The organism is Ensifer sp. YR511 (genome assembly GCF_900103045.1).
GTDB lineage: Bacteria > Pseudomonadota > Alphaproteobacteria > Rhizobiales > Rhizobiaceae > Ensifer > Ensifer adhaerens.
This window is the reverse complement of record NZ_FNGR01000002.1, coordinates 390505-443719: the sequence shown is the minus strand read 5'-3', so window position 1 is coordinate 443719 and position 53215 is coordinate 390505. Positions and strand designations below refer to the sequence as shown.

Here is a 53215-nt window from a genome sequence, read left to right as displayed (position 1 = left end):
CGCGACTATGTCCAGGACGCGATCCTCGACGGCGATCACGCGCGTTACTTCTGCTATTGCGATTTCGACGACTTCAAGCCCTTCAACGATAGCTACGGTTTCCAGAAGGGCGATCTCGCGATCACGCTCTTTGCCGCCCTGCTGCGCCGCCATTTCATCGGCGAGGAGAAATTCCTCGGTCATGTCGGCGGCGACGACTTCTTCGTCGGTGTCAGCGGCTGTTCGGTCGAGGAGCTGGAAGCGGTGCTGAACCGCCTGCTCGACGATTTCCGATCCGACGTAGGCCAGCTCTATTCGCCGGAGCATCAGGCGGAGGGCCGCATCAGCGGCTACGGCCGTGACGGCTCGGCGAAGGATTTTCCGCTGATGCGCTGCTCGATTGCCGTCCTGGGGCTGCCCGAAGGCTTTGTTTTCTCCGACGCCCAGGCCGTCAGCGCCCGCATCGCCGAGATCAAGTCGCGCGCCAAGGCGAGCGATACCGGTCTTGTCATGGATGCACTCGGCGGCTGAGCTGCGCTTTCGACGGCCGGTCGTTCGACAATCAGCCTTTTCGCCTCGCGTTTCCGGCGCTACCTATGCGCCTTGAGAATTCGCGAGGTAGTGCCATGTCTCTTCCATTGGAAATGCAATTCGTCGACCTTCCAGCCCCGGGCGGGCCTGAAAACATGGTGCTCGCGAAGGGGCTGTTGCCAGAGCTCAAGCCGGGCGACATCCTCGTTCGGGTGGAGGCGGCGGGCATCAACCGTCCCGACGTTTTGCAGCGCAAGGGCGACTATCCGCCGCCGCCGGGCGCAAGCCCGATCCTCGGCCTGGAAGTGGCGGGAGAAGTCGTGGCGCTCGGCGAGGGGGCTCAAGGGTTCCGGATCGGCGACAGGGTCTGCGCGCTCGCCAATGGCGGCGGCTATGCGGAATATACGGCGGTGCCCGCGACCCAGGTGCTCGCCTGGCCTAGGGGTTATGACGCCGTGAAGGCGGCCGCCCTGCCGGAAACCTTCTTCACCGTCTGGGCCAATGTCTTCGTTATGGCCGGGCTGAAAGCGGGCGAAACCATCCTCATCCACGGCGGCTCCAGCGGCATCGGCACGACGGCGATCCAGCTCGCCAAGGCCTTCGGCGCCGAGGTCTTCGTCACCGCCGGCAGCACCGAGAAATGCCGCGCCTGCGAAGCGCTCGGCGCCAAGCGCGCGATCAACTATCGCGACGAGGACTTCAAGACGGTCGTTCTCGAAGAGACCGGCGGGCGTGGCGTCGATGTCATTCTCGACATGGTCGGTGGCCGCTATTTCGACCGCAACATCGGTTCGCTCGCCAAGGACGGCCGTCTGTCGATCATCGCCTTCCTCGGCGGCGCCAAGGTTGAAGGGGCGAACATCGCGCCGATCCTGACCAAGCGGCTGCATGTCATGGGCTCGGCCTTACGTCCGCGCACGGCGGCGGAAAAGCAGGCGATCCGCGACGGTCTGGTTGAGAAGGTCTGGCCGCTGCTGGAAACGGGCAAGGTCGCGCCGGTCATCCATTCCGTCCTGCCCTTCAGCGCGGTCGCCGACGGCCATCGCCAGATGGAGCAGGGCGACCATGTCGGAAAGATCATCATGTCCCTGTGATCGGAACGATCGTCAGGCCTGTGATCGGCGGCGAAGGGGAAAACGATCTTCGACCATCGTCGCCCTTGTAATCGCTGATGGATCGCTTACCTTCAAATCATCAGCAACGAACAGAAAGGAAGGTGGTCCAATGTCTAATGAGATTTCGGTCTTGGTGAAGGGCATGGAAGAGGTGAAGGTGTCGAGGCAGCCCTCGGCATAATCCCCGCCTTCCTTCGGGTCTGAAAGCCCGGGCCAGTCATACGGCCAAAACTCATGGAAGGGTCGCCTCGCGCGGCCCTTTTCCATTTTTAGCACTTGGCTCAGCATCAAGCCTCGCCTAACCGGCCGATCCGACCGGCGCCGTTTCCTGGATCAGCAGCCAAGGGTTCGGTTCGTTGTCGACGAACTCGTCCCGGATATGCTTCAGCACTTTCCTTTGCCCGGCAAAGGGCACCATGCGGAGCGCTTCGTCAAAGCTCACCCAGCGAAACGCGCTGTGTTCGGCATTGAGCCGGACCGTGGCGCCCTTGGCTGCAAAGCCGACGAAGACGGGCAGCAGGCTAATGGCATTGCGGTCGGCCTCGTAAAACTGCTCGCAGATGTCGGCGGAATAGAAACGGTCGGGCCGCAGGCCCGTTTCCTCCTCGACTTCGCGCAGGCCCACCTGCCAGGCCGTTTCATTCGCTTCGATCGCGCCGGCGACTTGGCACCAGGTTCCCGCAAGTGTTCCGGTGCGCTTGAGAAGGAGAACCTCGAAGGTGCTCCCAGCCGGGCGGAGAACGACAACCGAAACAGCAAAGCTCCTGATCGGTATTTCATGCATGCGGGCGCGTCCTCCTGATTCGACCGGCGCACCATGCAATGCAAACCACCGGCGCTCAACCTAAGCGATGGCCCGTCAAGCCTGGACCATCATATGCCGATGCGTCCGATCGCCGGAACCTTGATGCCGGGATTGGCGAAGTCGAAACCGGCGACAAGGCCGAAGAAATGCAGCTCGAGGCCGCTGCGAACACCCGCGGAGATACCGGCCAGGCCATAGAGCGTCGCGTGCAGGTCGCGCCCGTCGGCATCGATCTGGAACAGCTTTCCCTCCGGCAGATAGTCGCGGCCGACTGCGTCCGGCGGCAGCACGGCGCCGAGTTCCGGTACGGTTCGCAGCACGTGGGCGACGAAGGTGTTGGAGTTCGGGCCGGGCCAGATCCGGTAGCCGCCAGGCGAAGCGTAAGGGTAGGCGGCGATCGCCGCCTCGATCTTCGGGATCAGCCGCGTGGCGTCAGCGCCGGTCACCGAGACGACCAGCCGCGGCTCGTTCGAGTACCAGCGTGCATCCGCCGGATAGCCGTTCTTGCGGATCGGTTTGCCCCAGCCGACCTTGTCGTAGCGATCGTAGGTGGCAGCGCCCTCATTCTTGGTCACGATCCAGGCGTGGCTCGCGACAGCACCCTTCATGCCGCCCGTGGTCGCCGAGAACACGTAGATCGCCGCGTCCGCGCTTTCCGTTGCCTTCGGCAGGATCCCGGCCGAGGACCAATCGGCGTCGCGCCAGCTTTGCGGCCGGTCCTGCATGTACCACCAGCCGGCCGAGGCCAACGCCGGTAGCAGGTAGATGACGAGAAAAGCAGCGGCCAGCCTGCGGGCGAATTTCATGAAAACTCCGTTCCTTGCCGGTAAAATCCTGCTAAATGCACGGAGCAATTTCGGATATTTGAGGGCAAGGCATGTCAAATCCCGTTCTCGTCGAAGTTACCCGCGGAAACCTCGTCGAAAGCCTCCACCGCGGCGTGGTCATTGCCGTCGACGGCGACGGCCGGACCGTCTTCTCGCTGGGCGAAACCGACAGCGCCGTCTTCCCGCGCTCGGCCTGCAAGGCGATGCAGGCGCTGCCGCTGATGGAAAGCGGCGCGGCCGACGCCTACGGCTTCGGCAACCGGGAACTGGCGCTTGCTTGTTCGTCCCATTCCGGTGAGCCGGAACATGTGGAACTGGCCGCCAAGATGCTGGCCGCCGCAGGCCGCGATGTCTCGGCGCTCGAATGCGGCGCCCATTGGTCGTCCGACCAGAAGACCCTGATCGGCCAGGCCCGCAGCCTGGAAGCGCCGACGGCGCTGCACAACAATTGCTCCGGCAAACATTCCGGCTTCATCTGTGCCTGCTGCCATTCGGGCACGGAGGTGAAGGGTTATGTCGGCTACGACCATCCGCTGCAGCGCGAAATCCGCGGCGCTATGGAAAGCCTGACGGGTGCGATCCTTGCCAAGGACAATTGCGGCGTCGACGGCTGCTCGATCCCGACCTATGCGGTGCCGCTGAAGGGGCTCGCACACGGTTTCGCGAAGATGGCGACCGGCGTCGGCCTTGAAGCCGAGCGCGCCCGCGTCTCGCGGCGGCTGATCGAGGCCTGCATGGCCGAGCCCTTTTTCGTTGCTGGCACCAAGCGCGCCTGCACGCGGCTGATGAAGACGGCGCCCGGCCGCATCTTTGCCAAGACCGGGGCGGAAGGTGTGTTCTGCGCCGCCATTCCGGAAAAAGGCATCGCGATCGCTTTGAAGTGCGAAGATGGTACGACCCGGGCTGCCGAAGCCATGGTCGCGGCAACGCTTGCCCGCTTCTTCAGGGACGAGCCCGAGCTGCACGCGGCGCTGATGGCGCAGGCCAACCATTCCATGCACAACTGGAACGGCATCCATGTCGGCGACGTCAGAGTGACCGACGCTTTCGCCGCCTGAACTGTGGCGGGCCGTCTCGGCCCGCTCACTTTCCCGACGTTCCGCTGTCGGCGCAGTGCGCCATCAAGCGCCGATGATCGCAATGTCCGTGCCGTCATAAGGGGCGAGCATGTCGTCGCTGATCTCGTTGGGAACGATGAAGCCCGAGAGCTCAGGGATCGCGGCCACGTGGTGCGGCGAGACCGCATCGAATTTTTCCACCGTTGCGAGCACATAGGTTTCCGCGGCCTGGCCGAGGATCGCCCGCTTGACGGCCGCCTCCTCGAAGTCGCCGGTTGAAACACCGTGGGCCGGGTGAATGGCGGTGACGCCGAGGAAGAACAGGTCGGCTCGGATGCCGGCAATCGCCGCAAGCGCTGCTGCTCCCGTCGCGACCATCGAATGCTTGTAGAGCCGCCCGCCGATCAGGATAACCTCCGCTTCGTGGCGCTCGAGTTCGGCGGCGATCGTCGGGCTGTGGGTGACGACGGTCAGCCGCATGTCGCGCGGCAGCGCCCGGGCAATCTCTGCATTGCTCGTGCCGCCATCGAGAAAGATTGTCTGACCGGCTTCGATCATCGCAGCCGCCTTTTGTCCGAGCCGGCGTTTGACGTCGCCGGCGATCTCCTGACGCGCCGCAAAGTTGGGCAGCGGCGGCACCAGAGGCAGCGCGCCGCCGTGCACGCGCTTCAGCAGTCCCTCCGCCGCCATTTCGCGCAGATCGCGCCGGATCGTGTCCTCGGACAGGTTCAACTCGTCAGCCATGCGCTTGGCGACGACCTCGCCATCTCGCGCCAGCCGCGCCGAAATCAAAGCCCGCCTCTGTATCGTCAGCATGAAATGTCTCCTTGACTCTTCACGATATTGCACGAAATATCACGATTATTCCAGAATAATCTGGATCGTTCATAGCATCTCGGGAGAGAAAAATGCTGATCTTGATCGCAGGCCCCTATCGTTCGGGAACCGGGGACGACCCGGCGAAAATGGCCGCCAACCTGAAGCGGCTGGAAGAGCCGTCCTATGCGCTGTTCAAGGCAGGCCACGTGCCGATGATCGGCGAGTGGGTGGCGCTGCCGGTGTGGCATGCGGCTGGCGGTGCGCGGATCGGTGACGATCTCTATGAGGAGATTTTTCATCCTGTGGCGGGCCGGTTGCTGGCGCTTTGCGAGGCGGTTCTGCGCCTGCCGGGCGACAGCAAGGGGGCCGATAACGACGTGCGCATTGCCCGCGAGCGTGGTATTCCCGTCTATTATCGCCTGGAGGACGTACCCGGCTGCAGCGAGCCGCTGGTCGCGTGAACGTGGAGGCCCGGCAGTTGTAGCCTGCCGGGCCCCCCCTAAACGAGGGCGGACGGCAGTGATCTGCGGCGCCTTGCCACTTCTGCTTGTCAATCGGGGTGACTTCCTTTCTTCTGCAGCCGGTCTTTGCTTTGGAGCGACACGGCAGGAAGCGTGCGGTTCTCCGCTCGCATGCCGCTTCTATCCATGGAATTGACAGAGCCGGTTCGGTCCATCGACATCACGTCAACCGGTCCGCATGATCGCAGAGGAGAGCTCAAAGTGTTGAAACTGTTCTACGCCCCCGCAACCTGTTCACTGGCTTCGCATATCGCGCTGGAAGAAGCGGGCGCCGAATACGAGGCGCGCCGTGTCGATTTTTCGACAGCCGAGCAGACCAAGCCCGACTATCTCGCGGTGAACCCGAAGGCGCGGGTCCCAGCGCTCGTGACCGACAGGGGCGTCATCACCGAAACGCCGGCGATCCTGACCTATATCGCGCAGGCCTTTCCAGCTGCGAAGCTCGCTCCGGCGAACGACGCCTTCGCCTTCGCGCAGTTGCAGTCGTTTCTGAATTACCTCTGCTCGACGGTGCATATTGCCCACGCCCATGGCCGCCGTGGCGCACGCTGGGCCGACGATCCGGCCGCGCATGAGGCGATGAAGGCCAAGGTCGCCTCCAACATGACCGCCTGCTACGAACTGATCGAAAGCAAGATGTTCGAAGGGCCGTTCGTTTTTGGCGACAGCTATTCGATCGCCGATCCCTATCTCTTCACCGTCGCCGGCTGGATCGAGCCGGACGGTGTGGATCCCGCGCGCTTCCCAAGAATCGTCGATCACCGCAACCGCATGACGGCACGTCCGGCCGTCGCCCGGGTGCTGGCGATGCTGAAGGTCTGACGCCTCGGCAGTTGTGGCTACATCAGGATGTAGTTCTTCGGCTGCGGTAGAGGCGGAAGGTTGGTCTCGCCCAGCGCCTCGCGCAGGTTGATTTCGATGGTCTCGGCAAGCGCAACGATCGGCAAGTCGTTCGGCAACACGCCGAACGGCTCCTCCAGTTCGTCGCCGAGCGCGTCGAGGCCGAAGAAGGTGTATGCGACAAGCGCGGTGACGAAGGGCGTCGCCCAGCCGAGCGCATCGGCAAAGCCGAAGGGCAGCAGAAAGCAGAAGAGATAGGCGGTGCGGTGCAGGAGCAGCGTATAGCCGAACGGCACGGGGGTGTTGCGGATCCGCTCGCAGGCCGCAAGCATGGCCGACATCTTGCCGAGCGTGCCATCCAGCTGCGCCCACTGAAAGTCGCTGATCGTGCCGGTTCCGTGCAGTCCGGCGAGAATGCCGCCCATTTCGCGCAGCAGAAAGTCCGGTCCGTTGCGGCTTGCCTTGTAGCCGGCAACGAGATCTGTCGGCAGCCGCGCTAGCGGTCTACCGACATCGCTTCCCGGCCGCAGATGGCAGACCAGCGCGTGGCCAAAGGCGATCGTGATGTCGAGCAGGCGCTGCCGCTCGGTTCCGGCAAGGATCAGCGTCTGGCGGGCGAGGTCGCGTGCGGTGAAGATCAACTGTCCCCAGTCCTTCCGCGCCTCCCACCAGCGGTCGTAGCAGGCATTGTTGCGGAAGCCGAGAAACACGGAGAGCGCGATGCCGAGCAACGCGAAGGGGCCGCTGCTGACGCTCGGCACCAGGCCGGGATCGACGCGGTGCGCCCAGACGACGAAAGCGGAGAGCGCAAAGACGAACAGCACTTGCGGAAAGATCCGCTGGATGACCGAACCCCGGAGGATGAAGAAGAGTTTCAAAAGGGTGGGGCGGTTGCGAACGATCATGGAAATACCTGTCCGGCTGTTCGCTTAACCGGTATAGGCGCCGGCTTGGAAATGGAAGAGCCGTCCGTTCGGCGACGTCCCTCGCGTAACCAGGATTATTTTGCCTGGGATGTCGGGCTTCCTGTCTGCCGCGCGTCCTTGGCGTGTAACGCCAACAGGGAGACAATGACGATGCGCAAGGTGGTTGCAGGCATGCAGATGTCCATCGACGGTCTGATCGACGGGCCGGATGGCTATACGGACTGGGTCGATTCCTGGTCGGATACGTTCGACCTCCTGCCCGAGATCGACGCCTGCGTCCTCGGGAACGGCATGTATTCGGGCTACGAGCAGTATTGGAGCGCGATCAAGCGCGACCCGCAAGCGCCGCTGGAGTTCACCGGCCAGTTGCCGACGCCCGAAGAAATCGAATATACGGACTTTGCGCTTGGCACGCCGCATTATGTCCTCTCGAAAACCCGTTCCGACGTCGAATGGGAAAACGCCAGGATCGTGCGCGACGTCTCCGAAATCGAGACGCTCAGGCAGGCGCCGGGCCGCACTATCTATGTCGTCGGCGGCGCGCGCACGGTGTCGAGCCTGATGGACCACGGCCTGATCGACGAACTGCGTCTCACCATCCACCCGCTCGTGGTCGGCAAGGGCAAGGCGCTGTTCGACACCGTGGCGGAGCGCCATCATGTGCAGCTCGATAACGTGAAGCGACTGGATGGTGGCAAGGTCTGCCTGGTCTACAAGGTCGGCGGCGGAGCCTGACCTGGCTCGAGGAAGCTCGCGGCGAGCCGCCTTGGCGCCTTCTCGCGCCAGGCGGCAACCAGCCGCCCGGTTAGGCTTTGGTCGTCGATTTCCGAAAGCCGCACCAGCATAGCGGGCCAGCCCTTGTAGTGATCCGTTTGAAAGTAGAGCCCCGGGTCGAGCTCCAGCAGCATTTCCTTTTCTTCGAGCGCGCACATGACGACCAGCGTCTCGCCATCCTTCATGCGCACAAAACTCTTGTCTTTCACCAGCAGCGCCGGCGTACCGTAGGACGTGCCGATCGTCACTTCGGGCAGGCCTGCGGCCTCCGCCAGCCTGACGACACGGATGAAGTTGCGCTCGAGATCGTCGCTCATCCGGCCAGCATATCATAGTGCAGCTTCAAAGCCGCAGGTCCTAGAGGCGGCTGCCGGTGCACTCCGCCGTGCGTGGCCACGGCCAGCCCGGGAAGGGCAGGTCACCGAGTTCGCGCCCATCCATCCGTTCGAGATCCGGATGCTGCAGCGGATCGCGCGCCCAGGCGAGCGGCGCATCGTCCTTTCGGTCGTCGGATGTTTTGAGCGGCGTCAGTTTCGAGAGAAGCCTAAACATGGCGGACCATCCTTTCGATGCTTGGATGATCCGCCTGTCCTGTCATCTTTTCAATTGAGAATGGCAGAGATCGTGTTTAGAAAAACTATATGAGAGATCTGAACACGGTACATTTGAACGGGCTGCGCGCCGTCGAGGCTGCCGGCAGGCTGGGATCGCTGGCCGCCGCGGCGGACGAATTGGGCGTGACCCCTGGCGCCGTCAGCCAGCAGATTGCCAAGGCGGAGGCCCAGCTCGGCCGCGTGTTGTTCGAGCGCACCCCGCGCGGCCTCCTGCCCACCGATTTCGGCGAGCGCTTCCTCGCGCGCATCAGCAACGCCTTTCACGAGCTGGCAGAGGCCGTGGCTTCAGCGCGCCGCCGCGACGAGTCGGTGCTGACCATCTCGGTCGCGCCGGTCTTTGCCGCCCGCTGGCTGGTCTATCGGCTCAACCGTTTTGCCGAACGCCATCCCGACATTCGCCTGCGCATCGACGCGACGACAAAGCTCGTCAATCTCGACACGTCGGATGTGGATGTCGGCATTCGCGTTGGTACGGGCGAGTGGCCGGGCGTGAAATCCGAGCCGCTGTTGCAGCAGGAGGTTTTTCCGGTCTGTTCGCCGGCCATGGCCGAAGGGCTTCGGAAGCCTGCAGATATTCTAAAACTGCCCGCTGTTATTGACGGCCATTCGATGTTCAGCTGGGAGGTGTGGCTCCGCGAAGTCGGGCTCTCGGGCGCGGAAGTGAACGTGCGCCACACCTTCAATGAGGCGTCGCTGGTGCTCGATGCCGCGATCTCCGGCCAGGGGGTGATGCTCGCCTGGCAGACACTCGCCGGCTTTGCGATCGCGCAGGGCAGCCTTGTGGTACCGTTCGGCATCCGGGTGCCGACGGGCTTCGGCCACTACTTCGTCAGCGCGCCGTCACGGCGCGAAAGCAAGGCCGCCAAGGCGTTCAAGCGCTGGGTTCGTGATGAGGTGGAGGAGGGCATGCGCCTGCTCGACATCAAGGCGCCGCGCGTTCGCTTCGACGCGGCGACCATGGGCTGATCGCAGGGAGGCCCCCCCTTATTGACCGCTCAGTCCGCCAGTTCTTTCAGGCGTTCTTCCATCATCGCCTTGAAGGCCGGGCGGGCATGGCAACGGGCAAGCCAGGCCGAAACCCGCGGATGCTTGTCGAACAGCTGCGTCTGGCTCATGGCGTAGCGGAAGACCTCCGCAAGATTGAGGTCGGCGACGGTGAAGCGATCGCCGACGAGATAGTCGCGTCCGTCGAGGTGGCTTTCCATGCGGGCAAAGACCTTGTCGAGCGACGTCACGCATCTGGCGATCATCGCCTTGCCTTCATCCGTGTTCTCGGCGCCGTAGTCGTAGGTCAGGATGATCTCGACGGTGTGCGGCTCGACCTCGGTCGCCGCCCACATCGTCCAGTTGCCGATCAAGCCTTCCTCGGCGATATCGGCAGGCGCCAGTGGGCCGCCATACTTGCGCGCGAGATAGAGATTGTTGGCAAGCGATTCCGTCAGCACCACGCCATCATCCTCGATCGCCGGGATCAGCCCCATCGGATTGACGGCGAGGAAGGCGAGCGACTTGGTGTTGATCGGCGCATCAGCAGCCAACGGATCGGCGACGCGGCGTGCCTGGATGACCGGTACCGATTGGAAAGGGATGCCGAGTTCCCGCGCCATCCAGTAATTGCGCGATGCGCGCGAGCGATAAACCCCATAGATCGTCAGCATGCCGTGTTCCTCCCGTCCTGTGTTGTCGCCTGTCTTAGGCAAGCACCGGGAGTGACGGAAGCGGGCGGCGCTGATAGCACACATGAAATCTTTTGATGGTCCGTGCGGCGCTTTGCCGACTTGCGTTTGCGGACGCAGATCTTTAGCTGTCGCACGTCGATTTGGGGATGCGTTTGGCAAGGCTTTTAGGGGATCGGTTGACGAACTTGGCGGCGCGCATGCTTTGCGCGCTGGTCCTCGTCGTTTCGGCCTTGATCCAGCAACCGGCCGCCGCCATGCCGCGGTCGCCGGATGCGATCGCCTACGTCCTCCCGGATGGCAGCCTTGCCGATCTTTGCCTCTCTGGCCACGACGATCCCGATGGAAAAGGTGGCACGAAGGGCCACGGCTGCCAGTCCTGCTGCCTGGTTGCGCCCGCCGACCTGCCGGCGCCTTACCCGATCGTCTTGCCGTCGCAAGCCCGCGCGCGCCCGCTTTCCGTTCCAGCCGGCGATTTCGGTTTCGTTCGCTCGGTGCTCTTAACCGGAGCGGGGCCAAGGGCGCCACCAACGGTTTTCTCCACCTGATACGCGCTTGAACGACAGCTGATTGGCCTTGCGGCGTCCATCTTCGACACGCATTGCCGTGATCGGCGGTCGTCCCGATCACCAAGAGGCGAAGCCGTGCAAACGGTCCTTCCCGGAGAAAACCATGACAACCGCATCCTTCACCAATGCCGTGGACAGCCCCGCGGCCACAGAGCGCGGCATCTCGCTCTACCGCGCCATCTGGCGCTGGCACTTCTTTGCCGGCCTGCTCGTCATCCCCTTCATGATCAGCCTGGCGCTGACCGGGGGGCTTTATCTGTTCAACGACGAGATCGACGATACCGTCTTTGCTTACCGCAACGTCGTGCCAGTGGGCGCCGAACGGATGTCGCCCTCGGCGATCGTCGCGACGGCGGTGGAGTCCGTGCCGGGCAGCGCGGCCGTCTCCTATCGCACGCCGGCCGGCGCGGATCGCTCCGCACGCGTCACCGTCGGCATCGGCAAGGCGCGCATGCTGGTCTTCGTCGATCCCTACACCGGCGCGATCCTCGACCGGGTCGCGCCATCGGAGGAGTTCAACCAAGTGGTCGAGGACCTGCACAGCCTCGACTATTTCGGCAAGTCGGTCGAAACAATCATCGAGATCGTTGCGGGCTTTGCCATCCTGTTGGTCTTCACCGGCATCTATCTCTGGTGGCCGCGCCAGCAGACCGGCGGTGTGTTGACCGTGCGCGGCACGCCGGCACGCCGGGTGTTCTGGCGCGATCTCCATGCGGTGACCGGTATCGGCGCCGGCCTGCTGATCGTCTTTCTCGCCTTCTCCGGGCTTCTGTGGTCCGGCTATTGGGGTGCAACGGTCAACGGCAAGCTGACGGCGATGGGGCTCGGCTATCCGGCAGCGCTTTGGGATGAGGTCCCGACCTCCAGCAAGGTGTCGACCGACGTGTTGCCCAGGGCCAATTGGCTGATGGAAAACGCGCCGGTTCCGGCGTCCAGCGGTGGCGCGGGCGAGCGGGTCGGGATCGATCGCGCCGTCGCGATCGCGGATGCTGAGGGCATGCTGCCCGGCTACGAGCTCGCGATCCCGCTCGACGAGACCGCCGTCTATACGGCCGCCATCTTTCCCGCCGACCTTGCGCGGGAGCGCACGATCCATATCGATCAATATTCCGGCAAGCCGCTCGTCGACATTTCCTTTGGCGATTACCCGGCGTTCGGCAAGGCCATCGAATGGAGCATCAACGTGCACAAGGGGCAGGAATGGGGGCGCGTCAACCAGCTCCTGATGCTGGCCGCCTGCATTTCTATCGTGCTCGTTTCCCTTTCCGCCGTCATCATGTGGTGGAAGCGGCGCCCGGCGGGACGCATCGGCGTGCCCCCGATGCCGCCGCGGCGCAGCGTCTATGTGGGCTTGTGGCTCATGGCCATTGTCTTCGGGCTGGCGTTTCCGTTGACGGGCATCGCGATCGTCGTCATGGTGATCGTCGATCAATTGCTGATGCGCGTTGCACCGGTGCGCCGGCGGTTGTCCTGAACGGGCATTAAGGGGTGGCGTCATCCACCCCTTCTATCGCCTCTTGCAACTTGACCGTTGCAACCTCTACACGATTTTTCTACAGTTATTTAGGAAGAGCTAACTCTTGCTCGTCTAACGTGAAGTGGGGAAAGATCGACCAGCGACGCGGCGAAGAGCGTCGGGAGGCCTTGCTTGGCGAAGAACACGTCCCGCAATCCGCGATATGCCGCTCTCAATGCCGGCGGCAACGCGGAAACGCGCCGCCTGATCGACGCCAGCAATCGGCTGGCCGAGGAGGTCGCGCGCATCTTTCCGAGCGAACCCGATATCGCCGATCGCCACTACTGGTTGGAGACCATCATCAACCACGTGCCGGACTACATCTACGCCAAGGATGTGGAGGGGCGGTTCCTGATCGCCAATCAGGTGACGGTTGCCGACAACGGGCTCGAAGCCATGAAGGATATCGTCGGCAAGACCGATTTCGATCTCCATCCGCCGCAGATGGCCAAGGCGATTGCCGACATTGAGCGTCGCGTCATCGAAACCGGCGAGCCGATCTTCGGCATCGAGGAACGGGCCATCGTTAGCAAGGGCCGCGATCGCTGGCTGATGACCTCCAAGGTGCCGCTGCGCAACAAGAGCGGCAAGATCGTCGGCATCGTCGGCGTTTCGCGTGACATCTCCGACCGCAAGGCGGCCGAGCGGCTGCTCGAAGGGCAGGCGCGCCTGCTTGAGATGATCGCCAACGGCCGGCCGCTCGACGCCTTCTTCCGCGACATGATCCTGTTGATCGAAGCCTTGATGCCGGGCATCAAGGGCTCGGTGCTGCTGCTGTCGCCCGATGGCCGCTATCTCTTCCACGGCGCAGCGCCAAGCCTCGACGAGGCCTATTGCGCGACCATCCACGGCGTCGAGATCGGCCCGCGCATGGGCTCCTGCGGCACGGCCGCCTGGCGCGGCGAGCAGGTGATCGTCTCGGATATTCAGGTCGATCCGCTCTGGGACGATTATCGCGAGCTGGTGCTTCCCTACGGCTTCCGCTCCTGTTGGTCGACCCCGATCCATTCGCGTGAGCGCAAGGTGCTCGGCACCTTCGCGCTCTATTCCGATGTCGTCGGCGTGCCCGACGACGGACAAAAGGAACTGATCGCCATGGCGGCGCATCTCGCCGGCATCGCGATCGAGCGCAAGCAGGCGGAAGATCGCATCAGCTTCATGGCGCACCACGACGCGCTGACCGGTCTGCCCAACCGCGCACAGTTCGAGGAACAGGTCGCCGAGGCGCTGGAAGCCCTGCGCGGCAGCGGCCAGTGGGCGGTGCTCGCCTTCCTCGATCTCGACAATTTCAAGCTGGTCAACGATACGCTCGGCCACGCCGCCGGCGACGAACTCTTGAAGGTCACGGCCTCGCGCATGCGCGCTTCGGTGCGTAAGTCCGACATGGTCGTGCGGGTCGGCGGCGATGAATTCATCCTGCTTTTGAACGGGCTTCCCTGCGAGCGCGATATCGTGCTGGCTCGGCTCGAGGATATCCGGCGAGCGATCGCCGCGCCGATGCAGATCGAGGGCCGCAGCCTGCAGGTCACCTGCAGCATGGGGGTCGCCTGTTTTCCCAATCAGGGCAAGACGGTCGGCGAACTGCTCGCCAATGCCGACATGGCGATGTACCGGGCCAAGGAGCTCGGCCGCAACAACCTGCAGGTCTTCACCGAAGAGATGGCCGCCAAGGCGCATGAGAAGCTCAAGCAGCAGGAGGAGCTGCGCCAGGCGCTCGCGCGGCAAGAGTTCTTCCTGCAGTTCCAGCCGCAGATGAATCTGGCGACTGGCCGCGTTTTCGCGGCCGAAGCCTTGCTGCGCTGGCGCCACCCCGAACGCGGCACGGTCTCGCCGGCGGCGTTCATTCCGCTCGCCGAGGAAACCGGGCTGATCGTGCCGATCGGCGACTGGGTGCTGCGCGCGGCCTGCCGCCAGGCCAGGGCCTGGCAGGATGCCGGCCTGCCGCCGCTGATCATCAGTGTCAACGTTTCGGCGCGCCAGTTCCGTGAGCGCAACTGGGCCGCCCATGTCGCGGCAATTCTCACAGAGACCGGGCTTGACCCGTTCTGCCTCGAACTGGAACTGACCGAGAGCCTGATCATGCAGGATGTCCCTGGCGCGATCGCCACCATGCACGAGCTGCAGGCGATCGGGGTGCACCTGGCGATCGATGATTTCGGCACCGGCTATTCGAGCTTGAGCGCGCTCAAACGCTTCCCGGTGCGCCGACTGAAGATCGACCGGTCCTTCGTCGCCGACATTCCGACGGATCTCGACGACAACGCGATCACCGCCGCGATCATTTCGCTTGCGCGGAACCTCGGCCTTCGTGTCATTGCCGAGGGTGTGGAAAACCAGGCCCAGGTGGAATTCCTGCGCCAGAGCGGTTGCGACGAAATTCAGGGCTACTTCTTCAGCCGGCCGCTCTCGGCTCCGGATTTCGAGGCGCTGATGCTGCAGCCGCGGTTCAGTATCCACAGCGTTTGAGCCCTGCCACCCTCGCGACGCAAGCTTCGTTCCAGCCGTAAATGCAAGCATCGCCCCAATCCGTGGGGGCTGTGCGTAGCATTTCGTTAAGCAAATTCATGCAGCACTCCTCATGCCGCACTCAAGCCTCCAGAGTTCGATGTCCTCTTCAGTCCTTTTCTCCCGTCGCCAGTTTCTTCGCTCGTCCGGCGTGGCGCTCGCCTCCGCCGGTCTTGCGAGCTGCACTTCGTCGATGAACACGGATGTCTTTCGCTATGAGACGGCGCCGGTGTTCCGCAATCCAGCGGTCGAGGGACGGTTTACCGATCCGCGCGCCGAAGGCATCTATGAAAGGCAGGATGGCCCAGGGCCAGTTCCAACCGGTCTTCCACCGCAGGGCCTCTATGTCTCGGACATCTATGCCTCTGTAAGCGACAGTGGCTATCAGGTGCCGGAAATTCCCTATCGCCAGATCGACGCGCGCTTCTACCGCCAGGAGGTCAGCGATCCCTTCGGCGAGCAGCCGGGCACGATCGTCGTCGATACCGGCGACCGCTACCTCTATCTGATCCAGCCGGGTGGCCGGGCGCTGCGTTACGGCGTCGGCCTCGGTCGCGAGGGTTTTGCCTGGTCGGGTCGCGGCGTCATCCAGTGGAAGCAGAAGTGGCCGCGCTGGACCCCGCCGGACAGCATGGTCGCCCGCCAGCCACAGCTAAAGCCCTATTCGGCCCAGAACGGCGGCATGGCCCCAGGCCTCAACAATCCGCTTGGTTCGCGCGCGCTCTACATCTTCCAGAACGGCCAGGACACGCTTTACCGTGTTCACGGCACGCCGGAATGGAAGTCGATCGGCAAGGCGGTCTCGTCGGGCTGCGTGCGCATGCTCAACCAGGATGTCATGGATCTCTACGATCGCGTCCGCGGCAAGGCGCCGATCCTCGTTATCTGATGACGGGCAGGGACGGATATCCGCCCCTCACGTTTCCGCACAGCACCCACCGCGTCGAGCGGAAGGCAGGTCGGTCAATCCTCGCCGGGGCCGGCATTGAGCTGCCGCGTCAGCTGATGCAGCGTCTCGCGAATGTCTTCTGCTTGCTTCAGGCTGCATCCCGAGGCCCTGCTGATGCCGATCAGGATGCCGAAGGCCTCGTTTTTCAGGTCCTGGCCCTTGTCCGTCAGCCGCACGATCACCTGACGTTCGTCGCTCGGGTCGCGCTGGCGACCGACATAACCGGCTGCCTCCAGGCGCTTGAGAAGCGGCGACAACGTGCCTGAATCCAGACCGATCTCCTCGCCGATCCGCTTGACCGTCATCTCGTCCTGTTGCCAGAGCGCCAGGAGCACGAGATATTGGGGATAGGTGAGGCCGAAACGATCGAGCAGCGGCTTGTAGGCGCGGTTGAATGCATGCGCCGCAGAATAGACCGCAAAACACAGCTGCTTGCCGAGCGCGAGTGCTTCCTCGGGAATGGTGTCGCTATGTGCCGCCTTGTTCGCCATGCGTCATTGTCGCAAAAAGACGCTCGAAATGCAATTTGCAAAATTAATTTGCGTACAATTGAATTTTGCGCTATCTAAATCGCATTGACTCAGGAAACGCAAAGGAGACCCCGCCAATGCCCATTCTTTACCGCACCACTGCATCCGCAACCGGTGGCCGCGCCGGCCAGGCCAAAAGCGCCGACGGCGCGCTCGACGTCACGCTCACCGTTCCGAAGGAACTTGGCGGCGACGGCGCCCGCGGCACCAATCCCGAGCAGCTCTTTGCAGCCGGCTACTCGGCCTGCTTCCTCGGCGCACTGAAATTCGTGGCCGGCAAGGAGAAGGTAAAACTTCCGGAAGACACTACGGTGACGGGAACCGTCGGCATCGGTCCGCGCGAGGATGGCACCGGCTTCGGCATCGACGCTGCGCTCGAAATCTCTTCGCCGGGCGTCGACAAGGCCGTGCTCGAAGATCTCGTCCAGAAGGCGCATATCGTTTGCCCCTACAGCCATGCAACCAAGGGCAACATCGACGTCAAGCTGACCGTCGCCTGAGTTTCTCAGATTGAGCTCTTTCAGATCCCCTGTTGAAAGAAGCCCGGCGGTCTCCGTCGGGCTTCTTTTTCAGGCATGCTGTGCCGGTCTACTGCAGAACCTCGATGACCCGCCTGCTCTGCGGATCGACCAGCACCCTTTGCTGGTTGACGACGACATAGCCGTAGGTCGGTTGCTGCGGGATCGGGTAGACCTCGACCGTGTCGGGCAGGGGTTCGCCCACGACGACAGTGCCGTCATAGGTCACGGATGGGCTGGTTTGCTGAAGGACGTAGGTTTTGACCTCGCCGGGAACGATGACCGTCGTGGTCTGAGCCAGGGCGACGCCGGAAAAGGCAAGGCTTGCCACAAAACCGGCTAGGATGATTTTCTTCATGACAGTACCTCCTGTCCCTAGCCAACGGTCCGGCGACAGATTGGTTCCCCTGCCGCGGCGCGGGAACCTATGCCTCGACTGGGAGCTGCTGGAACCTATGCTCGGGCTGAGGAGTTGATGAGCAGGAGGTAAAATAGGATGATCGCCAGGCCGAAAACCAGAACCTGCGCGCTTGCGCAGCGAGAGCTCGAATGCGCGACCGCATTGCGCGAGGAGTTCCAACTGCTGACGGATCTCGCCGAGCGGGTAGGGTGGCATTGGGACGAGATCGCCTTGGCTCTGCTGGAGTTGACGGACGAATACGCCGCCACCCAGCGGGCCGCCGTTGCGGTGAGCGGGCGCCGCTTGAGCGCTTCACCCTCCCCAACACACGGCATTGACAAGACACGGCATTGATCGGCACGGCTGGCCGTCGGGTCATTTCGCCGTGCCGTTCCGGCATCCCGCGCGGGCCTTAAGCCTTCTTCAGAAATTCGGTGCGCATCACCCGACCCTTGGTCTTTTCGACGCGGCACTCGACTTCATCGGGGGAGGATGCGCTTGATCGGGGGAGGATGCGCTTGATCGGGGGAGGATGCGCTTGACCATCGTCCCGCGCTTCAGCGTCGTCGAGGTTCCCTTGCCTTTCAGGTCTTTGATCAGGGTGACGTTGTCGCCGTCCTTGAGGATGGCGCCGATTGAATCCTTCACATCCATGCGGATGTTCCAGAAATGACGACGCGCCCTGATTTGGTCAGGGCGCGTGGGAATGGATGGGCCGCGTCGGCCGGTCTTGGTTAGCGTCGGCTAAGGCTGCCGAGGATGCCGCGCACCAGGGCGCGGCCGACCTGGGTCGCGACTGTGCGGGCGACCGATTTCATCGCCGCTTCGACGACCGTCTCGCGCTGGTAGCCGGAGCTGCGAGGGCGCGCCTGCTTGCCGGCCGGTGCCGCCTGATCGTCGTCGCCAAAGCCCGGCAGCGTCCAGCGGCTGCCGCCGGTGCTCGCCTCGCTCGTCTGCTGCTCGGCCTGAGACTGTGCCTCGGCCTGTGCGTCGGCTGCCTTTTTGGCGCGCGCCGCTAGGATTTCGTAGGCCGATTCACGGTCGAAATCCTCATCGTAAAGCTCACGGACCGGGCTGACGTCCATGACCTTCTTCCGTTCGGCCTCCGTCAGGGGACCGACGCGGGACTGCGGCGGTCGCACCAGCGTACGCTCGACCATCGAGGGCGCGCCCTTGCCTTCGAGCGTGGAGACCAGAGCCTCGCCGGTGCCGAGATTGGTGATCACCGTGGCGCAGTCGAAATCCGGGTTCGGGCGGAAGGTGTCGGCGGCGGTCTTCACCGCCTTCTGGTCGCGTGGCGTATAGGCGCGCAGCGCGTGCTGAACGCGGTTTCCGAGCTGACCGAGAACCGTGTCCGGCACGTCGAGCGGGTTCTGGGTGACGAAATAGACGCCAACGCCCTTGGAGCGGATCAGGCGCACGACCTGTTCAACGCGCTCGATCAACGCCTTCGGCGCGTCGTTGAAGAGCAGATGCGCCTCGTCGAAGAAGAAGACCAGCTTCGGCTTGTCCGGGTCGCCCACTTCCGGCAGCTCCTCGAACAATTCCGACAGCAGCCAGAGCAGGAAGGTGGCGTAGAGCCGCGGGTTCATCATCAGCTTGTCGGCCGCCAGCACCGAGATCGCGCCGCGGCCGTCATTGGTGGTGCGCATGATGTCGGAAATCTTCAGCGCCGGCTCGCCGAAGAAATGTTCGGCGCCCTGCTGTTCGAGGATCAGCAGCTCGCGCTGAAGCGAGCCGACCGAGGACTTGGAAATGAAACCGAACTGATTGGAAAGCGTGCTGGCATTGTCGCCCATGTAGTTGAGCAGCGCCTGCAGATCCTTGAGGTCGAGCAGCGGCAGTCCGCCCTCATCGGCGATCTTGAAGGCGATGTTGAGCACGCCTTCCTGCGCGTCGGTCGCGTTCATAAGCCGCGACAGGAGCAGCGGGCCCATCTCCGACATGGTGGTGCGAACGCGATGGCCCTTCTCGCCGTAGATATCCCAGAAGATGACCGGGAATTCCTGAAACTCATAAGGATTGGTCGGCAGGCCGATCTGTTCGGCACGCTTCAGGATGAAATCCTTGGCCTCGCCGATCGCGCCGATGCCGGAGAGGTCGCCCTTGACGTCGGCGCAGAAGACCGGGACGCCAGCGTTGGAAAAGCCTTCGGCAAGCACCTGCAGGGTGATCGTCTTGCCGGTGCCGGTGGCGCCGGTGACCAGGCCGTGTCGATTGCCGAACTTGAGCTCCAGATACTCGCCCTTGTTGATCGAATCATCAGGCTTGCGGCTGGTGCCGATAAAGAGCTTGCCTTCTTCCAACATGTGGGCTTCATCTCCGTTTCATCAATGAAAGCGGGCGGTTCGCAGTGTCGCAGGGGCGCGCCGTCATCGAAATGTGCCTGGATTTCTGTTATAGGTGGTGCGGTTGCGCCCGGCAACAAGGCTGTGCCCATCCGCGACCGGAATGCGGCGATATCGACGGATCGATAGTCACGGCTCACGGCTTGTTATTTGGTGGGCGATCATTTACCTTGACGTCAACGTCAAAAATCCAAAATGAGGGAGTTTCTCCATGAATGAACTGGTCACGCGCGTTGCTGAAAATGTCGGCATCGAGCCGGCAACCGCCGAAAAGGCTGTCGGCATGATCCTCGGCTTCCTGCAGCGCGAAGCCGCCGACGGTCCGGTTGCCCAGATGATTGAAGCGATCCCGGGCGCGTCCGAACTGATCGCTCAGTACAACGGCGAAGGCACGGGCGGCGGCGGCCTGCTCGGCGGTCTGATGTCGGCAATCGGTGGTGGCGGCGTCATGGCGCTCGGCCAGCAGCTGATGAGCCAGGGCCTCGGCATGGGTGAAATCACCGGACTTGCAAAGGAAACCATCGCGTTCGCCAAGGAGAAGGCCGGCGCAGACGTGGTCGACGAAGTCGTCGCTTCGGTTCCGGGTCTCAGCCAGTTCGTCTGATACCGGCGACCCGAACGTAAAAAAGCGAAGCCCACCGGCGTCTGCCGGTGGGTTTTTTGTTGCCTGCGGCCCCTGTCAGCGTTCCGGCCTGCTTTCCCGTAGCGTCCGTTCGAGTGTGGGCGTCAGCCCGATGCAAAGAACGGCACTGGCGCCGATAAAAGCCGCACCCGATGTCCATCCGTAGAACTCGATCGCGGTTCCGACCGCGACGGGGCCGACGAGTTGCCCGAGATTGCTGCCCTGCATCAGCAGGCCCATCGCCATCGGCGCAAGCGCCGGACGTGGCGACAGGAGCGGCACCGATGAGATCAGCGTCGCCGGAATGAGCCCGCCGATCGCGGAAAACAGGATGCAGAGCGCCAGGATCAGATGTCCGCCTGATGGGCTCAGGAAGATCCAAAGGCCGGACACGCCGGTCAGCAACGCGGCGCTTGCGACCAGCCTGCCGCGGGCGAAGCCGCGGGACAGAAGATGGCCGGCGGCCAGATTGCCGAAGACGTTCACCAGCGTGATGACGGCGCTCAACAGGCCAACGGTTCCAAGCGAGACCTGCAGGCGCTCGATCAGCAGGATCGGCAGAAAGCTGGAAAGCGTGAAGCTCATCAGGCTGTAGAGCGAAAACAGCGCGAAGAGCAGCACGGGCCCGCGGCTCGTCAGCGTTTCCGCGGCATCATCCCGGAAGCGGGTGGCGACACGGGGCGTTTGCCGGGATGGCGACACTGCCAGAAAGATGGAGGCGAGGCTCGCAAGCGTGAGCAGCCCGTTGCTCCACCAGATCGCCTGCCAACCGGCAAAGGCGGGCCCGGTCAGCATGGCGATCGCCATGCCCGCGGGCATGAAACAGCTCCAGAGCGCAAAGACGAGGTCGCTGCGCTCCTGCGTCACCAGGCGCATGAGGATGGCGGGGCCGGCGACGACGACAAGCAGAAAGCCGAAGCCCTCGATGATGCGCGACAGCAGAAGCAGCGTGAATGCTGGGCTCGCCGCGCCGGCAAAGGAACCGAACGCCAGCAGCGCCATGCCGATGCCAAGCAGGCGCCGGTCGCCGACAGCTGTGACGAACGCGCCGGCTGCCATGCCCCCGACGACGCCAACGACTGCGAAGACGGAGGTGATCCAGCCGAGGGCAGAAAGGTTGAGCCCAAGATCGGATTGAAGCAGCGGGCCTGCAATCAGCCCCTTGCCCACCTGCATCGCCGCGACCACGCCGGCCGCAACAACGGTCATCACGCCCGACCAATCGGTTCTTTCGCGAACAAAGGCTGCGGCCGTGGCCATCAGGCGATCTCCCCAACGCGGGTGCGTCCGGCAACCAGCGCTGCCGCCAGTTCCGCCACGTGGCGCCCCTGGAAGCGTGCGCCTTCCAGTTCGTTGGCGCTCGGCTGCCGGTCGCCGCCGTTGCCGTCATCGGCCAGCGTCGAGGCGCCATAGGGTGATCCGCCGGTGATTTCGTCCATGCGCATCTGGCCTTTGAAGCTGTAGGGAAGGCCGGTGATCACCATTCCGAGATGCAGCAGTACGGTATGCGTGGCGAGTATCGTCGATTCCTGGCCGCCATGCTGGCTTCCGGTCGAGGTAAAAACGCTGCCGATACGCCCGACCAGGGCATCGCGCGCCCAGATCCCACCCGCCTGGTCGAGAAAGTTCTTCATCTGGGCAGCCATGTTGCCGAACCGTGTCGGCGTGCCGATGATGATCGCGTCATAGTCGGGCAGTTCGGCGACTGTTGCCACCGGCGCATCGTGGTTGCGCTTGTAGCCGGCCTTGACGGCCACGGCTTCCGGGACGATTTCCGGCACGCGCTTGAGCGCGACGGTGGCGCCGGCGGTGCGCGCACCCTCGGCGACGGCCTTCGCCATGGTCTCGATGTGGCCGTAGGAGGAATAGTAGAGCACGAGCACCTTGGTCATTTCGGTTTCCTTTTTGTGGGCGGCATTGCCGTTCATAGAAAAGATGGGTGCTTTTCTCGATCTCTTGGAGTGATATAATTTTCATCAAGATGATCTATGGAATCGATCATGCTCGATGCCCTTACTCTCGATCAGATGCGGACCTTCGTGACCGTCGCCGAAAGCGGAAGCTTCCGCGCCGGCGCCGCCAGGCTCTCACGGGTGCAATCGGCCGTCAGCCACGCCATCGCCAACATGGAGGCCGAACTGGGGGTCGCCCTTTTCGACCGTTCCGGCCACCGGCCGGTCCTGACGGCGGAAGGGCATGCGCTGCTCGCCAATGCGCGCGACATCCTGTTGCGGGTGGACGCGATGCGCGCCCGGGCACGCGGGCTCGGCGAAGGCATCGAGCTTGAGCTTTCTCTGGTCGTCGATACGCTGTTTCCGATCGAGACCGTCGGCCTGGCGCTGAAGGAGATGCGCGGCGCCTATCCGGATGTGTCGATCCGGCTTGCGGTCCTGCCGCTCGGTGGGCCGCTCGACGGCCTGGTCGATCGCCGCTTCACGCTCGGCATCACTGTCGGCGAAGATTTCCGCGACCCGTCGATCGCCCGTCGGGCGCTTGCGACGGTCGAACTCGTCGCGGTCGTTGCCGCAAATCATCCCTTGGGGCTGCGCGCAGGGGGAGACGTGCTCGACAATGCCGAGCTTGCGGACCATCTGCAGATCGTCCTGTCGGATCAGTCGCAGCGCACGGTCGGGCGCGACTACGGCGTGCTCTCGCCGCAAACCTGCCGTGTCAGCAGCCAGGACACAAAACATGCGATGATCCGCTCGGGCCTCGGCTGGGGTCGATTGCCGTTCTGGCAGGTGGAGCGCGACCTTGCGGAAGGCCGGCTCGTGCGCATGCCGACGGCCGCCCTTGGCCGCAACAGCCAGGTGGGGGCCGAAGCCTATCTCGTTCACCGGATCGACGAGCCGCTCGGGCCGGCCGCCCGCGTCTTCAACGAGGCTCTCGCCCGGATCTGCGCGGAGGGCTAGCGTCGGCCGTTGAGCGCGAAGGCAAGCGTGAAGACCACCAGCACGACGCCCACGCCGATCGGGCCAGCGATCGGGTTGATAAAGTTCATCAGCGCGCCGGTCGCGCCGGATCCAGCCGCGCTGCCGGCGGCATAGGCGAGCGAAAAGGCGGCACTGCCGGCAACCAGCATGCTGCCGCGATACTCTTCCCCGAGCATGGTGAGCGCCGCCGTATAGAGCGCGAAGCTCGCCGCGCCGATGAAGGCGAAGGTCAGAAGCAGAGCGATATCGGACGACAGCAACGGCACGAGCAGATAGCCGCTGGCAGCGATCGCGGCCGCCGAGATCGCCACCCAGCGGCGCGGCAGGCGGTCGAGAAGCACGCCGATGAAAGGCTGTGCCACAGCTGTCGGTATCGCCAGCGCCGTTACGCTCAGCGCGGCAAAGGCCTGGCTGTGGCCGGTCTTGACGAAATAGACCGGCATCGCCGAGATCGCGGCGATATCGGCAAATCCGAACATCAGCACCATGAGGATCAGCATCGGCGCCTTCCCGAAAAAGGCGAAGAGGTCCCGCGTCGAGGACGGCTCGGGCCGGGTGCGGGCGCCCATGGTCAGCAGCCCAGTGAGGAAGGCGACGAGTGCGATATAGATCGCCAAGAGGGCAAAGCCGAGACCGCCGCTGGTGCCGAGCAGCGGGATCGCCAGCGGACCGGCCGCAAAGCCGCCGCACATGCCGGCCCCATAGAGGCCGGAGACGCGGCCGCGCAGTCGGTCCGGGCAGGCGGTGTTCAGCCACGCTTCACCAAGCATGAAGACCATGCTGACGAAGAAACCGAGGGCAAAGCGGGCGATAAACCAGATGACGAGTTCCGACGTCGAGGCAAGTGTCGCGAGACAGATGGAACAGCCGATGAGGCTGGCGATGATCAGCTTGTCGGCCGAGGCGAGCCGCGTCAGCCGGCCGAGAATAAGTGTCGCAACACCGAGACCGGCGGCAAAGCCCATGGCATTGAGGCCGATCATGCCGGCCGAAACGCCGCGGCTCTCAAGCGAAAGCGAGATCAGCGGATAGGTGAGCCCCTGCGCCACCGAGAAAGCGGTGACACCGAGAACGACGGCGATAATCGCCGGCCAGTCGGGAGCAAAATCGCTCGCCTGTGCCTCGTGCAACGACATCGCCCCCTCCCTACGATCCGTGTCCTTGAGGCGATGTCCATATCGTATCCACCGCCGGCAGGGAATTGGCCGGCGGCGAAATGATTGCGTTCGTTAAGCAGCCTTGTCCCAGACGGGGGCAAGGCCTTCCGGGTTGACGATGCGGCCGTCGGCACGCGCAAGGGCGTGGATTTCGGCCATTTCGCCGTCGCCGAGCGCAAAGTCGAAGATCGCGAAATTTTCCTTCAGGCGATCGATCGTCGCGGTCTTTGAAAGGGTGATCACGTCCTTCTGCTGCACGAGCCAGCGCAGCGCTACTTGCGCGGCCGTCTTGCCGTGGCGGGCACCGATCTCCTTCAAGAGTGGATCGCTCGGCACCTTGCCGTTCGCCATCGCATAGTAGGCGGTGATCGACATGCCGTGCTTGCGGGCGGTCTGAAGCACCTTGGTCTGATCAAGATACGGGTGGTACTCGACCTGGTTGGTGGCGATCGGCGCGTCGCTCAGCTTCACGGCCTCTTCCATCTGCGCCGTGTTGAAGTTGCTGACCCCGATGTGGCGAACCTTGCCGGCCTTGTGCACTTCGTTGAGAGCGCCGATGCGCTCGGCCATCGGCACGTCGCTGCCGCCCGGCCAGTGCAGGAGAAGCAGGTCGACATGGTCGGTCCGCAGCTTCTTCAGGCTTTCGTCGACCGAGGCGAGGAAGTCGCGATGGGCATATTTGTCGACCCAGACCTTGGTGGTGAGGAAGATATCGGCGCGTGACACGCCGGAATTATGGATGGCCTCGCCGACTTCGGCCTCGTTGCCGTAGATCTGCGCCGTATCGACGTGATGGAATCCGAGCTTCAGGGCTTCCGGCAGAACGCGCAGCACATCGGCACCGGGCATGCGGAAAGTGCCGAAGCCGAGCGCCGGAATGTTGGCGCCGTTGGAATTGACGGAATGCATCGTGGGTAACTCCTTGTACTGGGCATGTTATGCTTGATAAGCGCCCGGCCACCTGGCCGGGCGAAAAAGGAATGAGGCTATAGGTGGTCCTCGCAGACGGCGGTTCAAGCCGTTTGGTAGGCCGCCCCGGTGCGACGATCAAGGGCGCCGCTCAGGAGCGTGAGCAGCAGGGCTGCGGCGACGAGCAGGGCACCGATCACGGGCGTCATGCCAAGGCCGAGCGGCGAGGCGACGATGACGCCACCGAGCCAGGCGCCGACGGCGATGCCGAGGTTGAAGGCCGCGATGTTGAGCGCCGAGGCGACATCAACGGCGCCCGGACGATGTTGCTTGGCAAGCTGCACGACATAGAGCTGCAAGCCCGGCACATTGGCGAAGGACAGGAAGCCGAGGGCCGCAAGCGTGACCAGCGTCAGCACCGGCGAGGGGGCCGTGAAGGTGAAGAGCACGAGCACCGCCGCCTGCGCCAGGAACAGGCCGATCAGCGCCTTGACCGGGTCGCGGTTGGCGATCTTGCCGCCGGCAATGTTGCCGATGGCAATCGCGATGCCGTAGAGCACCAGGATCAGGCTGACGGCGCTTTCCGAAAAGCCGGTGATGTCCTGCAGGATCGGCGCCAGGAAGGTGAAGGCGACGAAGGTGCCGCCGTAGCCGAGCGCGGTCATGGCAAAGACGATCAGCAGGCGGCCGGAGCCGAGCACGCGCACCTGGTCGATGAGCTTTGCCGGCGGCGCCTTGGACAGCGTGTTCGGCAACAGGGCTGCGATCGCGACAAGAGCGACGACGCCGAGACCGGTGACGGCCCAGAAGGTGGCGCGCCAGCCGAAGGTCTGGCCGATCCAGGTGCCGAGCGGCACACCGGTGACGATCGCGACGGTCAGGCCCATGAACATCATGGCAATGGCCGAGGCGCGGCGGTCTTCCGGTACGAGGTCGGCGGCAATGGTCGAGCCGACCGAGAAGAACACGCCATGGGCAAAGGCAGAAATGACGCGGGCGAAGAGCAGCGGTTCATAGCTCGGCGACAATGCTGCGGCGGCATTGCCGACGATGAACAGCGCCATCAGGCCGATCAGCAGCGGTTTGCGCTCGATCCGGCCGGTGAGCGCGGTGAGAACTGGCGCGCCGAAGGTGACGCCGAGCGCGTAGACGCTGACGATCAGGCCGGCGAGCGGCAGGGTGACATTGAGGTCGGTGGCTACCGTCGGCAGGAGGCCGACGATCACGAATTCCGTTGTTCCGATCGCATAGGCCGCGATCGTCAGCGCAAGTATGGCAATAGGCACGACGAGACCTTTCCCACCCGGCTGGGAGCACCGGGCGTATGGTTGTTGTTGAAGTCGGGTGGAATATGAGCCTTTGCACTCATCACGATAATACGCATAATCAGACAAACGTTTGTGAATTGAGTTCAAAGGGAAGCGCATGGACAACCGAGCCGGTGAGATGGAGGTTTTTGTCGCCGTGTCGGAGACCCGCAGCTTCTCCGCTGCGGCGCGGCGCCTGAAACTGTCGCCGTCGGCCGTCAGCAAGCTGGTGACCCGCATCGAGGACCGGCTTGGCACGCGCCTGCTCGTGCGCTCGACCCGGACCTTGCAGCTGACCCCGGAAGGCGAAGTCTATTTCCAGCGGGCGCAACGGATCCTCGGAGATATCGCCGAGACCGAGCATGTCGTTGCCGCCGGCGGACGCATGGCGCCGCGTGGGCTCTTGCGGGTGAACGCCGCCGTCGGCTTCGGCGAGCGCTACATCATGCCACTCGCGCCGGAGTTCCTGGCGCGATACCCGGAGGTCCAGCTCGACCTGACGCTGACCGACAGCATGATCGATGTCGTCGGCGAACGCACGGACGTGGCGATCCGCACCGGACCGCTGCGTGATTCATCCCTGAAGGCGCGCAAGCTGATGGAAACCCGGCCGGTGGTGATCGCCTCGCCCGCCTATCTTGAAAAGTATGGGATCCCGCAAACCCCTGACGATCTCGACGGCCACAACTGCGTTCGCTTCAACTTCCGCCGCAGCGTCGACGAGTGGGCGTTTCGCGGGCCGGGCCAGTCTCAGATCGCGCACCGAACCGTCTCCGGCAATATGCAGGTATCGAGCGGTTCGATCGTCCGCCAGCTTTGCCTTGCCAGCGTCGGCATCGGGCGCATCGGTCGTTTCCATGTCGAGCCGGATTTCGAGGCTGGAACGCTGGTGCCGCTGCTCGAGGACTATCAGTCGGGCGAGATCGAGACGGTCTACGCCGTCTATGCCGGCCACGAGCATCTCGCTGCCCGTATCCGCGCCTTTATCGATTTTCTGGCAGAGCGCATGTAAGCGCCCGGCGGGCAGACGAACTCAGCCCGCCTTGACCGCCACGATGAAGAACCTCGGAAAACGCAAGAGTACCTTGCCGTCGCTCGTTGCCGGATAGGCCGTGCGTATCCTGTCCGTGTAATCGGCGAGAAAGGCGCTCCGCCGGTACTCGGTCAAGGCATCGAGATAAGGTCTGAGGCCGGTCCCCTTCACCCACTCGACGATCGCTTCGGCATTGGCGAGGCGATGATAGTAGATCGTATGCCAGACCTCGATGCGCGCTGCCCACGGAACCAGGCATTCGACATAGGTTGCCGGCGGCGGCATCGGGTTGCGGCGGATGGTCTTGCCGGCAAAGGCTTCAGCGAAAGCCGGGCTGCGCGCGGTCTCTTCCATCAGGAGGTGGCTCGGCTCTCCGAGGTTGTCCGGCATCTGCACCGCGAGCGTACCGCCGGAGGCAAGCGCCTTCATCAGCCTTTCGAAGATAGTGAGATGGTTCGGAAGCCACTGGAAGACGGCGTTGCCGTAAAACAGCGAGGCGCCGGCGGGAGGAACCCAGGCCGCAAGATCCGCCTTTTCGAAGGATACCCCGGGCAGCCGTTTGGCGGCGGCAAGGAGCATGTTCTCGTCGCTGTCGAGGCCGGAAAGCGTGGTCCAGGGAAACCGGTCGCGGATGAGCTCGGTCGAGTTCCCCGGGCCGCAGCCGAGGTCGAAGGCGAGGCCTTCTGGCAGGTCAGGCACTTGGGCGAGAAGGTCTCTGGCTGGTCGGGTGCGTTCGTCTTCGAACTTGAGATACTGCGCGGGCGACCAGACCATCAAAGAACTCCTTCAGATACCGAATTGCAGGCTTTCGAGAGAGGGCAGGATCAAGGCAGGCCCATGATCGCGGTATTCGTCCGGCATGTCTGCCCGATTGATCCACACGGTGCGGAAGCCGAATTTCGTCGCCCCGGCAATGTCCCAGCGGTTCGACGACTGGAACGAGACTGCGTGCGGGTAGAGCCGGTAGCTGGTGGTAACGAGATCGTAGACGGCGGGCGCCGTCTTGAACGCCTTCACCGCGTCGACCGAAAAGACGTCGTCGATGACGATATCGAGTGCGGCGTTGCGCACGGCCGACGCGAGCATGGCCGGCGAACCGTTGGAGAGGATGGCGATCCGCGCCCCGCGCTCCTTGAGACCTTTCAGAACGGCCGGCACTTCCGGATAGCAGTCGAGCGTCCAGTAGGCGTCCAGCAACCGCTTGCGCAGCTTCGGGTCGGCGGAGGGAAAGCGCGCGAAGGCAAAGTCGAGCGCCTGTTCGGTCAGCTTCCAGAAATCCTGGTAGCTGCCCATCAGCGAGCGCACCCAGGAATATTCGAGCTGCTTGGCGCGCCAGAGTTCGGAAAAAGCCTGTCCGTCCGGACCGATCTCCTCAGCGTGGCGCCTGACCGCCGCATGCACGTCGAAGAGCGTGCCGTAGGCGTCAAACACATAGGCCGCGTGGGACATCGTTTCCTCCCGTCAGTTGTCTTCGGTGCTGGCTGACATGGCGAACATGCCACGTCAAAGCCTATCCGAAAACAAAGGCTTACAGCATCACGCCCGATCGGACAGCCCGCTGTCACCGTTCTTTACGCGGATCATGTCAAATATTTGTGCGTCGCACAACGGCTGGCCGCTCAAAGGCAGGTATCCTGCCTTAGCCCTTGGCCGGTTTCCAGACTTTTGCCGGGAAGCGTAGCGCCTGCTTGGCGAGCTTGCCCTTGAACCCGAGCGCCGTGTCGCACAGGTTGACCACATGCCGGTTCGGCTTGGCTTCCGGGCGAAGCGCATGCAGGGCCGCGGCTGCCTCTTCCGGCGGCATGTAGCGTGCCAGAATGCCCAGCGTCAGCGCCGTCGCGCGGCCAATGCCCCGCAGGCAATGGACGAGCAGATGCGCGTCCTCGGGCAAGCGGTCGATGAAAGCGAAGGCGGCGTCGATCGCCTGCGGACGCGCCGCATCCGGTTCGTCCGGATCGGTGGTGTCGCCGAAAAAGAGTTCCAGGTGATTTTCCGGCGGCAGCTCGATCATCGACAAAAGCCGGCTGCCGGGTGCGCGCACGGAGATGAGATGCGTCGGCGCCCAAAGCGCACGATTGTGCCGCGCCTCGGTCTGCGAGCTGACGATGACACGGATCGGCCAGCCGGCCGGATGCGCCGGATTGGCGTTGAGGATGGGATGGTAAAGTTCATCCGCAGTAACGGCTGCCGCAAGCGCCATGGCAGGACCTCGCTCGTGATTCTTCAGCGCGGATTTTGCCCTGAAACCCGTCCGGGCTTAAGGGCAAAATCTTGGGGGGAGGCGAAAAGCTGTGGCCGGAGCGGGATCAGCCCGGATGGATGTAGCGCTTCGACCAGCGCGACGGCACCAGAATGGTGGCCAGCGTGAGCCCGGCGCTAAGCGCGAAGGAAGCCCAAAGAGACGCCGGGCCGAAATGGCGCTGCAGGACGGCGCCGGCGACAGCGCCAGAGAACATGCCAAGCCAGGGCACGATCTGCATGAGCCATTGGCGGTTGGTGTTGCCGAGCAGCCAGCGGCCGAGGCCGCGCCCGAAACGGGAAAGGGCACCCGTCACGTAGGTGAGCCCGATCGGCAGGCCCTCGATGTGCTCGACGGCGGCATTGACCAGGCCCATGGCAAGCACGATGCCGTAGAAATAGAAGGGCTTTGGCATCGAGGTTCCGAAGCCGGCGCAGAGCATTAGCACCAAACTGACCATCGAGAGGACGCCGACGACGCCGAGGCGTGCGGCCGCAATCACGCCGAGCGCGTTGCCGATGATGAACGCTCCAAGCGCGCCGACGAGCAGCAGGGCGCCGGTGAAGTCGCCGTCGCCGAGCGCGATCGCCGCCCGCGTCGTGTTGCCGCTCATGAAGGAGACGAAGTCACCGATGCTCAAGAGCCCGATCGCGTCGGTCATCCCGGCGAGAAACGAGATCGTCGCGGCGACGGCCAGCGCCGTGCCGGTGCGCTGCCGCTTGATCAGTCTTCGTCGTCTCGCAATGGTCATCTGCCTTGCCCCCGATTGGGGACAAGGCTAGCGCATGCGGATGGTGAGTCGGAATGGGCGGTCATCATATTGCCTGCCGGCTGCGGCGTTCACGGCTTGCCGTAGCCGTCAGAAGCGGGTGATGACGCTGATACCGAGATCGGTGGCGCGGTCCATGGCGACGAGGGCAGGGATCGCCTCTTCAAGAGAAATTTCCCGGCCGATCAGTTGCTGCGGCTTCAGCTTGCCGTCGGCGATCATCGCCAGCATGGCGTCGTAGCGCCAGGCCTGCATGCCGTGGCTGCCATAAATTTCGAGTTCGTGGCCGATCACCTGCGCCATCGGGATCTGTGGCGTCGCCTGGTCGCCGAGCATCAGGCCAACCTGGACGTGCCGGCCGCGCCGGCGCAAGTTCTTGATCGAGTTGAAGCAGGTCACGGGATTGCCGAGCGCGTCGATCGAGACATGGGCGCCACCGCCGGTGATATCCTTCACCGCCGCTGCCACGTCCTGCACGTCACGGCCATTGATGACAGCGACCGCGCCGAGTTTTTTGGCGAAGGCGAGCTTGTCTTCGGCGATGTCGATCGCAATCGGCTGGGCGCCGAGGGCCGCCGCGATCATGATTGCCGAGAGGCCGACGCCGCCGCAGCCATGCACCGCCACCCACTCGCCGCCCTTGACCTTGGCCTGGTCGGCGATGGCGCGGAACGACGTTGCGAAGCGGCAGCCGAGGCTCGCAGCCGTGGTGAAGTCCATGCTTTCAGGCAGATGCACGAGGTTCTGGTCGGCAAAGTCGAGCGCGACATATTCGGCAAACGAGCCCCAATGGGTAAAGCCCGGCTGGAACTGCGCCTCGCAGACCTGCTGGTTTCCCGAGCGGCACTCGCCGCAACGGCCGCATCCGGAAACGAAGGGCACGGTCACCCGATCGCCGACCTTGTAGCGCATGACGCCGCGGCCGGTGGCGGTCACCACGCCCGCCAGCTCGTGGCCGGGCACATGCGGCAGGCGGATATCGGCGTCATGGCCCATCCAGCCGTGCCAGTCGGACCGGCAAAGCCCTGTCGCCTCGACCTTGATGACCACGCCGTTCTCCGTCGGTGTCGGATCGGGAAGGGTACGGATTTCCGGCATCTTCTCGAAGGCGTCGTAATACATGGCTTTCATCGGGTCGCTCCTTGCAATGTCTCAATGGGTGGGGCGCGGCCGTCGATGTGGCGCGCCATCAGAAATTCGTCGACCTCCCGGTCGCCGTCGAGCATGCCGCCGGGAACGTGCCCGATCTTGTAGAAACCCGCACGTTCATAAAAGCGGATCGCCGTCGGATTGTCGGCACGCACCACGAGTTCGAGCAGTCGGATGCCGGCCGAGCGCGCATGATCGGTCAGTTGCGCAAGCAGCTGTCGCGCCACGCCGGACCCGCGGGCCTCGTCGCACACATAGACCATGATGATCGTGCCCCGATGCGCCAGCCGGCTCGCACGCTCGCGCATCAGGCCCATGATGCCGACCGGCTCATCGCTGTCGAAGGCCACGAATACGGCGTTGGCGGTCAGCCGCGCGCGCCATTCCTCAGCCGAAAGGCGCTCCCAGTCGGCCGCTGTCGAGGCGAAGGCCTGCGGCTCGCGGTTGAGCGCTTCCAGCCTGATGCGGCGGAAGATGTCCACGTCGTCAGCGTCGAGATGCTTGATGCGCACGGCTTTCCCTTTTCTTTGGCGAAGAGACTAAGCGAGAGGCCTTCGCGGTACCAGAACGGCCGACATGACATTTTTTGATAGACCCATTCACCCCGATGCTGTTTTTTCGGGGTATGCGGAAAGACTAGAATAAAAACCTCAAGGAGACGCAGATGGCCGTCGATACATCCCCCCGCTCAGTGACCTGGACCTATGTCGATGGTGAATGGCTCTCGGGCAATCCGCCGCTGATCGGCCCGACCTCGCATGCGATGTGGCTGGGCTCGACGGTGTTCGACGGCGCCCGCGTTTTCGACGGCGTCGCTCCCGACCTCGACCTGCATTGCCAGCGCGTCAACCGCTCGGCCGCCGCGCTTGGCCTGAAGCCGACGATGGCGGCGGAAGAGATCGAGGCGCTGACCTGGGAAGGCGCCAAGAAGTTCGACGGCAAGACGGCGCTTTATGTGAAGCCGATGTACTGGGCCGAGCACGGCGCGGCCGGTGTCGTCGCCATCGACCCGGAATCGACCCGTTTTGCGCTCTGCCTGTTCGAGGCGCCGATGGGCAACGGCCACGGCGGCTCGTCGCTGACGCTGTCGCCCTTCCGCCGTCCGACACTGGAATCGATGCCGACCGACGCCAAGGCCGGCTGCCTCTATCCCAACAACGCGCGCATCCTGACCGAGGCCCGTTCGCGCGGCTTCGACAATGCGCTGGTGCGCGACATGCTCGGCAACATCGCCGAGACCGGTTCTTCCAACGTCTTCCTGGTCAAGGACGGTGTCGTCTTTACGCCGGCCGCCAACCGCACCTTCCTTGCCGGCATCACCCGCTTCCGCGTCATGACGCTGCTGCGCGAAGCCGGTTTCGAAGTGGTCGAGGCGACGCTGACGATGGCGGACTTCGAAGCGGCCGACGAGATCTTCACGTCCGGCAACTACTCCAAGGTGCTGCCTGTGACGCGTCTCGAAAGCCGCGACCTGCAGGCCGGCCCGGTCGCCGCCAAGGCGCGCGATCTTTATATGGACTGGGCGCACGCGGCCCGCGACGTCTGAACCGCGCGCAAAACCCCGGCGCACGGTCGTACCCGCTGCGCCGGGGCAAGATGGCCCTCGGTTCAGGCACTCAGCGCGAGCGGCGCGCGCGCGCACCGACCACGGCGCGCCTGTGGATCAGGTAGGCCTGGACGGAGAGGCCTGCGAGGAAGATCACCAGCCAGGCAAGCAGCGTCGTCTGCACGATCGGCGATTCCGGGCCGCTGGCAAGTGGCTGCGAGGCGGGCAGGCGCTTCAACGTCTCGGCGATCGCCGGCACGATCAGCAGGAAATAGCTGAACGAAAGGCCAAGCGTTGCCAGGTAGGGGCGCAGGCGGCCGAAAAATTCGAGCCTTTGTGCTGCAAGGCTCCCACCGATGACGAGCAGCGTGACGATCCCGAGCGCATGGCCCGCGTTGAAGCCGCCGGTGCTCGAAAGCCCCGCGGACGTCAGCACCGCCAGGATGATCGCGGCGAGGTAAAGCTTGCCGGAGCGCGTGCCGGGAACAATCGCACCATACCGGGCAAAGCCATAGAGGCCCGCCACGACGGGGGCGAGGCTGATGACGGTATGGATGATGCCGAGTGTGGAAAGCGGATTTGCCATGATTTTCCTCCTTCATTCAACCGACTAGTTGGTCGGGATGTGTTCGAAAAAGAAACGCGATGATTTCACCTGCCATCGCGTCCGTTCGGTTTGATTTCTAGTGCTCGCAAATGTGGCCCGCCGTTCCCACGGGAACAACTGTCTTTTTCGACCGGTGTCGCTTCGAAGGGTCGGAGCTTCGGGGTCAGGCATCGCTTGGCGCCTGAAGTTGTGCCAAGGCGGGCCGTGCGATCGCCGAAAACGTGGCTTGATCCGAGCCGGCGACGCGGGCCGCGAGCATTGCGCCGTGGACCGTCGCCATGAGCGCCTCGGCGGCCGCCTTGGGGCCGTGAGCGGTCCTCAGGGATCCCTTCGCTACGCCATCCTCGATCACGGCTCCGAGCCAGCCGGAAAGGTCGGCAAAATGACCGCGCACTTGCGCGACGACAATATCGGGAAGCGAAGGTATTTCCGAGGCCAGAAGGGCGCCGATACAGAAGGGCATGTCCCGTTTGGCGATACATTCTTCCCAGAAGCCGACATAGGCCTCGAGCCGGGCCGCCGGATCGCCGACAGCTGCTAGCAGTCCTTCAACGCTGCGGCGATTGTTCTTGCGGTAGCGGGCAAGCACGGCTGCGGCCAGGTCCGCCTTGGTCGGGAAGTGATGGTGGATCGTCGCCTTGCCGATGCCGACCACGGCCGAGATGTCCGCGTAGCTGAACGCGCTGTAGCCCCGCGACACCATCAGGCGTTCGGTTGCGTCCAGGATTCGTTCGGAAGTATCGCTCACCATGAGCAAGATCTATCAACCGGTCGGTCGAAGCTCAAGTGAGGAGCAGTCCACATATGCAGTGACCGGGGCCGACGTGGACGGCAACTGGACGGCTTGCGCCGGGTCGCGCGCGCTATTTCTTCTTTGCCGGCACGCCCACCTTGACCGCGTCGGGTGCAAGCTCACCACCGAGCTCGACCGTCTTCTTCTGCTTGTCGAAGACGCAGATCTGCGTGACGGCGACCTTGGAGCCCTTGGGCGTGCCGATCACCAGCGCCAGCCCGAAGCTCTGCGAGCCGAAGGGGTCGACGACGACGCTGGGTTTTTGCAGCGAGGTGGCGGCGGCGAGGCACTTCTTCGAAACCTCTGCCCGGAATGTCTCCCACGCGTCGCCGGAAGAGGCTGCTGCACTGGACGCAGCAAAAGCGGCGATGGCGGAAAGGGCGAGGGCAGGGATGAGACGCTGCGGCATGGACTGTCCTTTATGCATGGTTGCAACGGTCGCGAAGCTGCAGCCAAACCGTGGCATGAATGTGCTTGAAAGTGTCATGCTTTCAAAATGATGTTGAAAGTATATTCCGTGGGTTGAGGAAAAATTGGCATTGCATCGGTTGCCTCCATGAGGGTCGGTGCCTATGTTCCCGTTCACGGATTTCCCGACGAAATTCCATGCCAAGAGGAGATGCCCACATGGCTTTCGAATTGCCGAACCTTCCCTATGACTACGATGCGCTGGCGCCCTACATGTCGCGCGAGACGCTCGAGTACCACCACGACAAGCACCACCTGGCTTACGTGACCAACGGCAACAAGCTTGCTGAAGAGGCCGGCCTCTCCGACCTGTCGCTGGAGGAAGTCGTCAAGAAGTCCTACGGCACCAACCAGCCGCTGTTCAACAATGCCGGCCAGCACTACAACCACATCCATTTCTGGAAGTGGATGAAGAAGGGCGGCGGCGGCACCAGCCTGCCGGCCAAGCTCGACGCGGCCATCAAGTCCGACCTCGGCGGCTACGACAAGTTCCGCGCCGATTTCATCGCCGCCGGCACCGGCCAGTTCGGCTCGGGCTGGGCCTGGCTCTCGGTCAAGAACGGCAAGCTCGAAATCTCCAAGACCCCGAACGGCGAAAATCCGCTCGTTCACGGCGCCTCGCCGATCCTCGGTGTCGATGTCTGGGAACACTCCTACTATATCGACTACCGCAACGCCCGTCCGAAGTACCTCGAAGCCTTCGTCGACAGCCTGATCAACTGGGATTACGTGCTCGAAATGTACGAAGCGGCTTCCAAGTAAGCTGCCCGTCTTCGATGCATGACGTTTGGACCCGGCGCTTGCGCCGGGTCTTTTCGTTTGTGCTGGGTACCGATGAGGCCAGGCTCAGGTGGTCTTCCAGCCGCTGATCCAGAGTTCCCTGAGGCGGTTTCCCTCGCCTGGAAAATAGGCGCCGACCGCCTCGCAGTGCTCGACACGGTCGGCGCGAAAATTGCGGATCGCCTGGCGCAACTCGCACCAGCCGACGATGTTGGCAGTTTCCGAATAGTAGATCAGCGCCACCGGCCGGATCGTGCGTTCTGTGGCGCGGCCGAGTTCGTCGCGATAGTCGAGTTCGAGCTTCTGCTCGTCGCGGATCGCCCGGCGTACCAGAGCGAGATCGATGCCGGCGGGCGAGGGGGCGATCGTTCCCCAGGCGTGCAGCGCCCGCGAACGAAAGGCCAGTCTCAGCGGCTCGGGCACGGCTGCAGTGATTTTCTGGTTGACGCGGCCGGCGGCTGCCTTCAGTTCCTCGTCGCCGGTTCGTGCCAGCAGCGCCAGAGCCAAGGCGATCGCTTCCGTTTCCTCGATCGAAAACATCAGCGGCGGCAGGTCGAAGCCGGGCCTAAGAATATAGCCGATGCCGCGGCCGCCTTCGATCGGCACGCGCATCGCCTGGAGTGCCGCGATATCGCGGTAGATCGAGCGCACCGTCACCTCCAGCGTCTCGGCCATTTGCGCGCCGGTCACGGGCTTTCTCGCAAGCCGGAGGATCTGGATGATCTCGAAAAGCCGTGCCGCCTTGCGCATCGAAAACCTCCCCCGTCGTCAACGCTCCTGACACTACCTTGTCAGTTGACCGGATTTATACCATCAGCCAACGGATTGAAAAAACAGCAATTCGTTTGAGAAGTGAAAACCCGGACGACGGACAACTGACATGACCTACACGGAAAACCTCTGGCTCTTCTTCACCCTTCTGTTCGGCATCATCATCGTGCCGGGTATGGACATGGTCTTCGTCCTGGCGAACTCGCTGACGGGAGGGCGGGCCTCCGGTCTGTCGGCGACGGCCGGCATCATGGCGGGCGGCGTGCTGCACACGCTCTATGCGGCACTCGGCGTCAGCGTCATCCTGCATCTGGTGCCCGGCCTCTTCAACGTGCTGCTCGTCGCGGGTGCTGCCTATATCGCCTGGATCGGCTTTTCCCTGGTCAAAAGCTCGATCACCATCGGCGGCATCGACGGCGCGGACCGGCTGTCGCGCTGGGCGAGTTTTCGCCAGGGCGCGCTGACGAGCCTGATGAACCCGAAGGCCTATCTCTTCATGCTGGCGGTCTATCCCCAGTTCCTCAAGCCGCAGTTCGGGCCGATCTGGTCGCAGGCCCTGGTCATGGCCGCGATGATTGCGGCGACGCAGCTCGCTGTCTATGGCGGCCTTGCCCTTGCCGCCGGCCGCGGCCGGGATTTTCTGGTCGGCAGCCCCGAGACGACCGTGTGGATCGGCCGGGCCGCCGGGGCGGTGCTCGTTCTGGTCGCGGCTTTCACGGTGTGGCAGGGCTGGTCGGCACAGTGAAGCTGTCCCGGTTTCTCTAAAGTATAAACATGAATTTTAAAGTCATGTTATTGGCGGGCCTGTTGAAATCCCGGAATTACGCCGGCCGACGGAAATTCCCTTGTCCTAACAAGCACATCAAAAAAATGTTACTTCCGTCGAATACTCAAGATGACATCATGCGGCCGCATTGGGCATGAAGGCCAGGCAGGCAGATTCGCCGAATAGATTTCATTGACCGGGAGATCCTGATGAAAATACGCGCACTCATGTTGGCTGCCGCTCTTGCGGGCCTGGGTGTTACTGCCGTGACTGCAGCCGACGAGCCGCAGGTGGTTCGCCAGCAGGCGATGAAGAAGGTGGGCGCTGCGACTGGCGCGCTTGCCGGCATCGCCAAGGGCGAGAAGCCCTATGACGCGGAGGTCGTGAAGGCATCGCTGACGACGATCAGCGAGACGATGAAGACCTTCCCGGACCATTTCCCGGCCGGCTCGGAAGCGGGCCACGAGACCGAGGCGAGCCCGAAGATCTGGGAAAACCTGGATGACTTCAAGGCCAAGGCCGCCAAGCTCGGCACCGATGCCGAGGCGGTTCTGGCGCAGCTGCCGGCTGACCAGGCGGCCGTTGGCGCGGCCCTCGGGGGCATCGGCAAGGACTGCGGCAGCTGTCATGAGAGCTACCGCCTGAAGAAGAATTGACCGGCGGCAACGTCCTATCCGGCTGAAAGAGGAGGCACGCGACGTCCCGCCGCGTGCCTTCACTCGTATTGAGCACACTGTTTGCGGCAGGGCATGAGGGGAGACTATGGGTCGTCGGGCGAGAAAGCTGATATCGGGTCTTGTGGTGCTGGGCGTCGTCGGCGGTGCCGCCTTCTGGTGGCTGACGAAGCCGGCACCCTGGAGCGCCTCCCATTGGGAGGGCCTCGGAGAACCGGATCTTGCCAAGGGCGAACAGGTCTTCTGGGCCGGCGGCTGCGTCAGCTGTCATGCCAACAAGGGCGCCGAAGGTGACGCGCGTCTGGTGCTTTCGGGTGGCGCGCCGCTGAAGAGCCCCTTCGGCACCTTCCACGCGCCGAACATCTCTCCGGACGAAACGGCCGGAATCGGCGCCTGGACGCTCGCCGAGTTCGGCAACGCCATGACCCGCGGCGTCGGGCGCAACGGCGAGCATCTCTATCCGTCGTTCCCCTACGGCTCCTATGCGCGCATGGCGGCCAAGGACGTCAACGACCTCTGGGGCTTCATGAAGACGCTGCCGAAGAGCACCGAGGTAGCGCCGCCGCACGAATTGCCATTCCCTTACAACATGCGGATAGCCTTGGGTGGCTGGAAGCTGCTGTTCCTGACCGACAAGCCACGCACCGCGGTGGACGCCAACGACCCGAAGCTCGCCCGCGGGCAATATCTCGTCGAGGGGCTTGGCCACTGCGGCGAATGCCACACGCCGAGAAACGCGCTCGGAGGCTTCGAGCCGGATCAGTGGCTCGCAGGCGCGCCGAACCCGGAAGGCGAGGGCCGTATTCCCGATATCACGCCCGGCTCCAAGAGCATCGGCAGCTGGAGCGCCTCTGATATCGCCTCCTATCTGGAAACCGGCTTCACGCCGGAGTTCGATTCCGTCGGCGGTTCCATGGTGGAAGTGCAGAAGAACATGGCAAAACTGACGCCGGCCGACCGTGAGGCGATCGCCGCCTACCTGAAGGCGGTACCGGCGCTCTAACGCTTGATCTTCGTAGCAAGGCGCGCTCAACTCGGCTTCATAACGAGGAGGAGACTGGATGCGCCCACACGAAACCGCGCCCTACGACCAGTGGATCGAACGCAGCCCCGAGGAGATGGTGGCCCGCGCTGCGGACTTCTATGAAGAGGTCAACCGCCGCCGCACCACGCGTTACTTCAGCGATCGTCCGGTGCCGCGTGAGGTCATCGAAACCTGTCTGAAGGCGGCGGGCACGGCGCCGAGCGGCGCCAACCATCAGCCCTGGCATTTCACCGTGATCGAGAGCCCCCGGATCAAGGCCGAGGTGCGCCACGCGGCGGAAGAGGAGGAGCGTATCTTCTATCGGGACAAGGCGCCGCAGGAGTGGCTCGACGCGCTGGCGCCGCTCGGCACCGACGAAGACAAGCCCTTCCTTGAGACTGCTCCCTACCTGATCGTCGTCTTCTCGCAGAAGCGCGGTGGTCCCAATCCGGGCGATCTGAAAAAGAACTACTACATCAACGAAAGCGTCGGCATTGCTACCGGCATCCTGATCACGGCGCTGCATCATGCGGGCGTTGCGACACTGACCCATACGCCGGCGCCGATGAACTTCCTCAACGAGATTTGTGGTCGGCCGGACAGTGAAAAGCCGTTCCTGATTCTGGTGGCCGGCTATCCAGCCCCGGATGCGACCGTGCCGGTGGCCGGCAAGGTGAAGAAGCCGCTCGATCAGATCTCGAACTGGCTCTAGGCCTGTTGCCAAAAGTGGAGAGGCCGCTTTCTGCACCGAAATGGAAGGCGCTTACCCGATGCTGCCGCTGTCGTCGGGCCGATGCTCCCGCCCGTAGAGTGCAAGAAATCCGTCGAGCTCCGGTGAGCCGAGACCGAGGCCATGCAGGATCTCGCCGGAAAAGCTGATCGGCGCGGTGCCGGCGGCGGTGACCACGTGGCCGCTGCGCATCGCCTGCGGCTGATCGCGATAGTGCGAAGCACCATGATAGCCGGTCAGCGCCGCAAGGCTTTCGGCGCTGTTGCCGGTGTGGTCGACGCGGTCGAGAAGGCCGCATGTCGCAAGGGCATGGACGCCGCCGCAAATGGCTGCGACCACCCGCTTGTTGCGATCGAAGGCACGGATCGTCGAGGAGAGATCGGGCGCCTCGTTCGTGTCCCAGATTGCGCCGCCGCAGATCACCAGCCCGTCGAAGCCGGCCGGGTCGAGGGCATCGACGGAGAGATGCGCCGAGACGTCGAGGCCGCCCATCGAGGTGACACGCGCGCCGTCGACGGTGGCAACCTCGATATCGACGCCGAGATGGGTGCGCGCCGCCGCCATCAACAGCGCACATTCCCAATCGGCGAAGCCTTCGCACAGGACGATTGCAAGACGCATCGGCAGCTCCTTAGCCCAGCTTCTGCATATAGCGCATGCCGGTCACCGGGCGAGGGACGAAGCGTTCGGATTCGTAGAAATGGTGTGCCTGGAAGTTGCCCGTGGCGGCGCTGACCGAAAGGAAGTCGCAGCCGGCCATCTTCGCCTGCTCACGCGCCTTGGCGACCAGGTGGCGGCCAATGCCGGTGCCGCGGCTTTCCGGGCGAACGAAGAGGTGATGCAGCTCCATGCCGCGTGCGCCTTCGGCGGCCCGGTAGATCGGCACGAGGATCGCGTAGCCGATCAGCCGGTTGCCGGCCTCGGCGACGAGCGCCGTAATCCACGGCGTACGGCCGAAAAGGTCACGCTCCAGCTGTTCGGGCGTGATCGGGGCGGCGTCGCCGTGATGGGCCGAAAGTTCGGTGATCATGTCGCGCAGTTCCGGCAGGTCGCGCTGCTTGGCGCAACGGATCGTCACCATCGGCGGGCGCGTCGCCGGTGTCGCATGAAGGGTGGGGATGGCGGTCTGTAGCATGTCTGGGCTCCTCGGGTTTTCTCGCCATCAGGAGCCGGAAAAACAAAAGCCGCCTGATGGCGGCCTTGTTGAATATGATCAGCAGGCCGCTCCTATCGGAACAGCCAAAAATACACGCGGCAAATGGGTGCGTTCTTGATCATGGGCGCTAGATTGTTTGTTTTCGTGATTTTGTCAACGGGGATTTTTCAAGGCGACTAATTAAGCTGCCGCCTCAGTGCTCGCTCTCGCACATGGAATGGTCGGCGAGCGCCCGGATCACATAGCAGTCGCCGACGGTGTGATTGCCGTCGCAGGCGACGATGCGTTCCAGTTCCTGCTCCAGCTTCCTCAATCGCGCGATCTTCTCGCGCACCGTTGCCAGGTGCTCGCTGGCGATGCGGTCGGCTTCGCCGCAAGGTCGCTCCGGATGCTGGCTGAGGGCGAGCAGGTCCTTGATCGAATCGATCGACAAGCCGAGGTCGCGTGCATGGCGGATAAAGGCCAGTCGCTCAAGTTCGCCTTTCTCGTACCGCCGCTGATTGCCTTCGGAGCGCTCGGGCGCTGCGATCAGTCCCATCTGCTCGTAGTAGCGGATCGTCGGGATTTTGACGCCGGTGCGCCGGGAGAGATCGCCGATGGAATACATGCTCGCCTCAAACCTATAGCTTCTGGAGCAATAGATAGTTGGGCGCGACCAAGTGTCAATGGTTGGGAAGGGGAGGGGCCGGTCTCGGCCCCTCTGAATGCTGGACGCTGCGAGGGCGGCTTGTCCTAGCCGCGGTCGTTTTCGAGGAACGAGAGCAGGGCTTCGTCGAAGAGATCGCTTTCTTCCAGCTGCGGCGTATGCCCGCTCTGTTCGAAGAGCCGCACCGTCAGGTCCGTGAAGTCCGCCCGGTACTCGTCCCAGCTGAAGGCCGGGGCGACGAGATAGTCCGAGCGGCCGAGCGCAAGCAGGACCGGCGCTGCCAGCCTGTTCAAACCCTTGCGGATATCGATATCGCGAAAGACCTCGCCCCAGAGATGGTCGAATACCGCGTTGTTGACAGTGACATCTCGCCAAAGAGGCGTTGCGTCGAAGTCCGGCTGATGCCAGCTCTTCGCGCCGAGCCGGATCAGCAGGGCTTTGAAACGTTCCTCAGGCCGCGCCGTGATGTCGTCGCCAAGCTTGGCCATCTCCCGTGCGAAGATCGCTTTTCGGGCCGGCGACACTGTTTCTTCCCAGATCCGGTCGGCGAGCGCCATATGACGAGCCGAATGGCTCGGACCGGTGCCGACCATGATCGCGTGGCTGACGCGCTCCGGGTGCCGCTTGGCATATTCGAGGGCCATATAGCCATGGCCGGAGTGTCCGAGAATGGCGAAGCGTTCGAGCCCCAGATGCGCCCGCATTCGCTCGATATCATCGAGCACCGTCTCGAAGCCGATGTCGCCAACGGCATAGTTGGTCCGCGCCGGTGCGAAGCCGCGGTGGTCGATGAAGATCAGCCGCAACTTCTCGCGAAGCGCTTGGGAGAAGGTGCGGGGGTAGTAGGCGGCGCTGCCGATGACGAGCAGCGGCGTGCCACTGCCTTCGATCCTATAGCCGAGGTCGAAGGGGCCGGCGCCAAGGCTGCCGGCTTCGGAAACAAATCCGTCTTTGGTGGTCATGAGGATGATCCTAGCGATGGCCGGTGAACGGTCATGTCCGTGTCAGGACGTTCAGGCGGCCGAAAAACAGCCATGCCAAAAACCGCCGAAGGGCGGCTGTGGCGTCGGTCGTTTTCTGCCGGCGAACGTCGCTAACGGATCAGGCGCATGGATCTTGGTCCTCTTTGGAGGATCGCTGGATATCATCGATTGTCCGACCGAGACAAGCCGATCGGCGCAAACCGCCCTCTCAGGGGATGTCGTCGCCGCCGTTGGCGAGATCGGCGGTCGCCACGTCGCGCTGCTGCTCGACACCCATCGCGCGCTCGACAGCCTTGCGGATCTCTTCCTCGGCGGCCTGCCGCTGCTCGGGGGGCATCTCCTTGAGATCCGCTTCGGTCAGGCCCATCGCCTTGAGGACCTGTTCGCGGATTTTCTCAACCAGGCTCTTCTTCGCTTCCTTCAGAAACTCGTCGCTGACCGAACCGTCCGAGGCCGCAGGGCCTTCTTTGGCGGAAATCGAAGCCGTGCTCTCGCCGTCGCGCGCCGCCGTCATCCACAGCGCGTTGGAAAGGGCGTTCGAGGTCGAAGGCGGCGCGATCGTCGGGGCCTGGCGCGGGCGCGCATCACCGCCGCTCTCCTCGATCGGCGCGATAGTGCCCGCCTGCTGGCGGCGCTGGGAGAAGTAGTAGTTCGAAATGCTGTTGTCGATCTTCATGGGAATCCCCCGGAATCTGTCGTCCGGGGGAAGCTGCTGTCGCGGGCTTGCGCGGAGCTTACTTTTGCAACCTTCTAGCGAGAATTAGGGATGCTTCGCGCGCGTCAAGGCAGAGTGTAGGCGATGATGTAGTCACCGGGCCTGGTGCCGACCGAGCCGTGGCCGCCGGCAACGATCAGCACGTATTGCTTGTCGCCGACCGCATAGCTCATCGGCGTCGACTGGCCGCCGGCGGGAAGGCGCGCCTCCCAGAGCTGGCGTCCGGTCGTGAGGTCATAGGCGCGCAGATAATCGTCGACAGCGGCACCCAGGAAGGCGACGCCCCCCTTGGTGATCATCGGCCCGCCGATGCCCGGTACGCCGACCTTGAACGGCAGCGGCAACGGCGTCATGTCCTCGACTGTGCCGTTCTTGTGCTTGTAGGCGATCTTGCCGGTCCTGAGATCGGCTCCAGCGACGTAACCCCACGGCGGCGCCTGGCAGGGAATGCCGAGCGGTCCAAGGAAGGGGCCCATGAAGACGCCATAGGGCGCTCCATCGTTGCGATTGAGCCCTTGCTCCGACCCCTTCTCGTCCTGGCCCTTCGGCGGCACCTGGTCGCGGGGCACGAGACGCGAGGTGAAGGCGAGATAGGTCGGCATGCCGAACATCACCTGCCGCTCCGGATCGATCGCGACGGAACCCCAGTTGAAGGTGCCGAAGTTGCCGGGATAGACGAGCGTGCCCTCGATCGACGGCGGCGTGTAGCGTCCCTCATATTTCAGCGAGCGGAACGCGATGCGGCAGGCAAGCTGGTCGAACAGCGTGACGCCCCACATGTCTTTTTCCTGCAGCGGTGCAGGCATGAAGGTGAGGCCGGAGACCGGCTGGGTCGGGGCGGTGAAGTCCTCGGGGATCGCGCCACCCGGCGCCTGCACCTCCTCGACCGGGATGATCGGTTCGCCGCTCCTGCGGTCGAGCACGTAGATGTCGCCCTGTTTCGTCGGTCCGACCAAAGCTGGCACGACGGTGCCGTCCTCCTTGGTGATGTCAAGCAGCGCCGGCTGCGCCGGCACGTCCATGTCCCAGAGGTCGTGATGTACGCTCTGGCGAACCCAGCGCACCGCGCCTGAATTGATGTCGAGCGCGACGATCGAGGAGGAATATTTCTCGACGTGTTCGCTGCGGCCCATGCCGAGCTGGTCGGGCACCTGGTTGCCCATGGGGATGTAGACGAGGCCGAGACCCTCGTCATAGCTGAAGACCGACCAGCTGTTCGGCGAGTTGGTGGTGTAGGTCTGGCCTTCGGGGAGCGGTGCCGTCACATCAGGGTTGCCGCTGTCCCAGTTCCAGATCAGAGCACCGGTGTTGATGTCGAACGCGCGGATGACGCCGGACTGTTCCTGGGTGGAATAGTTGTCGTTGACCGCACCGCCGATGATCAGCTTGCCGGCGACGGCAACCGGCGGCGACGTCGAATAATAGTAACCGGCCGGGTTGTATTTCATGCCCGTTTCGAGATGCAGGACGCCATTGTCGGCAAAGCTGGTGCAGACGGACCCCGTCGCCGCATCGAGCGCGATCAACCGCGCGTCGGAGGTCGGAAGGTACACCCGTTCGGTGCAGGGGCTGCCCGGGGCTGCAGCCGGGTCGGCCCAATAGGTAACGCCGCGGCAGGTCTGGTGCTGGCGGTCCGGGTTCATGCCCGAGTTGCTGTCATATTTCCATTTCTCTTCGCCGGTTGCCGCATCGAGCGCGATCGCCCAGTTGTGCGGTGTGCAGGCATAGAGCGTGTCTTTGATCTTGAGCGGCGTCACCTGATAGGTCGTCTCGCCCACGTCGTCGGGTCTCTTGATGTCGCCGGTCTGATATTGCCAGGCAACCCTCAGCCCCCCGACATTCTCAGGCGTGATCTGATCGAGCGGCGAATAGCGCTGGCCGAAGGCGGTGCGCCCGTACTGGTGCCATTCGCCCGGCGGTACCGAGCCGCCGAGCGGTGGATTTTCAGCGACGACATCGCTCGGCAGATCGCCGCGTATGTCGTGCGGGTCCTGCATGATCGCGTAGCCCGCGACACCGACCGATACCAGCACCGCAAATGCCAGCGGCCAGCCACTCACGGCATAACGCTCGCCCGTCGGGCTTTCGAAGCCGAGCGGTCGGCGCACGGCCGGCAACAGCAGCCACAGCCCCAGAAGGACGATGACGCCGCCACGCGGGCCAAGCTGCCACCACTCGAACCCGACCTCAGACACCGCCCAGCCGAGCGAGCCCAGGATCATGAACGCATAGAGCCAGATCGCCGCCGATTTCCGCATGAACAGCAGCACCGCCGTCAGCAGGAAGCCGATGCCGATTGCGAGGTAATAGGGGCTGCCGCCAAGCATCAGCAGCTTGGCGCCGCCGCCGCCAAGCGCGAGGCCGATGATTGCAAAGACGATGGCCGTCAGAACGAGCATGATGGGAACTCCCGCATCGAAGAACGGTGCAGTGGCACGGTTCTTTCCATTGCGGCGGTCCGTCGCCGGGACCGCGTGAGACAGGTGGCTTCGAAGCGGCGGTCGCAAGCCTGTCGCGGCCGCCCGGTCAGGGAAGGCGCAGAGCGCCTGTCCTGTTAGCACCTAACGCGCCGTCTCTGCCTTTCAATAGCCACATTCCGCAACGCGGAAATATTCGCAGGCCCGCAATAAAGTTGCGGTCAAGGCGACCGAACGTGGACGACCGGTGCGTTTAAGCGCCGCTGGCGGCGCGTTGGCTGAGGGCAGCCAGGTGCCCGTCCCCGCGTAAAAACAGCGGCATAGAACGATTTGATGAATCGGCCTGGCAGCAGAAGCGCAAGGCCGCGGAAATACGGCTCACCGGAATGCCGCATTCCCGAGACGGCTATGTGCCGCAGAAGGTGCGCTGGACTTCCTCTCCCGGGCTCGGCGGAGCCTGGTAGCGGGCAAACTGCGGCTGGTCGGTATAGGGGTTGGCGGTAACTTCGATCAGGGCCTCAAAGAGCGAGAAGTCCGCATCCTCGGTCGCGGCCGCGATCGCCTCTTCGATCCGGTGGTTACGCGGAATAAAGGCCGGGTTGACCGCCATCATGGCGGTCGCGCGTTCATCCGCCGTCGCCTTCTCGCGGCTGAGACGCTGACGCCACTCTTGCAGCCACGGCCCGATTGCCCCGGTAGAGGCAAAGGTCGAGGCGAGTGCCGCATCGGCGGCCGGGTCGCGGGCGCTGTCGCACAGCCGCCGGAAGGTGAGGGTGAAATCCGCTTCCCCCTGATGCATGGCCGTCAGCAGCGCCTGCAACAGGTCGAGATCTCCCTTTTCGCTCATGGCCAATCCGATCTTGCGCCGCATGCCATCCAGCCAGTGGCGCTGGAAGATCGCGCCGTACTCGCCGAGCGCATCATTGGCCAGTTCCACCGCAGTATCCTGGTTGTCGTCGAAGAGCGGCACCAGGGTTTCTGCCAGGCGCGCCAGGTTCCATTGCCCGATCGCCGGCTGGCTCGCATAGGCATAACGACCGATCTGATCGATCGAGGAAAACACCTTCTTGGGATCATAGGCATCGAGGAAGGCGCAAGGGCCGAAGTCGATCGTCTCGCCCGAGATCGTCATGTTGTCGGTGTTCATCACACCATGGATGAAGCCGACATGCAGCCAGCGCGCAATCAGCTCCGCCTGGCGCGCGGTTACCGCCTTGTAGAAGGCAAGATAGGGCCGTTCAGCGTCCCTGACCTCAGGGTAGTGGCGATCGATCGCGTAGTCGGCAAGCACCTTCACCGACTCCATATCGCCGCGCGCCGCGAAAAATTGGAACGTGCCGACGCGCATATGGCTTGCCGCGACCCGCGTGACGATGGCACCCGGCAGGATCTGTTCGCGATAGACCGGTTGCCCGGTGACGACGGCGGCAAGCGCCCGTGTCGTCGGAATGCCGAGCGCGTACATCGCCTCGCTGACGATGTACTCGCGCAAGACTGGACCGAGTGCCGCGCGCCCGTCGCCGCGCCGTGAGAAGGGGGTCTGGCCCGGTCCTTTGAGCTGGATGTCGCGCCGCTTCCCGTTGCGGTCGATCACCTCGCCAAGGAGGATCGCCCGGCCATCGCCGAGTTGCGGCACGAAGGTGCCGAACTGGTGGCCGGCATAAGCCATGGCAAGCGGATCGGCACCGGCGGGAAGGCGGTTGCCCGAAAAGATCTCGGCGCCCTCGCGTTCGAGCGTCGCCACGTCGAGACCGAGCTCCTCGGCCAATGGCTTGTTGAGCTTGATCAGCCAGGGCTCCGCCACCGGAGTGGGCGCGACGCGCGCGAAGAACTGCTGCGGCAGGCGCGCGTAGCTGTTGTCGAAGGCAAAGGCTTCGGCATTTCCGGTCGGCGAGGGGGGAACGTAATTCATGACAGGGCGGTCAACGGCCTTTGCCGGGATGTCCGGCTGCCGTCCTTTCCGTTCAAGTCTACACAAACACTGTGGCTTTCGCGAGGGTGTCGACGAGAAGGCGCCCTCCCGCAATTGCTTGCGAGAGGGCCGGGAGGGCGAGGCCCCGCGCCTCAGGCGCTAAGCGCCGTCGGTGGAAGGCAGGCCTCGCAGATTGCCGCGATGTGGCGATGGTCGGTGCCGCAGCAACCGCCAAGAATGCGCAATCGTGGCAAATGCGTCGTCAGTGTTCGATAACGCTGGCCGAGGTCGAGGGGATCCCAGGCATCCAGGATTTCGCTGTTGTCGAGCTCGGCATGGCTCATCCTGGAAGCGTTGGCTCGGATACCGGCAATGCGCTGCGCCCAGGCGCTCCCTGTATCGAGGCTGGTCTCGAAATGATCGGGGTGGGCACAGTTGATCATGTAGTAGTGCGGATAGCCGCCGGTCGCCGCATCAACGGTCTCGATCGCGGCCTGAAGGGTTCGGCCGTCTGGGAGCCGGCCGTCGGTTTCCACCGTGAAGGCAATCGAGCAGGGCATGCCATGGCTCTGGGCGGCCCGGGCAATGCCGGTCGCCTCGTCGATGCTGGTCAGCGTATAGGCGCCGACGATATCGGCGTCACTGGCGGCAAAGGCGGAGATCTGTGGTCCGTGATAATCCTCGGCCTCATCCGCGCTCATGCGGCCCAGGCGATAGCCGTCGCCGCGCGGCCCGATGGCGCCGCTAAGCACGATCGGCGCTTGCGGACGTTCGTACTCGGCGCGCAGTTCCGCCAGCATGTAGATGGCGTTCTGGTTGACCTCGGCCAGGGCCGCGGCGTCATAGCCGAGCTTCACGCCCCAATCGGCGCTGGCGCGCCAGGTGGGTGTGTCGAGCACGAAGCCGGTGCCGTGCTGCTGTGCAATTGCGAGATATCGCTTGTAGTAGTCGAGCAAGCGCCGGCGCCCGTCCGCCGTCGAAATGAGCACGAAGGCGGCAAAATGCGGGAGGGAGATGCCCTCATGAAAGATCAGCGTCGTTTCGATGCCACCGTCACTCAGGAACAGTCCACCCTTCAAGAGCGGCAGGCTGCGTCTGTATTTGGCCATATCGGTCTCCACCGGTTCAGTCTTGGCTGAAGGGCCCGCGGATGCCTCCAACACCGCAGAACCAAGTAAATTTCTGCCTTATGATCATCTTCTAAACTAGACGACTTGCGGTATACTATTGCTAATATACTAAATTAGTGTCGAAAAATCAGTGACTTACTGGCTTGCAGCCGCCGCTGCGCTAGGAGCTGGCCGCCGAGTAATTGCTGGAAACCGTACCAATGGTAGGGAGCAGCTAATGCGAAAGGGTGAGGAAACGCGCGCCAGAATCCTCGACGTCGCCGAGGCGGCGGTGCTTGCCAAGGGTTTCGGCGCGACTTCGATCGACGAGCTGATCGCCGAGACCGGCATCACCAAGAGCGGATTCTTCTACCATTTCCGCGACAAGAACGAACTCGCGCGGGCTCTGCTCGAGCGCTACATCGAGAACGACGAGCGCATCTACGACGAGATCTTCGGCCGCGCCCATCAATTGTCAGACGACCCGCTGCAGGCTTTTCTTCTGGGACTGAAGATGCTGTCGGAAATTCTCGCTGACCTGCCGAACGGCCATCCCGGCTGCCTGGTCGCGGTCATGTGCACGCAGGAGCGTGCTTTCGATCGCGAGATCCAGGAGATCAACCGGCAGGCGGCGCTGATGTGGCGTCGGCGTTTCGGCACGATGTTCGAGGCGATCATGCAAGTCTACCGGCCACGCGAGCCGCTCGACGTCGACCAGCTGGCCGATATGGTTTCGACCGTGCTTGAAGGCGGCATCATCCTGTCGAAGGCGCTGAAGCAGCCTGAAAGCCTGCCGCAGCAGCTGCTCGTGCTCCGATCCTTCGTCCGGCTGCTGTTCCAGCCGGCAGCCTGAGCAATTCCAGGAAAAGTGTGGCGCGGTTTTCCGTCCGGAATGGCGCCTTGCGGTGCGTCAACCTTCCATCTCAAGCGCCAAGGCAGCAAGCTTGCGCACCGTGTTGAGGTTGCGCGCGGTGCCTGGCTTGGCGGCCGGCAGCTTGAACTTCGAACGGCCGGAGCCGTTCGGGAAGTGGATATAGATCTCAGCTCCGGCAACCTGGGCTTCTTCGCCATCGGGTGCCACGAGTTTGTCGAGCGCGTCTGATGGTGCCGGCTCGCGCAGGAAAACGACAAGCAGCAGATTGGGCTTGGCGTCCGGGAAGGGGGCCTGATCGGAGATCGCCTGCAATTGCGCGCCGGTCCTGATCATCACGCCTGGCGCCTTACCGAGCTTTTCCTGAAGTGCGCTGTCCAGCATTGCCGCCGCGTCTGCCGCCGGCAGATCGGAGCGGAACAGCACGTTGCCGCTCTGGATGTAGGTCTTGACGTCGGCAAAGCCGAGCCCCTCGCAGATCGCCTTGAGGTCGGCCATTGGAAGCGATCCCGTACCACCGACATTGACGGCTCGCAGCAGGGCGACGTGGACGGGCATGGCGGGACCTTTCACATCAGGTGGCAATGGGATGAGAAAAACGCAAACAGGTTTCCTCATCCCGATCCGTTTACATCTTGCCGGCGACCTTGATGGCAAAGGCGTATTCGAAGGCGATCTCCTCGAGCCGCTGGAAGCGACCCGAAGCGCCGCCATGGCCGGCGTCCATGTTCGTCTTCAACAGGATCGGCGCGCTGCCCGTCGTCTTCTCGCGCAGCCGCGCGACCCACTTCGCCGGCTCCCAATAGGTGACGCGCGGATCGGTGAGACCGCCGAGTGCCAGGATCGCGGGATAGGACTTCGCCTCGACATTGTCGTAGGGCGAGTAGCCGGCGATGATGTCGTAGAACTCGCGGCTCTCGATCGGGTTGCCCCATTCCGGCCATTCCGGCGGGGTCAGGGGCAGGGTGTCGTCGAGCATGGTGTTGAGCACGTCGACGAAGGGTACGGCCGCGATAACGCCGGTGAACTTCTCCGGCGCCATATTGGCGATCGCGCCCATGAGCATGCCGCCGGCGGAGCCGCCTTCTGCGACGATCTTCGCGTAGGACGTGAACTTCTGTTGATTCAGATAGTCAGCGGCCGCTATGAAATCCTTGAAGGTATTGGTCTTCTTGGCCATCTTGCCGTCTTCGTACCAGGCAAAGCCGCGATCCTTGCCGCCGCGGATATGGGCGATGGCATAGACGAAGCCGCGATCGGCCAGCGACAGGCAATTGGTGTTGAAGCCGGCCGGAATGGTGATGCCATAGGCGCCATAGCCATAGAGCAGGCAGGGCGCCGAACCGTCGAGCGGCGTGTCCTTGCGGTAAAGCAGCGTCACCGGCACTTCGGTGCCATCCCAGGACGGCGCGAAGACGCGGCGGGTGACATAGTCGTCCGGGTTGTGGCCCGAAGGCACTTCCTGGGTTTTCAAGAGCGTGCGCGCGCGCGTCGCCATGTCGTAGTCGAAGAGCTGCGACGGCGTGGTCATCGACGAGTAGGAGAAGCGGATGACGTCGGTGTCGTATTCGGCAGCACCGGAAAGGCCGAGCGAATAGGCCTCTTCGGCAAAGGCGATCGCGTGCTCTTCGCCGGTCTTGCGGTCGCGGATGACGATCTCCGGCAGGCCTTCGCGGCGCTGCAGCCAGACGAGGTGGCGGGCATAGGCCATGTGGCTGAGGATCAGTGTGCCGGGCTTATGCGGCACCACCTCGCGCCAATTCTCCTTGCCCGGTGCCGTGACCGGCGCTTCGACGATCTTGAAGTCCTTGGCGCCGTCGGCATTGGTGAGGATGTAGAAGACGTCGCCGCCTTCGGTCATCGCGTATTCGAGCCCGGTGACGCGCTCGGCGACGAGCTTCGGCTCAGCCGTCAGATCCTTTGTCGAGAGCAGTCGGTATTCGCTCGTCTCGTGATCGTGGATGTCGATGTAGATGAAATCGTCGAGCAGCGAGCCGCCGACCGACATGAAGAAGCCGGGATCCGTCTCCTCGAAGACCAGCCGGTCGTCGGTCTGGGCGGTGCCGAGGATATGGTGGAAGATCTTCGACGGGCGGTGGTTGTCGTCGAGCACTGTGTAGAAGAAGCTCTTGCCATCGGGCGCCCAGGCGCCGCCGCCGCCGGTGTTCTCGATCACGTCTGCCAGGTCTTCGCCCGTTGCGAGGTCGCGCACCCGAAGCGTGAAATACTCCGAACCCTTGTCGTCATAGCCCCAGATGCCGAGGCTATGGTCGGTCGAATGGTCGAGCCCGCCAAGGCGGAAATAGGCCTTGCCTTCGGCTTCCTTGTCGCCGTCGAGCAGCAATTGCCGGATCGCCTCGTCCTTGTGGTCGCCGTCACGGGGAATGCGGAAGTAACGCGGCTGCTCGCCGCCGGTGACATAGGCATGGCCGTAGGCGAAGGGACCGTCCTTGACCGGGATCGAGCTGTCGTCCTCCTTGATCCGGCCGCGCATCTCGGCAAACAGCGTCTTCTGAAGAGCCTTGGTGTCATCCATCGCCGCGTTCATGTAGGCGTTTTCGGCCTCCAGATGCTTGCGGATATCAGGATCGAGGATCGAGGGATCCTTGAACATCGCCTGCCAATTGTCCGCGCGCAGCCAGGCATAGTCGTCGGTGCGGGTAATGCCGTGGCGCGTGTCGCTGACCGGCTTCTTTGCGGCGACGGGAGCTTTGGGGAGGTTGCTGAATACGGACAAGATACGTCTCCGGGATCAATGCGGCGGGAGACAATGAGATAGAGACCCTGTCGAAAGCGATCAAGCGCAATCGAGCTACGCGCGGATCACCGCGGCATCGGGTGGGCTGCTGCCCCTTCCATCGTGGTGGGTAGGGGCAGCGTGTTGCTACGATTTTTCGCCGACCTTTCGCCGGTACGCATCAACCGGCAATCCACCGACGCCCCAGTCTTCGAGCGCCACTTCGTCGATGACAACGAAGGTGGTGGCCGGATCCTTGTTGAGCACGGTGTGAAGCAGATCGGTGACGCCCTTGATCAGGGTTGCTTTCTGCTCGGGGGTTGCACCCTCGCGGGTTATCTTGATGTTTACGTAGGGCACAAGCTTCTCCTATTGCGCGGATGCGATGTCGTAATGGAAGACCTTGGCGATGATCTGCCAGCGGCCGTCAAGAAAGACCAGGGACAAAAAGTCGGTGAAGGCCTTCTCGCCGATGGCGCATTGCACCTTGGCAAATGCGGTTACGGGGCCTGCGAACTCAATGGAAAGAATACGGTCGATGCGCGCTTCGTCTCGGCTTTCGGGCGAGGGAC

The 53215-nt window shown here is 63.6% G+C and carries 61 protein-coding genes and 1 pseudogene (2 of these 62 running past the window's edge); 23 read left to right on the top strand and 39 right to left on the bottom strand.

Annotated elements, in window-relative coordinates; genetic code table 11:
* Together BLU15_RS06695 and BLU15_RS06690 are read left to right on the top strand one after the other, a co-directional pair.
* On the top strand, positions 1 to 510 hold the 3' end of the coding sequence (locus BLU15_RS06695) for a GGDEF domain-containing protein (protein WP_090294729.1). Its footprint begins 1287 nt before the window's first position; the window shows 510 of its 1797 coding nt (coding positions 1288-1797); its start codon lies beyond the left edge, outside the window; the stop codon is at positions 508 to 510.
* 95 nt (positions 511 to 605) lie between these two features.
* Positions 606 to 1604 carry an NAD(P)H-quinone oxidoreductase gene (locus BLU15_RS06690; RefSeq protein WP_090294728.1) on the top strand — a complete coding sequence of 333 codons (999 nt, stop codon included), beginning with the start codon at positions 606 to 608 and terminating at the stop codon, positions 1602 to 1604.
* Positions 1605 to 1616: 12 nt separating this feature from the next.
* Here the strand turns inward: BLU15_RS06690 and BLU15_RS06685 are convergent, their stop codons facing one another.
* The 3 genes from BLU15_RS06685 to BLU15_RS06675 all read right to left on the bottom strand — a co-directional run bounded on the left by BLU15_RS06685 (position 1617) and on the right by BLU15_RS06675 (position 3236).
* Complete coding sequence (locus tag BLU15_RS06685) at positions 1617 to 1913, bottom strand: hypothetical protein (RefSeq protein ID WP_034789220.1); 297 nt, start codon at positions 1911 to 1913, stop codon at positions 1617 to 1619.
* A 10-nt stretch (positions 1914 to 1923) separates the two neighbouring features.
* Entirely contained in the window at positions 1924 to 2409 is a 486-nt protein-coding gene (locus tag BLU15_RS06680) for an NUDIX hydrolase (RefSeq protein WP_090294726.1), read from the bottom strand.
* Between the two features lie 89 nt (positions 2410 to 2498).
* Positions 2499 to 3236 (bottom strand): DUF3750 domain-containing protein, encoded by a 738-nt coding sequence (locus tag BLU15_RS06675; RefSeq protein ID WP_090294724.1) that lies wholly within the window; start codon positions 3234 to 3236, stop codon positions 2499 to 2501.
* A gap of 71 nt (positions 3237 to 3307) precedes the next feature.
* Here BLU15_RS06675 and BLU15_RS06670 point away from each other — a divergent pair, with 71 nt between their 5' ends.
* Entirely contained in the window at positions 3308 to 4315 is a 1008-nt protein-coding gene (locus BLU15_RS06670; RefSeq protein WP_090294723.1) for an asparaginase, read from the top strand.
* Between the two features lie 63 nt (positions 4316 to 4378).
* On the opposite strand, the gene BLU15_RS06665 is transcribed toward BLU15_RS06670, so the two are convergent.
* Positions 4379 to 5131, bottom strand: coding sequence for a DeoR/GlpR family DNA-binding transcription regulator (locus tag BLU15_RS06665; RefSeq protein ID WP_090294720.1), 753 nt, complete (start codon positions 5129 to 5131; stop codon positions 4379 to 4381).
* Between the two features lie 92 nt (positions 5132 to 5223).
* On the opposite strand from BLU15_RS06665, the gene BLU15_RS06660 reads away from it, so the two are divergent.
* Positions 5224 to 5595, top strand: coding sequence for a hypothetical protein (locus BLU15_RS06660; RefSeq protein WP_060516262.1), 372 nt, complete (start codon positions 5224 to 5226; stop codon positions 5593 to 5595).
* A 261-nt stretch (positions 5596 to 5856) separates the two neighbouring features.
* A complete protein-coding gene (locus BLU15_RS06655; protein WP_090294820.1) occupies positions 5857 to 6477 on the top strand; it encodes a glutathione S-transferase family protein in 621 nt (206 codons plus the stop codon).
* A gap of 17 nt (positions 6478 to 6494) precedes the next feature.
* Here BLU15_RS06655 and BLU15_RS06650 read toward each other — a convergent pair whose 3' ends face one another.
* On the bottom strand, positions 6495 to 7400 hold the full coding sequence (locus tag BLU15_RS06650) for a bestrophin family protein (protein WP_060516261.1): 906 nt from the start codon (positions 7398 to 7400) through the stop codon (positions 6495 to 6497).
* A 171-nt stretch (positions 7401 to 7571) separates the two neighbouring features.
* Between BLU15_RS06650 and BLU15_RS06645 the strand changes: the two genes are divergently transcribed.
* Positions 7572 to 8156 carry a dihydrofolate reductase family protein gene (locus BLU15_RS06645; protein WP_090294818.1) on the top strand — a complete coding sequence of 195 codons (585 nt, stop codon included), beginning with the start codon at positions 7572 to 7574 and terminating at the stop codon, positions 8154 to 8156.
* Here the strand turns inward: BLU15_RS06645 and BLU15_RS06640 are convergent.
* Entirely contained in the window at positions 8132 to 8512 is a 381-nt protein-coding gene (locus BLU15_RS06640; RefSeq protein WP_034789228.1) for an MmcQ/YjbR family DNA-binding protein, read from the bottom strand. The genes BLU15_RS06645 and BLU15_RS06640 overlap by 25 nt on opposite strands.
* A 40-nt stretch (positions 8513 to 8552) precedes the next feature.
* Positions 8553 to 8747, bottom strand: a complete 195-nt coding sequence (locus BLU15_RS06635; protein WP_034789229.1) for a hypothetical protein — start codon at positions 8745 to 8747, stop codon at positions 8553 to 8555.
* 89 nt (positions 8748 to 8836) lie between these two features.
* Here BLU15_RS06635 and BLU15_RS06630 point away from each other — a divergent pair, with 89 nt between their 5' ends.
* Positions 8837 to 9775, top strand: coding sequence for a LysR substrate-binding domain-containing protein (locus BLU15_RS06630; protein WP_034789230.1), 939 nt, complete (start codon positions 8837 to 8839; stop codon positions 9773 to 9775).
* Between the two features lie 29 nt (positions 9776 to 9804).
* On the opposite strand, the gene BLU15_RS06625 is transcribed toward BLU15_RS06630, so the two are convergent.
* On the bottom strand, positions 9805 to 10467 hold the full coding sequence (locus tag BLU15_RS06625) for a glutathione S-transferase family protein (RefSeq protein WP_090294718.1): 663 nt from the start codon (positions 10465 to 10467) through the stop codon (positions 9805 to 9807).
* A 197-nt stretch (positions 10468 to 10664) separates the two neighbouring features.
* Between BLU15_RS06625 and BLU15_RS06620 the strand changes: the two genes are divergently transcribed.
* From BLU15_RS06620 to BLU15_RS06605, 4 genes are all read left to right on the top strand, one after another.
* Complete coding sequence (locus tag BLU15_RS06620; RefSeq protein WP_060644840.1) at positions 10665 to 11033, top strand: hypothetical protein; 369 nt, start codon at positions 10665 to 10667, stop codon at positions 11031 to 11033.
* Positions 11034 to 11157: 124 nt separating this feature from the next.
* Positions 11158 to 12528 carry a PepSY-associated TM helix domain-containing protein gene (locus BLU15_RS06615; RefSeq protein ID WP_090294717.1) on the top strand — a complete coding sequence of 457 codons (1371 nt, stop codon included), beginning with the start codon at positions 11158 to 11160 and terminating at the stop codon, positions 12526 to 12528.
* 174 nt (positions 12529 to 12702) lie between these two features.
* Positions 12703 to 15036, top strand: coding sequence for a putative bifunctional diguanylate cyclase/phosphodiesterase (locus BLU15_RS06610; protein ID WP_060584241.1), 2334 nt, complete (start codon positions 12703 to 12705; stop codon positions 15034 to 15036).
* A 139-nt stretch (positions 15037 to 15175) separates the two neighbouring features.
* Positions 15176 to 15964 (top strand): L,D-transpeptidase family protein, encoded by a 789-nt coding sequence (locus BLU15_RS06605; RefSeq protein WP_034789236.1) that lies wholly within the window; start codon positions 15176 to 15178, stop codon positions 15962 to 15964.
* Between the two features lie 74 nt (positions 15965 to 16038).
* Here the strand turns inward: BLU15_RS06605 and BLU15_RS06600 are convergent, their stop codons facing one another.
* Positions 16039 to 16515: a MarR family winged helix-turn-helix transcriptional regulator gene (locus tag BLU15_RS06600; protein WP_090294715.1), complete on the bottom strand. Its 477-nt coding sequence runs from the start codon at positions 16513 to 16515 to the stop codon at positions 16039 to 16041.
* Positions 16516 to 16631: 116 nt separating this feature from the next.
* On the opposite strand from BLU15_RS06600, the gene BLU15_RS06595 reads away from it, so the two are divergent.
* Positions 16632 to 17054 (top strand): organic hydroperoxide resistance protein, encoded by a 423-nt coding sequence (locus tag BLU15_RS06595; protein WP_090294713.1) that lies wholly within the window; start codon positions 16632 to 16634, stop codon positions 17052 to 17054.
* A gap of 88 nt (positions 17055 to 17142) precedes the next feature.
* Here BLU15_RS06595 and BLU15_RS06590 read toward each other — a convergent pair whose 3' ends face one another.
* Positions 17143 to 17430: a DUF1236 domain-containing protein gene (locus BLU15_RS06590; protein WP_060584245.1), complete on the bottom strand. Its 288-nt coding sequence runs from the start codon at positions 17428 to 17430 to the stop codon at positions 17143 to 17145.
* 138 nt (positions 17431 to 17568) lie between these two features.
* Here BLU15_RS06590 and BLU15_RS06585 point away from each other — a divergent pair, with 138 nt between their 5' ends.
* The gene (locus BLU15_RS06585; protein ID WP_060516252.1) at positions 17569 to 17826 is read left to right on the top strand and encodes a hypothetical protein; all 258 of its coding nucleotides are present in this window, start codon (positions 17569 to 17571) and stop codon (positions 17824 to 17826) included.
* Positions 17827 to 17884: 58 nt separating this feature from the next.
* Here the strand turns inward: BLU15_RS06585 and BLU15_RS06580 are convergent.
* Both BLU15_RS06580 and BLU15_RS06575 read right to left on the bottom strand, forming a co-directional pair.
* A pseudogene (locus tag BLU15_RS06580) lies at positions 17885 to 18126 on the bottom strand (PhnA domain-containing protein).
* Positions 18127 to 18206: 80 nt separating this feature from the next.
* Complete coding sequence (locus BLU15_RS06575) at positions 18207 to 19781, bottom strand: helicase HerA-like C-terminal domain-containing protein (RefSeq protein ID WP_060516251.1); 1575 nt, start codon at positions 19779 to 19781, stop codon at positions 18207 to 18209.
* A gap of 250 nt (positions 19782 to 20031) precedes the next feature.
* Between BLU15_RS06575 and BLU15_RS06570 the strand changes: the two genes are divergently transcribed.
* Complete coding sequence (locus BLU15_RS06570; protein ID WP_034789243.1) at positions 20032 to 20424, top strand: hypothetical protein; 393 nt, start codon at positions 20032 to 20034, stop codon at positions 20422 to 20424.
* 75 nt (positions 20425 to 20499) lie between these two features.
* On the opposite strand, the gene BLU15_RS06565 is transcribed toward BLU15_RS06570, so the two are convergent.
* Both BLU15_RS06565 and wrbA read right to left on the bottom strand, forming a co-directional pair.
* The gene (locus BLU15_RS06565; RefSeq protein ID WP_090294711.1) at positions 20500 to 21702 is read right to left on the bottom strand and encodes an MFS transporter; all 1203 of its coding nucleotides are present in this window, start codon (positions 21700 to 21702) and stop codon (positions 20500 to 20502) included.
* Positions 21702 to 22334 (bottom strand): NAD(P)H:quinone oxidoreductase, encoded by a 633-nt coding sequence (gene wrbA, locus BLU15_RS06560; protein WP_090294816.1) that lies wholly within the window; start codon positions 22332 to 22334, stop codon positions 21702 to 21704. The genes BLU15_RS06565 and wrbA overlap by 1 nt, the downstream gene beginning before the upstream one ends.
* Before the next feature lie 108 nt (positions 22335 to 22442).
* On the opposite strand from wrbA, the gene BLU15_RS06555 reads away from it, so the two are divergent.
* On the top strand, positions 22443 to 23354 hold the full coding sequence (locus tag BLU15_RS06555) for a LysR family transcriptional regulator (protein ID WP_090294814.1): 912 nt from the start codon (positions 22443 to 22445) through the stop codon (positions 23352 to 23354).
* Here BLU15_RS06555 and BLU15_RS06550 read toward each other — a convergent pair.
* The 3 genes from BLU15_RS06550 to BLU15_RS06540 all read right to left on the bottom strand — a co-directional run bounded on the left by BLU15_RS06550 (position 23351) and on the right by BLU15_RS06540 (position 26727).
* On the bottom strand, positions 23351 to 24511 hold the full coding sequence (locus BLU15_RS06550) for an MFS transporter (protein ID WP_090294710.1): 1161 nt from the start codon (positions 24509 to 24511) through the stop codon (positions 23351 to 23353). The genes BLU15_RS06555 and BLU15_RS06550 overlap by 4 nt on opposite strands.
* 93 nt (positions 24512 to 24604) lie before the next feature.
* Complete coding sequence (locus tag BLU15_RS06545) at positions 24605 to 25441, bottom strand: aldo/keto reductase (protein ID WP_090294708.1); 837 nt, start codon at positions 25439 to 25441, stop codon at positions 24605 to 24607.
* Between the two features lie 104 nt (positions 25442 to 25545).
* Entirely contained in the window at positions 25546 to 26727 is a 1182-nt protein-coding gene (locus BLU15_RS06540) for an MFS transporter (RefSeq protein ID WP_090294706.1), read from the bottom strand.
* A 139-nt stretch (positions 26728 to 26866) separates the two neighbouring features.
* On the opposite strand from BLU15_RS06540, the gene BLU15_RS06535 reads away from it, so the two are divergent.
* Entirely contained in the window at positions 26867 to 27760 is an 894-nt protein-coding gene (locus tag BLU15_RS06535; RefSeq protein WP_090294705.1) for a LysR family transcriptional regulator, read from the top strand.
* Between the two features lie 21 nt (positions 27761 to 27781).
* Here the strand turns inward: BLU15_RS06535 and tam are convergent, their stop codons facing one another.
* From tam to BLU15_RS06505, 6 genes are all read right to left on the bottom strand, one after another.
* The gene (gene tam / locus BLU15_RS06530; RefSeq protein ID WP_090294703.1) at positions 27782 to 28555 is read right to left on the bottom strand and encodes a trans-aconitate 2-methyltransferase; all 774 of its coding nucleotides are present in this window, start codon (positions 28553 to 28555) and stop codon (positions 27782 to 27784) included.
* Between the two features lie 12 nt (positions 28556 to 28567).
* Positions 28568 to 29230: a haloacid dehalogenase type II gene (locus BLU15_RS06525; RefSeq protein WP_034789254.1), complete on the bottom strand. Its 663-nt coding sequence runs from the start codon at positions 29228 to 29230 to the stop codon at positions 28568 to 28570.
* 190 nt (positions 29231 to 29420) lie between these two features.
* Positions 29421 to 29981: a phosphatase gene (locus BLU15_RS06520; RefSeq protein WP_034789256.1), complete on the bottom strand. Its 561-nt coding sequence runs from the start codon at positions 29979 to 29981 to the stop codon at positions 29421 to 29423.
* A 106-nt stretch (positions 29982 to 30087) separates the two neighbouring features.
* Complete coding sequence (locus BLU15_RS06515) at positions 30088 to 30771, bottom strand: YoaK family protein (protein WP_034789257.1); 684 nt, start codon at positions 30769 to 30771, stop codon at positions 30088 to 30090.
* A 108-nt stretch (positions 30772 to 30879) separates the two neighbouring features.
* Positions 30880 to 31920 (bottom strand): zinc-dependent alcohol dehydrogenase family protein, encoded by a 1041-nt coding sequence (locus BLU15_RS06510; RefSeq protein WP_034789258.1) that lies wholly within the window; start codon positions 31918 to 31920, stop codon positions 30880 to 30882.
* Positions 31917 to 32450 carry a GNAT family N-acetyltransferase gene (locus BLU15_RS06505; protein ID WP_060584261.1) on the bottom strand — a complete coding sequence of 178 codons (534 nt, stop codon included), beginning with the start codon at positions 32448 to 32450 and terminating at the stop codon, positions 31917 to 31919. Before BLU15_RS06505 ends, BLU15_RS06510 begins: the two co-directional genes overlap by 4 nt.
* 152 nt (positions 32451 to 32602) lie before the next feature.
* Here BLU15_RS06505 and BLU15_RS06500 point away from each other — a divergent pair, with 152 nt between their 5' ends.
* On the top strand, positions 32603 to 33484 hold the full coding sequence (locus BLU15_RS06500; protein ID WP_034789259.1) for a branched-chain amino acid aminotransferase: 882 nt from the start codon (positions 32603 to 32605) through the stop codon (positions 33482 to 33484).
* A gap of 70 nt (positions 33485 to 33554) precedes the next feature.
* Here the strand turns inward: BLU15_RS06500 and BLU15_RS06495 are convergent, their stop codons facing one another.
* From BLU15_RS06495 to BLU15_RS06485, 3 genes are all read right to left on the bottom strand, one after another.
* On the bottom strand, positions 33555 to 34070 hold the full coding sequence (locus BLU15_RS06495; protein WP_090294702.1) for a hypothetical protein: 516 nt from the start codon (positions 34068 to 34070) through the stop codon (positions 33555 to 33557).
* A 184-nt stretch (positions 34071 to 34254) separates the two neighbouring features.
* Positions 34255 to 34842: a TetR/AcrR family transcriptional regulator gene (locus tag BLU15_RS06490; RefSeq protein ID WP_060516242.1), complete on the bottom strand. Its 588-nt coding sequence runs from the start codon at positions 34840 to 34842 to the stop codon at positions 34255 to 34257.
* A gap of 112 nt (positions 34843 to 34954) precedes the next feature.
* Positions 34955 to 35293, bottom strand: a complete 339-nt coding sequence (locus tag BLU15_RS06485) for a hypothetical protein (RefSeq protein WP_090294812.1) — start codon at positions 35291 to 35293, stop codon at positions 34955 to 34957.
* A 218-nt stretch (positions 35294 to 35511) separates the two neighbouring features.
* On the opposite strand from BLU15_RS06485, the gene BLU15_RS06480 reads away from it, so the two are divergent.
* The gene (locus tag BLU15_RS06480; protein ID WP_060516240.1) at positions 35512 to 36114 is read left to right on the top strand and encodes a superoxide dismutase; all 603 of its coding nucleotides are present in this window, start codon (positions 35512 to 35514) and stop codon (positions 36112 to 36114) included.
* Positions 36115 to 36198: 84 nt separating this feature from the next.
* Here the strand turns inward: BLU15_RS06480 and BLU15_RS06475 are convergent, their stop codons facing one another.
* The gene (locus tag BLU15_RS06475) at positions 36199 to 36882 is read right to left on the bottom strand and encodes a helix-turn-helix transcriptional regulator (RefSeq protein ID WP_060516239.1); all 684 of its coding nucleotides are present in this window, start codon (positions 36880 to 36882) and stop codon (positions 36199 to 36201) included.
* A 130-nt stretch (positions 36883 to 37012) separates the two neighbouring features.
* On the opposite strand from BLU15_RS06475, the gene BLU15_RS06470 reads away from it, so the two are divergent.
* The 4 genes from BLU15_RS06470 (at position 37013) to BLU15_RS06455 (ending at position 40079) form a co-directional block, all read left to right on the top strand.
* Positions 37013 to 37648, top strand: coding sequence for a LysE family translocator (locus tag BLU15_RS06470; RefSeq protein ID WP_060604012.1), 636 nt, complete (start codon positions 37013 to 37015; stop codon positions 37646 to 37648).
* A gap of 230 nt (positions 37649 to 37878) precedes the next feature.
* Positions 37879 to 38325, top strand: coding sequence for a c-type cytochrome (locus tag BLU15_RS06465; RefSeq protein WP_034789273.1), 447 nt, complete (start codon positions 37879 to 37881; stop codon positions 38323 to 38325).
* A gap of 106 nt (positions 38326 to 38431) precedes the next feature.
* Positions 38432 to 39346, top strand: coding sequence for a c-type cytochrome (locus BLU15_RS06460; protein WP_060584274.1), 915 nt, complete (start codon positions 38432 to 38434; stop codon positions 39344 to 39346).
* Positions 39347 to 39404: 58 nt separating this feature from the next.
* The gene (locus tag BLU15_RS06455) at positions 39405 to 40079 is read left to right on the top strand and encodes a nitroreductase family protein (RefSeq protein ID WP_034789276.1); all 675 of its coding nucleotides are present in this window, start codon (positions 39405 to 39407) and stop codon (positions 40077 to 40079) included.
* Between the two features lie 51 nt (positions 40080 to 40130).
* Here the strand turns inward: BLU15_RS06455 and BLU15_RS06450 are convergent, their stop codons facing one another.
* From BLU15_RS06450 to BLU15_RS06415, 8 genes are all read right to left on the bottom strand, one after another.
* Positions 40131 to 40718 (bottom strand): DJ-1/PfpI family protein, encoded by a 588-nt coding sequence (locus BLU15_RS06450; protein ID WP_034789277.1) that lies wholly within the window; start codon positions 40716 to 40718, stop codon positions 40131 to 40133.
* A 10-nt stretch (positions 40719 to 40728) separates the two neighbouring features.
* A complete protein-coding gene (locus tag BLU15_RS06445; protein ID WP_060584276.1) occupies positions 40729 to 41232 on the bottom strand; it encodes a GNAT family N-acetyltransferase in 504 nt (167 codons plus the stop codon).
* Positions 41233 to 41446: 214 nt separating this feature from the next.
* Entirely contained in the window at positions 41447 to 41860 is a 414-nt protein-coding gene (locus BLU15_RS06440; protein WP_034789279.1) for a MerR family transcriptional regulator, read from the bottom strand.
* A gap of 125 nt (positions 41861 to 41985) precedes the next feature.
* Entirely contained in the window at positions 41986 to 42861 is an 876-nt protein-coding gene (locus BLU15_RS06435) for an alpha/beta fold hydrolase (protein ID WP_090294700.1), read from the bottom strand.
* Between the two features lie 229 nt (positions 42862 to 43090).
* Entirely contained in the window at positions 43091 to 43558 is a 468-nt protein-coding gene (locus BLU15_RS06430; protein WP_089043858.1) for a hypothetical protein, read from the bottom strand.
* 104 nt (positions 43559 to 43662) lie between these two features.
* Positions 43663 to 45996, bottom strand: a complete 2334-nt coding sequence (locus tag BLU15_RS06425; RefSeq protein WP_210336561.1) for a glucose/quinate/shikimate family membrane-bound PQQ-dependent dehydrogenase — start codon at positions 45994 to 45996, stop codon at positions 43663 to 43665.
* Between the two features lie 424 nt (positions 45997 to 46420).
* Positions 46421 to 47926 (bottom strand): protein adenylyltransferase SelO, encoded by a 1506-nt coding sequence (locus tag BLU15_RS06420; protein ID WP_090294698.1) that lies wholly within the window; start codon positions 47924 to 47926, stop codon positions 46421 to 46423.
* Positions 47927 to 48078: 152 nt separating this feature from the next.
* Positions 48079 to 49035, bottom strand: coding sequence for a homocysteine S-methyltransferase family protein (locus BLU15_RS06415; RefSeq protein ID WP_176960270.1), 957 nt, complete (start codon positions 49033 to 49035; stop codon positions 48079 to 48081).
* Positions 49036 to 49273: 238 nt separating this feature from the next.
* Between BLU15_RS06415 and BLU15_RS06410 the strand changes: the two genes are divergently transcribed.
* Entirely contained in the window at positions 49274 to 49888 is a 615-nt protein-coding gene (locus BLU15_RS06410; protein ID WP_034789290.1) for a TetR/AcrR family transcriptional regulator, read from the top strand.
* A 57-nt stretch (positions 49889 to 49945) separates the two neighbouring features.
* On the opposite strand, the gene BLU15_RS06405 is transcribed toward BLU15_RS06410, so the two are convergent.
* The 4 genes from BLU15_RS06405 to BLU15_RS06390 all read right to left on the bottom strand — a co-directional run.
* Entirely contained in the window at positions 49946 to 50464 is a 519-nt protein-coding gene (locus tag BLU15_RS06405) for a DUF1697 domain-containing protein (RefSeq protein ID WP_090294695.1), read from the bottom strand.
* Positions 50465 to 50534: 70 nt separating this feature from the next.
* Entirely contained in the window at positions 50535 to 52643 is a 2109-nt protein-coding gene (locus tag BLU15_RS06400) for a S9 family peptidase (protein WP_034789294.1), read from the bottom strand.
* 147 nt (positions 52644 to 52790) lie between these two features.
* Positions 52791 to 53003, bottom strand: a complete 213-nt coding sequence (locus BLU15_RS06395; RefSeq protein ID WP_060516229.1) for a tautomerase family protein — start codon at positions 53001 to 53003, stop codon at positions 52791 to 52793.
* 9 nt (positions 53004 to 53012) lie between these two features.
* On the bottom strand, positions 53013 to 53215 hold the 3' portion of the coding sequence (locus BLU15_RS06390; protein ID WP_034789298.1) for a nuclear transport factor 2 family protein. 193 nt of this gene lie beyond the right edge of the window; the window shows 203 of its 396 coding nt (coding positions 194-396); its start codon lies beyond the right edge, outside the window — the gene reads right to left on this strand; it ends in the stop codon at positions 53013 to 53015.

Coding starts and splice junctions, on each gene's coding strand:
- BLU15_RS06590 (WP_060584245.1), bottom strand. CDS start 17,430: ATGAAGAAAATCATCCTAGCCGGTTTTGTGGCAAGCCTTGCCTTTTCC.
- BLU15_RS06600 (WP_090294715.1), bottom strand. CDS start 16,515: ATGGCGAACAAGGCGGCACATAGCGACACCATTCCCGAGGAAGCACTC.
- BLU15_RS06460 (WP_060584274.1), top strand. CDS start 38,432: ATGGGTCGTCGGGCGAGAAAGCTGATATCGGGTCTTGTGGTGCTGGGC.
- BLU15_RS06670 (WP_090294723.1), top strand. CDS start 3,308: ATGTCAAATCCCGTTCTCGTCGAAGTTACCCGCGGAAACCTCGTCGAA.
- BLU15_RS06690 (WP_090294728.1), top strand. CDS start 606: ATGTCTCTTCCATTGGAAATGCAATTCGTCGACCTTCCAGCCCCGGGC.
- BLU15_RS06615 (WP_090294717.1), top strand. CDS start 11,158: ATGACAACCGCATCCTTCACCAATGCCGTGGACAGCCCCGCGGCCACA.
- BLU15_RS06520 (WP_034789256.1), bottom strand. CDS start 29,981: ATGGCGCTTGCGGCAGCCGTTACTGCGGATGAACTTTACCATCCCATC.
- BLU15_RS06445 (WP_060584276.1), bottom strand. CDS start 41,232: ATGCTACAGACCGCCATCCCCACCCTTCATGCGACACCGGCGACGCGC.
- BLU15_RS06545 (WP_090294708.1), bottom strand. CDS start 25,441: ATGCATTCCGTCAATTCCAACGGCGCCAACATTCCGGCGCTCGGCTTC.
- BLU15_RS06650 (WP_060516261.1), bottom strand. CDS start 7,400: ATGATCGTTCGCAACCGCCCCACCCTTTTGAAACTCTTCTTCATCCTC.
- BLU15_RS06425 (WP_210336561.1), bottom strand. CDS start 45,996: ATGCTCGTTCTGACGGCCATCGTCTTTGCAATCATCGGCCTCGCGCTT.
- BLU15_RS06595 (WP_090294713.1), top strand. CDS start 16,632: ATGCCCATTCTTTACCGCACCACTGCATCCGCAACCGGTGGCCGCGCC.
- BLU15_RS06630 (WP_034789230.1), top strand. CDS start 8,837: ATGAGAGATCTGAACACGGTACATTTGAACGGGCTGCGCGCCGTCGAG.
- BLU15_RS06410 (WP_034789290.1), top strand. CDS start 49,274: ATGCGAAAGGGTGAGGAAACGCGCGCCAGAATCCTCGACGTCGCCGAG.
- BLU15_RS06490 (WP_060516242.1), bottom strand. CDS start 34,842: ATGGTGAGCGATACTTCCGAACGAATCCTGGACGCAACCGAACGCCTG.
- BLU15_RS06500 (WP_034789259.1), top strand. CDS start 32,603: ATGGCCGTCGATACATCCCCCCGCTCAGTGACCTGGACCTATGTCGAT.
- BLU15_RS06550 (WP_090294710.1), bottom strand. CDS start 24,511: ATGTCGTTGCACGAGGCACAGGCGAGCGATTTTGCTCCCGACTGGCCG.
- BLU15_RS06645 (WP_090294818.1), top strand. CDS start 7,572: ATGCGCAAGGTGGTTGCAGGCATGCAGATGTCCATCGACGGTCTGATC.
- BLU15_RS06430 (WP_089043858.1), bottom strand. CDS start 43,558: ATGAAGATCGACAACAGCATTTCGAACTACTACTTCTCCCAGCGCCGC.
- BLU15_RS06455 (WP_034789276.1), top strand. CDS start 39,405: ATGCGCCCACACGAAACCGCGCCCTACGACCAGTGGATCGAACGCAGC.
- BLU15_RS06485 (WP_090294812.1), bottom strand. CDS start 35,293: ATGCCGCAGCGTCTCATCCCTGCCCTCGCCCTTTCCGCCATCGCCGCT.
- BLU15_RS06570 (WP_034789243.1), top strand. CDS start 20,032: ATGAATGAACTGGTCACGCGCGTTGCTGAAAATGTCGGCATCGAGCCG.
- BLU15_RS06495 (WP_090294702.1), bottom strand. CDS start 34,070: ATGGCAAATCCGCTTTCCACACTCGGCATCATCCATACCGTCATCAGC.
- BLU15_RS06565 (WP_090294711.1), bottom strand. CDS start 21,702: ATGGCCACGGCCGCAGCCTTTGTTCGCGAAAGAACCGATTGGTCGGGC.
- BLU15_RS06405 (WP_090294695.1), bottom strand. CDS start 50,464: ATGCCCGTCCACGTCGCCCTGCTGCGAGCCGTCAATGTCGGTGGTACG.
- BLU15_RS06640 (WP_034789228.1), bottom strand. CDS start 8,512: ATGAGCGACGATCTCGAGCGCAACTTCATCCGTGTCGTCAGGCTGGCG.
- BLU15_RS06625 (WP_090294718.1), bottom strand. CDS start 10,467: ATGCTGACGATCTATGGGGTTTATCGCTCGCGCGCATCGCGCAATTAC.
- BLU15_RS06675 (WP_090294724.1), bottom strand. CDS start 3,236: ATGAAATTCGCCCGCAGGCTGGCCGCTGCTTTTCTCGTCATCTACCTG.
- tam (WP_090294703.1), bottom strand. CDS start 28,555: ATGGTCTGGTCGCCCGCGCAGTATCTCAAGTTCGAAGACGAACGCACC.
- BLU15_RS06415 (WP_176960270.1), bottom strand. CDS start 49,035: ATGGCCAAATACAGACGCAGCCTGCCGCTCTTGAAGGGTGGACTGTTC.
- BLU15_RS06465 (WP_034789273.1), top strand. CDS start 37,879: ATGAAAATACGCGCACTCATGTTGGCTGCCGCTCTTGCGGGCCTGGGT.
- BLU15_RS06475 (WP_060516239.1), bottom strand. CDS start 36,882: ATGCGCAAGGCGGCACGGCTTTTCGAGATCATCCAGATCCTCCGGCTT.
- BLU15_RS06685 (WP_034789220.1), bottom strand. CDS start 1,913: ATGCTGAGCCAAGTGCTAAAAATGGAAAAGGGCCGCGCGAGGCGACCC.
- BLU15_RS06515 (WP_034789257.1), bottom strand. CDS start 30,771: ATGACCATTGCGAGACGACGAAGACTGATCAAGCGGCAGCGCACCGGC.
- BLU15_RS06665 (WP_090294720.1), bottom strand. CDS start 5,131: ATGCTGACGATACAGAGGCGGGCTTTGATTTCGGCGCGGCTGGCGCGA.
- BLU15_RS06555 (WP_090294814.1), top strand. CDS start 22,443: ATGCTCGATGCCCTTACTCTCGATCAGATGCGGACCTTCGTGACCGTC.
- BLU15_RS06480 (WP_060516240.1), top strand. CDS start 35,512: ATGGCTTTCGAATTGCCGAACCTTCCCTATGACTACGATGCGCTGGCG.
- BLU15_RS06510 (WP_034789258.1), bottom strand. CDS start 31,920: ATGAAAGCCATGTATTACGACGCCTTCGAGAAGATGCCGGAAATCCGT.
- BLU15_RS06450 (WP_034789277.1), bottom strand. CDS start 40,718: ATGCGTCTTGCAATCGTCCTGTGCGAAGGCTTCGCCGATTGGGAATGT.
- BLU15_RS06535 (WP_090294705.1), top strand. CDS start 26,867: ATGGACAACCGAGCCGGTGAGATGGAGGTTTTTGTCGCCGTGTCGGAG.
- BLU15_RS06660 (WP_060516262.1), top strand. CDS start 5,224: ATGCTGATCTTGATCGCAGGCCCCTATCGTTCGGGAACCGGGGACGAC.
- BLU15_RS06420 (WP_090294698.1), bottom strand. CDS start 47,926: ATGAATTACGTTCCCCCCTCGCCGACCGGAAATGCCGAAGCCTTTGCC.
- BLU15_RS06470 (WP_060604012.1), top strand. CDS start 37,013: ATGACCTACACGGAAAACCTCTGGCTCTTCTTCACCCTTCTGTTCGGC.
- BLU15_RS06435 (WP_090294700.1), bottom strand. CDS start 42,861: ATGACCACCAAAGACGGATTTGTTTCCGAAGCCGGCAGCCTTGGCGCC.
- BLU15_RS06575 (WP_060516251.1), bottom strand. CDS start 19,781: ATGTTGGAAGAAGGCAAGCTCTTTATCGGCACCAGCCGCAAGCCTGAT.
- wrbA (WP_090294816.1), bottom strand. CDS start 22,334: ATGACCAAGGTGCTCGTGCTCTACTATTCCTCCTACGGCCACATCGAG.
- BLU15_RS06440 (WP_034789279.1), bottom strand. CDS start 41,860: ATGTATTCCATCGGCGATCTCTCCCGGCGCACCGGCGTCAAAATCCCG.
- BLU15_RS06680 (WP_090294726.1), bottom strand. CDS start 2,409: ATGCATGAAATACCGATCAGGAGCTTTGCTGTTTCGGTTGTCGTTCTC.
- BLU15_RS06635 (WP_034789229.1), bottom strand. CDS start 8,747: ATGTTTAGGCTTCTCTCGAAACTGACGCCGCTCAAAACATCCGACGAC.
- BLU15_RS06605 (WP_034789236.1), top strand. CDS start 15,176: ATGTCCTCTTCAGTCCTTTTCTCCCGTCGCCAGTTTCTTCGCTCGTCC.
- BLU15_RS06525 (WP_034789254.1), bottom strand. CDS start 29,230: ATGTCCCACGCGGCCTATGTGTTTGACGCCTACGGCACGCTCTTCGAC.
- BLU15_RS06585 (WP_060516252.1), top strand. CDS start 17,569: ATGATCGCCAGGCCGAAAACCAGAACCTGCGCGCTTGCGCAGCGAGAG.